The organism is Pseudonocardia sp., assembly GCF_025465255.1.
GTDB lineage: Bacteria > Actinomycetota > Actinomycetes > Mycobacteriales > Pseudonocardiaceae > Pseudonocardia.
The window spans coordinates 1-57671 of sequence record NZ_JAODNI010000164.1 but is presented as its reverse complement, the minus strand read 5'-3'; the positions used below and the strand labels follow the sequence as shown (position 1 = coordinate 57671).

The 57671-nt window shown below is 73.6% G+C and carries 53 protein-coding genes and 2 pseudogenes (1 of these 55 running past the window's edge); 34 read left to right on the top strand and 21 right to left on the bottom strand.

What is annotated here, in order from left to right:
- From polA to JWP64_RS19570, 9 genes are all read left to right on the top strand, one after another.
- Nucleotides 1–1578: the 3' portion of a DNA polymerase I gene (polA, locus tag JWP64_RS19610; RefSeq protein WP_297499239.1), read on the top strand. Its footprint begins 1236 nt before the window's first position; 1578 of the gene's 2814 nt are visible here — the last part of the coding sequence; its start codon lies beyond the left edge, outside the window; it ends in the stop codon at nt 1576–1578.
- A 547-nt stretch (nt 1579–2125) separates the two neighbouring features.
- On the top strand, nt 2126–2716 hold the full coding sequence (ruvC, locus tag JWP64_RS19605; RefSeq protein WP_297499356.1) for a crossover junction endodeoxyribonuclease RuvC: 591 nt from the start codon (nt 2126–2128) through the stop codon (nt 2714–2716).
- A gap of 158 nt (nt 2717–2874) precedes the next feature.
- Nucleotides 2875–3483 (top strand): Holliday junction branch migration protein RuvA, encoded by a 609-nt coding sequence (ruvA, locus tag JWP64_RS19600; protein WP_297499237.1) that lies wholly within the window; start codon nt 2875–2877, stop codon nt 3481–3483.
- Nucleotides 3484–3490: 7 nt separating this feature from the next.
- Complete coding sequence (ruvB, locus tag JWP64_RS19595) at nt 3491–4531, top strand: Holliday junction branch migration DNA helicase RuvB (RefSeq protein WP_297499235.1); 1041 nt, start codon at nt 3491–3493, stop codon at nt 4529–4531.
- A gap of 115 nt (nt 4532–4646) precedes the next feature.
- Nucleotides 4647–5042 carry a preprotein translocase subunit YajC gene (gene yajC / locus JWP64_RS19590; RefSeq protein WP_297499233.1) on the top strand — a complete coding sequence of 132 codons (396 nt, stop codon included), beginning with the start codon at nt 4647–4649 and terminating at the stop codon, nt 5040–5042.
- Between the two features lie 215 nt (nt 5043–5257).
- Nucleotides 5258–6997: a protein translocase subunit SecD gene (gene secD, locus JWP64_RS19585; protein WP_297499231.1), complete on the top strand. Its 1740-nt coding sequence runs from the start codon at nt 5258–5260 to the stop codon at nt 6995–6997.
- A 2-nt stretch (nt 6998–6999) separates the two neighbouring features.
- A complete protein-coding gene (gene secF, locus JWP64_RS19580; RefSeq protein WP_297499229.1) occupies nt 7000–8232 on the top strand; it encodes a protein translocase subunit SecF in 1233 nt (410 codons plus the stop codon).
- Entirely contained in the window at nt 8229–8783 is a 555-nt protein-coding gene (locus JWP64_RS19575; protein WP_297499227.1) for an adenine phosphoribosyltransferase, read from the top strand. The genes secF and JWP64_RS19575 overlap by 4 nt, the downstream gene beginning before the upstream one ends.
- A 114-nt stretch (nt 8784–8897) precedes the next feature.
- The gene (locus JWP64_RS19570; protein WP_297499225.1) at nt 8898–11246 is read left to right on the top strand and encodes a bifunctional (p)ppGpp synthetase/guanosine-3',5'-bis(diphosphate) 3'-pyrophosphohydrolase; all 2349 of its coding nucleotides are present in this window, start codon (nt 8898–8900) and stop codon (nt 11244–11246) included.
- A gap of 91 nt (nt 11247–11337) precedes the next feature.
- Here the strand turns inward: JWP64_RS19570 and JWP64_RS19565 are convergent, their stop codons facing one another.
- Nucleotides 11338–12147, bottom strand: coding sequence for a peptidylprolyl isomerase (locus JWP64_RS19565; protein ID WP_297499223.1), 810 nt, complete (start codon nt 12145–12147; stop codon nt 11338–11340).
- Nucleotides 12148–12236: 89 nt separating this feature from the next.
- On the opposite strand from JWP64_RS19565, the gene JWP64_RS19560 reads away from it, so the two are divergent.
- The 3 genes from JWP64_RS19560 to JWP64_RS19550 are packed head-to-tail and all read left to right on the top strand — an operon-like array spanning nt 12237 to nt 14766.
- Nucleotides 12237–12941 (top strand): MBL fold metallo-hydrolase, encoded by a 705-nt coding sequence (locus JWP64_RS19560; protein WP_297499221.1) that lies wholly within the window; start codon nt 12237–12239, stop codon nt 12939–12941.
- On the top strand, nt 12938–14233 hold the full coding sequence (gene hisS, locus JWP64_RS19555) for a histidine--tRNA ligase (protein WP_297499219.1): 1296 nt from the start codon (nt 12938–12940) through the stop codon (nt 14231–14233). The genes JWP64_RS19560 and hisS overlap by 4 nt, the downstream gene beginning before the upstream one ends.
- Nucleotides 14230–14766 (top strand): class I SAM-dependent methyltransferase, encoded by a 537-nt coding sequence (locus JWP64_RS19550; RefSeq protein WP_297499216.1) that lies wholly within the window; start codon nt 14230–14232, stop codon nt 14764–14766. The genes hisS and JWP64_RS19550 overlap by 4 nt, the downstream gene beginning before the upstream one ends.
- Here the strand turns inward: JWP64_RS19550 and JWP64_RS19545 are convergent.
- The 10 genes from JWP64_RS19545 to JWP64_RS19500 form a co-directional block, all read right to left on the bottom strand.
- The gene (locus JWP64_RS19545; RefSeq protein ID WP_297499214.1) at nt 14706–15977 is read right to left on the bottom strand and encodes a M20 family metallopeptidase; all 1272 of its coding nucleotides are present in this window, start codon (nt 15975–15977) and stop codon (nt 14706–14708) included. The genes JWP64_RS19550 and JWP64_RS19545 overlap by 61 nt on opposite strands.
- The gene (locus JWP64_RS19540; RefSeq protein WP_297499212.1) at nt 15974–16207 is read right to left on the bottom strand and encodes a hypothetical protein; all 234 of its coding nucleotides are present in this window, start codon (nt 16205–16207) and stop codon (nt 15974–15976) included. The genes JWP64_RS19545 and JWP64_RS19540 overlap by 4 nt, the downstream gene beginning before the upstream one ends.
- Nucleotides 16207–16368, bottom strand: a complete 162-nt coding sequence (locus tag JWP64_RS19535; protein ID WP_297499210.1) for a hypothetical protein — start codon at nt 16366–16368, stop codon at nt 16207–16209. The genes JWP64_RS19540 and JWP64_RS19535 overlap by 1 nt, the downstream gene beginning before the upstream one ends.
- On the bottom strand, nt 16365–17678 hold the full coding sequence (locus JWP64_RS19530) for an MFS transporter (protein ID WP_297499208.1): 1314 nt from the start codon (nt 17676–17678) through the stop codon (nt 16365–16367). The genes JWP64_RS19535 and JWP64_RS19530 overlap by 4 nt, the downstream gene beginning before the upstream one ends.
- On the bottom strand, nt 17675–18589 hold the full coding sequence (locus tag JWP64_RS19525) for a polysaccharide deacetylase (protein WP_297499206.1): 915 nt from the start codon (nt 18587–18589) through the stop codon (nt 17675–17677). Before JWP64_RS19525 ends, JWP64_RS19530 begins: the two co-directional genes overlap by 4 nt.
- Nucleotides 18586–19638 (bottom strand): Lrp/AsnC family transcriptional regulator, encoded by a 1053-nt coding sequence (locus JWP64_RS19520; protein WP_297499204.1) that lies wholly within the window; start codon nt 19636–19638, stop codon nt 18586–18588. The genes JWP64_RS19525 and JWP64_RS19520 overlap by 4 nt, the downstream gene beginning before the upstream one ends.
- An 85-nt stretch (nt 19639–19723) precedes the next feature.
- Nucleotides 19724–21334, bottom strand: a complete 1611-nt coding sequence (locus JWP64_RS19515; RefSeq protein WP_297499202.1) for a YibE/F family protein — start codon at nt 21332–21334, stop codon at nt 19724–19726.
- A 117-nt stretch (nt 21335–21451) separates the two neighbouring features.
- Nucleotides 21452–21685, bottom strand: a complete 234-nt coding sequence (locus tag JWP64_RS19510) for a hypothetical protein (protein ID WP_297499200.1) — start codon at nt 21683–21685, stop codon at nt 21452–21454.
- Between the two features lie 37 nt (nt 21686–21722).
- A complete protein-coding gene (locus JWP64_RS19505) occupies nt 21723–22316 on the bottom strand; it encodes a hypothetical protein (RefSeq protein ID WP_297499198.1) in 594 nt (197 codons plus the stop codon).
- A 175-nt stretch (nt 22317–22491) separates the two neighbouring features.
- Complete coding sequence (locus JWP64_RS19500; RefSeq protein ID WP_297499196.1) at nt 22492–23037, bottom strand: gluconokinase; 546 nt, start codon at nt 23035–23037, stop codon at nt 22492–22494.
- Between the two features lie 92 nt (nt 23038–23129).
- On the opposite strand from JWP64_RS19500, the gene JWP64_RS19495 reads away from it, so the two are divergent.
- From JWP64_RS19495 to JWP64_RS19480, 4 genes are all read left to right on the top strand, one after another.
- Nucleotides 23130–25160, top strand: a complete 2031-nt coding sequence (locus JWP64_RS19495; protein ID WP_297499194.1) for an intein-containing Rv2578c family radical SAM protein — start codon at nt 23130–23132, stop codon at nt 25158–25160.
- Nucleotides 25161–25232: 72 nt separating this feature from the next.
- Nucleotides 25233–27071 carry an aspartate--tRNA ligase gene (aspS, locus tag JWP64_RS19490; RefSeq protein ID WP_297499193.1) on the top strand — a complete coding sequence of 613 codons (1839 nt, stop codon included), beginning with the start codon at nt 25233–25235 and terminating at the stop codon, nt 27069–27071.
- A gap of 178 nt (nt 27072–27249) precedes the next feature.
- Nucleotides 27250–28443, top strand: coding sequence for a hypothetical protein (locus JWP64_RS19485; protein ID WP_297499191.1), 1194 nt, complete (start codon nt 27250–27252; stop codon nt 28441–28443).
- 81 nt (nt 28444–28524) lie between these two features.
- Nucleotides 28525–29529 (top strand): SGNH/GDSL hydrolase family protein, encoded by a 1005-nt coding sequence (locus JWP64_RS19480; RefSeq protein ID WP_297499189.1) that lies wholly within the window; start codon nt 28525–28527, stop codon nt 29527–29529.
- Between the two features lie 117 nt (nt 29530–29646).
- Here JWP64_RS19480 and JWP64_RS19475 read toward each other — a convergent pair whose 3' ends face one another.
- The 3 genes from JWP64_RS19475 to JWP64_RS19465 form a co-directional block, all read right to left on the bottom strand.
- Nucleotides 29647–30801 carry an aminotransferase class I/II-fold pyridoxal phosphate-dependent enzyme gene (locus JWP64_RS19475; RefSeq protein WP_297499187.1) on the bottom strand — a complete coding sequence of 385 codons (1155 nt, stop codon included), beginning with the start codon at nt 30799–30801 and terminating at the stop codon, nt 29647–29649.
- 69 nt (nt 30802–30870) lie between these two features.
- A complete protein-coding gene (locus JWP64_RS19470) occupies nt 30871–31359 on the bottom strand; it encodes an Lrp/AsnC family transcriptional regulator (protein ID WP_297499185.1) in 489 nt (162 codons plus the stop codon).
- A 23-nt stretch (nt 31360–31382) separates the two neighbouring features.
- Complete coding sequence (locus JWP64_RS19465; protein ID WP_297499183.1) at nt 31383–32573, bottom strand: PLP-dependent aminotransferase family protein; 1191 nt, start codon at nt 32571–32573, stop codon at nt 31383–31385.
- A 248-nt stretch (nt 32574–32821) separates the two neighbouring features.
- Here JWP64_RS19465 and JWP64_RS19460 point away from each other — a divergent pair, with 248 nt between their 5' ends.
- A complete protein-coding gene (locus JWP64_RS19460; protein WP_297499181.1) occupies nt 32822–34039 on the top strand; it encodes a hypothetical protein in 1218 nt (405 codons plus the stop codon).
- Between the two features lie 43 nt (nt 34040–34082).
- Nucleotides 34083–35465, top strand: a complete 1383-nt coding sequence (locus JWP64_RS19455) for a replication-associated recombination protein A (protein ID WP_297499179.1) — start codon at nt 34083–34085, stop codon at nt 35463–35465.
- Here JWP64_RS19455 and JWP64_RS19450 read toward each other — a convergent pair.
- The 3 genes from JWP64_RS19450 to JWP64_RS19440 form a co-directional block, all read right to left on the bottom strand.
- A complete protein-coding gene (locus JWP64_RS19450) occupies nt 35439–35996 on the bottom strand; it encodes a TIGR03086 family metal-binding protein (protein ID WP_297499177.1) in 558 nt (185 codons plus the stop codon). The genes JWP64_RS19455 and JWP64_RS19450 overlap by 27 nt on opposite strands.
- Before the next feature lie 123 nt (nt 35997–36119).
- Nucleotides 36120–37175 carry a S1 family peptidase gene (locus JWP64_RS19445; protein ID WP_297499175.1) on the bottom strand — a complete coding sequence of 352 codons (1056 nt, stop codon included), beginning with the start codon at nt 37173–37175 and terminating at the stop codon, nt 36120–36122.
- A 128-nt stretch (nt 37176–37303) separates the two neighbouring features.
- Complete coding sequence (locus JWP64_RS19440) at nt 37304–38539, bottom strand: arginine deiminase (RefSeq protein WP_297499173.1); 1236 nt, start codon at nt 38537–38539, stop codon at nt 37304–37306.
- A 28-nt stretch (nt 38540–38567) separates the two neighbouring features.
- Here JWP64_RS19440 and JWP64_RS19435 point away from each other — a divergent pair, with 28 nt between their 5' ends.
- The 3 genes from JWP64_RS19435 to rocD all read left to right on the top strand — a co-directional run bounded on the left by JWP64_RS19435 (nt 38568) and on the right by rocD (nt 41266).
- The gene (locus tag JWP64_RS19435) at nt 38568–39017 is read left to right on the top strand and encodes an Lrp/AsnC family transcriptional regulator (RefSeq protein ID WP_297499171.1); all 450 of its coding nucleotides are present in this window, start codon (nt 38568–38570) and stop codon (nt 39015–39017) included.
- Nucleotides 39018–39176: 159 nt separating this feature from the next.
- Nucleotides 39177–40019, top strand: a complete 843-nt coding sequence (gene ddaH, locus JWP64_RS19430; protein WP_366890249.1) for a dimethylargininase — start codon at nt 39177–39179, stop codon at nt 40017–40019.
- A 74-nt stretch (nt 40020–40093) separates the two neighbouring features.
- Nucleotides 40094–41266 carry an ornithine--oxo-acid transaminase gene (rocD, locus tag JWP64_RS19425; protein ID WP_297499352.1) on the top strand — a complete coding sequence of 391 codons (1173 nt, stop codon included), beginning with the start codon at nt 40094–40096 and terminating at the stop codon, nt 41264–41266.
- On the opposite strand, the gene JWP64_RS19420 is transcribed toward rocD, so the two are convergent.
- Nucleotides 41263–42432: a DNRLRE domain-containing protein gene (locus tag JWP64_RS19420; protein WP_297499169.1), complete on the bottom strand. Its 1170-nt coding sequence runs from the start codon at nt 42430–42432 to the stop codon at nt 41263–41265. The two genes, rocD and JWP64_RS19420, sit on opposite strands and share 4 nt — an antisense overlap.
- Before the next feature lie 143 nt (nt 42433–42575).
- Complete coding sequence (locus JWP64_RS19415) at nt 42576–43268, bottom strand: TetR/AcrR family transcriptional regulator (RefSeq protein WP_297499167.1); 693 nt, start codon at nt 43266–43268, stop codon at nt 42576–42578.
- A gap of 445 nt (nt 43269–43713) precedes the next feature.
- Here JWP64_RS19415 and shbA point away from each other — a divergent pair.
- The 6 genes and pseudogenes from shbA to JWP64_RS19385 all read left to right on the top strand — a co-directional run.
- A pseudogene (gene shbA, locus JWP64_RS19410) lies at nt 43714–44298 on the top strand (RNA polymerase sigma factor ShbA); the annotation flags it as partial.
- A 180-nt stretch (nt 44299–44478) separates the two neighbouring features.
- Entirely contained in the window at nt 44479–44889 is a 411-nt protein-coding gene (locus JWP64_RS19405) for a DUF948 domain-containing protein (protein WP_297499166.1), read from the top strand.
- Nucleotides 44886–45212 carry a hypothetical protein gene (locus JWP64_RS19400; RefSeq protein WP_297499164.1) on the top strand — a complete coding sequence of 109 codons (327 nt, stop codon included), beginning with the start codon at nt 44886–44888 and terminating at the stop codon, nt 45210–45212. The genes JWP64_RS19405 and JWP64_RS19400 overlap by 4 nt, the downstream gene beginning before the upstream one ends.
- Before the next feature lie 70 nt (nt 45213–45282).
- Complete coding sequence (gene alaS, locus JWP64_RS19395; protein ID WP_297499162.1) at nt 45283–47946, top strand: alanine--tRNA ligase; 2664 nt, start codon at nt 45283–45285, stop codon at nt 47944–47946.
- A gap of 64 nt (nt 47947–48010) precedes the next feature.
- Nucleotides 48011–48445, top strand: a complete 435-nt coding sequence (ruvX, locus tag JWP64_RS19390; protein WP_297499160.1) for a Holliday junction resolvase RuvX — start codon at nt 48011–48013, stop codon at nt 48443–48445.
- 111 nt (nt 48446–48556) lie between these two features.
- Nucleotides 48557–49756 carry an endolytic transglycosylase MltG gene (locus tag JWP64_RS19385; protein ID WP_297499158.1) on the top strand — a complete coding sequence of 400 codons (1200 nt, stop codon included), beginning with the start codon at nt 48557–48559 and terminating at the stop codon, nt 49754–49756.
- Nucleotides 49757–49819: 63 nt separating this feature from the next.
- Here JWP64_RS19385 and JWP64_RS19380 read toward each other — a convergent pair whose 3' ends face one another.
- Entirely contained in the window at nt 49820–50680 is an 861-nt protein-coding gene (locus JWP64_RS19380; protein ID WP_297499156.1) for a spermidine synthase, read from the bottom strand.
- A gap of 155 nt (nt 50681–50835) precedes the next feature.
- Between JWP64_RS19380 and JWP64_RS19375 the strand changes: the two genes are divergently transcribed.
- From JWP64_RS19375 to aroQ, 5 genes are read left to right on the top strand one after another with little or no spacing between them, the layout of a single operon-like run.
- The gene (locus JWP64_RS19375; protein WP_297499154.1) at nt 50836–51474 is read left to right on the top strand and encodes a prepilin peptidase; all 639 of its coding nucleotides are present in this window, start codon (nt 50836–50838) and stop codon (nt 51472–51474) included.
- Nucleotides 51475–51487: 13 nt separating this feature from the next.
- Nucleotides 51488–52696, top strand: a complete 1209-nt coding sequence (gene aroC, locus JWP64_RS19370) for a chorismate synthase (protein WP_297499152.1) — start codon at nt 51488–51490, stop codon at nt 52694–52696.
- Nucleotides 52689–53318 carry a shikimate kinase gene (locus tag JWP64_RS19365; RefSeq protein ID WP_297499150.1) on the top strand — a complete coding sequence of 210 codons (630 nt, stop codon included), beginning with the start codon at nt 52689–52691 and terminating at the stop codon, nt 53316–53318. The genes aroC and JWP64_RS19365 overlap by 8 nt, the downstream gene beginning before the upstream one ends.
- A 43-nt stretch (nt 53319–53361) precedes the next feature.
- A complete protein-coding gene (gene aroB, locus JWP64_RS19360; protein ID WP_297499148.1) occupies nt 53362–54456 on the top strand; it encodes a 3-dehydroquinate synthase in 1095 nt (364 codons plus the stop codon).
- On the top strand, nt 54453–54884 hold the full coding sequence (gene aroQ, locus JWP64_RS19355; RefSeq protein WP_297499146.1) for a type II 3-dehydroquinate dehydratase: 432 nt from the start codon (nt 54453–54455) through the stop codon (nt 54882–54884). Before aroB ends, aroQ begins: the two co-directional genes overlap by 4 nt.
- A gap of 101 nt (nt 54885–54985) precedes the next feature.
- Here the strand turns inward: aroQ and JWP64_RS19350 are convergent, their stop codons facing one another.
- Nucleotides 54986–55726 (bottom strand): MBL fold metallo-hydrolase, encoded by a 741-nt coding sequence (locus tag JWP64_RS19350; protein WP_297499145.1) that lies wholly within the window; start codon nt 55724–55726, stop codon nt 54986–54988.
- A gap of 23 nt (nt 55727–55749) precedes the next feature.
- On the opposite strand from JWP64_RS19350, the gene JWP64_RS19345 reads away from it, so the two are divergent.
- Together JWP64_RS19345 and efp are read left to right on the top strand one after the other, a co-directional pair.
- Complete coding sequence (locus tag JWP64_RS19345) at nt 55750–56835, top strand: Xaa-Pro peptidase family protein (RefSeq protein ID WP_297499143.1); 1086 nt, start codon at nt 55750–55752, stop codon at nt 56833–56835.
- Between the two features lie 219 nt (nt 56836–57054).
- Nucleotides 57055–57546 (top strand): annotated as a pseudogene (gene efp / locus JWP64_RS19340) (elongation factor P); the annotation flags it as partial.
- Between the last annotated feature and the right edge of the window lie 125 nt (nt 57547–57671).

Genomic DNA, 57671 nt, shown 5'->3' with positions numbered 1-57671 from the left:
GCACTGGGGGAGTGGCTCGCGGACGCGTCGGTCCCGAAGGCGGTGCACGACGTCAAGGCGTCCCTGCACGCACTTCGGGCCCGCGGCTGGTCGCTCGCCGGGCTCACCAGCGACACCGCGCTCGCCGCCTACCTGGCCCGGCCGGGGCAGCGCAGCTTCGACCTCGCGGACCTGGCGTTGCGCTACCTGCGCCGGGAGCTGCGGCAGGAGGGCGAGACCGCCGACGGTCAGCTGTCCCTGCTCGGGGGCGAGGAGGAGGCGGACGCCCAGTTCGCCGAGGAGCAGATGGTGGCGGCCTCGGCGGTGGCCGAGCTGGCGGACGCGCTGGACACGGAGCTGGCGGAGCGGCACGGCACCGAGCTGCTCGCCGGGCTGGAGCTGCCGCTCGCGTTCGTGCTGGCGGACCTGGAGACCGCGGGCATCGCCGTGGACCGGGACCTGCTGGAGTCCCAGGAGGTCGAGTTCGCCTCGCAGGTGAGGCAGGCCGCCCAGGACGCCTACTCGGTGATCGGCAAGGAGATCAACCTCGGCTCGCCCAAGCAGCTGCAGGTCGTGCTGTTCGACGAGCTGAACATGCCGAAGACCAAGCGCACCAAGACCGGCTACACCACGGACGCGGACTCGCTGCAGAGCCTCTTCGAGCAGACCGAGCACCCGTTCCTGCAGCATCTGCTGCAGCACCGGGACGCCACCCGGCTCAAGGTCACGGTCGACGGGTTGCTGAAGTCGATCGCGCCGGACGGCCGGATCCACACGACCTACAGCCAGACGATCGCGGCGACGGGCCGGCTCTCCAGCACGGACCCGAACCTGCAGAACGTCCCGATCCGCACGGCCGCGGGCCGCCGGATCCGGGAGACGTTCGTGGTCGGCGAGGGCTACGGGCAGCTCATGACCGCGGACTACAGCCAGATCGAGATGCGGATCATGGCCCACCTCTCCGAGGACGCCGCCCTGATCGAGGCGTTCAACTCGAAGCGGGACTTCCACTCGGAGACGGCGTCGAGGGTCTTCGGCGTCGACGCCGCGGACGTCACGCCGGAACAGCGCGCCAAGATCAAGGCGATGAACTACGGCCTGGCCTACGGCCTCTCGGCGTTCGGCTTGTCCGGGCAGCTGCGCATCTCGACCGAGGAGGCCAAGGGCCTCATGGACGACTACTTCGAGACGTTCGGCGGCGTGCGGGACTACCTCCGTTCGATCGTCGAGGTGGCCCGCAAGGAGGGCTACACCGAGACGATGCTCGGCCGCCGCCGCTACCTGCCGGACCTCACCAGCGACAACCGGCAGCGACGCGAGATGGCCGAGCGGATGGCGCTCAACGCCCCGATCCAGGGCAGCGCGGCGGACATCATCAAGGTCGCGATGCTGAACGTGCACCGGGCGCTGGCCGCCGAGGGCCTGCGGAGCCGGATCCTGCTGCAGGTGCACGACGAGCTGGTGCTCGAGGTGGCCGACGGCGAGCAGGAGGCCGTGGAGACGCTGGTGCGGCGGGAGATGGGTGCCGCCCACGAGATGTCCGTGCCGCTCGAGGTGTCCGTGGGCTACGGCCGCAGCTGGGACGACGCCGCGCACTGATCGGTGGGTTCCCGGGTGGCCTGCGCCCGGACGACGGTCAGCTCCGCCGGGCCCGTGCGGAGCCGGCCGTCCGAGAGCGGTTCGCACCGCACCCCGCCGCGCCCCCGGAGGGCCTTGAACGCACCCGGCGCGAGGACGACGTCCATCCACCGGCACGGGTTCGCGGGCCGGTGGGCGCGGAACCGGACCGGGCCGTCGCCGGTGTCCAGGGTCGGCGTGGCCGTAGTACCGGTCCCCGACGACGCCGAGCCCGGCGCGCACCTCGATCCGCTCCCGCCGCGGGTCCTCGGGATCGGGGCGCGGGCCGTCCGCGGGGCGGCCCTCGAACGCGTGGCCCGGCGAGGCCACGAGTGCGACGATCTCGATCTGCACTCCTCCGATCCTCCGCGAGAGTTACCCGGCCCCGCGAACGGGCCGTCCGCGTCGACGCCGAGCAGGCGCCCGTTCGCGGTGGGCGGCGCGCCACGACGCGGATGCGGGGGAGCCGGGCGGTAGCGTTCCGGTGACGGTCGGCGAGGACGGCCGGCGAGCGACGGGGGAGATGCTGGTGCGGGTGCTCGGAGTCGACCCGGGGCTCACGCGCTGCGGTCTGGGCGTCGTCGACGGCGGCGTCGGACGCGCCGTGACCTGCGTCGACGTCGGCGTGGCCAGGACCGGGACCGAGCTGTCGATCGACCAGCGGCTGCTCGGGGTGGCGGACGAGGTGGATCGCTGGATCGCCCGGCACCGCCCGGACGTCGTCGCGATCGAGCGGGTCTTCAGCCAGCACAACGTCCGCACTGTGATGGGCACGGCCCAGGCGAGCGGGGTGGTGGCGCTCGTCGCCGCCCGGGCGGGGCTGCCCGTCGCGTTCCACACCCCGAGCGAGGTCAAGGCCGCCGTCACCGGGGAGGGTCGCGCGGACAAGCACCAGGTCACCGCCATGGTCACCCGCCTGCTGCGGCTCGCCGAGGCCCCGCGGCCCGCGGACGCCGCGGACGCGCTCGCGCTCGCGATCTGCCACTGCTGGCGGGCGCCCATGATCAGCCGGATGGCCGAGGCGGAGGCGCGGGCGGCGGAGTTCGCCAAGGCGCACAAGGCGCGGCTCGCGGCGGCGCAGAAGGAACGGCTCGCCGAGGCCGCGCGGGCCCGCGGCTGACCCGCACCCAGGGGAGGGCGCTGAGCGACTCGGCCCTACTGCGCGTGGAGTCGTTCAGGCCCCTCCTCGGGCGGCGTGGCGGCTGCGGGACTGTCGGACCCGCCCGGTAGCCTCCGGCCTCGAACTACTGTTCGTAGCGACAGGCGGGGGTAGAAGAGTTGATCGCGTCGGTGCGGGGTCCCGTTCTCGAGATCGGGCTGGACCACGCGGTGGTGGAGGTCGGCGGGGTCGGCCTGGCCGTGCACGCCACGCCCGGCACGCTGGCGGGGCTGCGGCGGGGCGTCGAGTCCCGGCTGGCCACCACCCTGATCGTGCGCGAGGACTCGCTGACCCTGTTCGGTTTCGCGGACGCCGACGAGCGGGAGCTGTTCCTGCTGGTCCAGACGGTGAGCGGGATCGGCCCGCGGCTCGCCATGGCCACCATCGCGGTCCTGGAGCCGGACACTCTGCGGCGGGCCCTCGCGGACGGGGACCTCACGACCCTGCAGCGCATCCCGGGCGTCGGGAAGAAGAGCGCGGAACGCCTGGTGGTGGAGCTGCGGGACAAGGTCGCCGCGCCGTCGCCGGTGCCGGTCGGGGCCGCTGCCGCGCCGGCCGCCACGGGTGCCGGTGGCACGCGCGAACAGGTCGTCGAGGCGCTCGTCGGGCTCGGGTTCACCGCCCGGCCGGCCGAGCAGGCCGTCGACGCGGTGCTGGCGCAGTCTCCGGACGCGGCCGCCGCCGAGCTCCTGCGGTCCGCGCTGTCGAGCCTGGGCCGCTCACGGTGAGGTGGCGATGACGATGGAGGACGACGGCTCGCGGGACGTCTCGCCGGAGGTCGTGCCGGAGGACCTGGAGGTCGAGAACTCGCTGCGCCCGCGCCGGCTCTCCGAGTTCATCGGCCAGCCGCGCGTGCGGGAGCAGCTGGAGCTGGTCCTCGAGGGCGCCCGGCGCCGCGGGGACCCGCCGGACCACATCCTGCTCTCCGGCCCGCCCGGGCTGGGCAAGACCAGCCTCTCGATGATCGTCGCCGCGGAGCTCGGCGCCTCGATCCGGCTCACCTCCGGGCCCGTGCTGGAACGGGCCGGGGACCTCGCCGCGATGCTCTCGAACCTGCTCCCGGGCGACGTCCTGTTCATCGACGAGATCCACCGCATCGCCCGGCCCGCCGAGGAGATGCTCTACCTCGCGATGGAGGACTTCCGGGTCGACGTCGTCGTCGGGAAGGGTCCCGGGGCCACGTCGATCCCGCTGGACATCGCCCCGTTCACACTGGTCGGCGCCACGACGCGGTCCGGAGCGCTCACCGGGCCGCTGCGGGACCGGTTCGGTTTCACCGCGCACATGGAGTTCTACGAGCCGGACGAGCTGGAGCTCGTGCTCAAGCGCGCGGCCACCATCCTGGGCGTCGACCTGCACCCGGAGGGCGGCACCGAGATCGCCCGCCGCTCGCGGGGCACGCCCCGCATCGCCAACCGGCTGCTGCGCCGGGTCCGGGACTTCGCCGAGGTACGCGCCGACGGGACCGTCACCCGGCAGGTCGCCCGGGACGCGCTGGCCGTCTACGACGTCGACGAGCTCGGCCTGGACCGACTGGACCGGGCCGTGCTGAGCGCCCTGGTGCGGTCCTTCCACGGCGGACCGGTGGGTGTGTCCACGCTCGCCGTGGCAGTCGGCGAGGAACCCGGTACCGTCGAAGAGGTATGCGAGCCCTACCTCGTACGGGCCGGGATGCTGGCCCGTACGCCGCGGGGCCGGGTCGCGACGCCGGCGGCCTGGAAGCACCTCGGTCTGACGCCGCCGCCGGAGACCCCCGGGGTCTCGCCGCTGTTCTGATCGCGACGGGCCCGCGGCCTGCAGCGATACCGGTGGACGCGCCGGAACCGGGGCGCGGGCGGACTGGCACACTCGACACCTCGACGAGCTTCACGAACGGAGAAAACCGGACACGATGGACATCAGCCTGCTCTTCCCCGTCCTCATCCTCCTCCTCTTCATCCCGATCTTCCTGTCGGGCCGCAAGCAGAAGCGCGCCGCGGCCCAGACCCAGCAGATGCAGTCGGCGCTGGACACCGGGGACGTCGTCGTGACGACCTCCGGCCTGCGCGCGACCGTCGTCGACGCCTCCTACGAGGAGACGATCGACCTGGAGATCGCCGACGGCGTCGTCACCACCTGGCTGCGGGCCGCGGTACGCGAGAAGGTCGACCCGACGCCGGAGGACTTCAGCACCCCGGCCGAGGCCGACTCGGACACCGTGACCAGCGCGGACGCCACCGACACGACGACCACGACGGACAGCTCGGACACTCCGGGCACCGACGGCCGGTCGAACGACCGCAGCTGACGCGTCGCACCATCCGATGGCGGGGGCGCTCGACGCCCCCTGCCGGACGTGCGGCAGCATGCAGCACTGAAGCGGGCCGACTCCGGCGCTCTGACGTGTGCGTCCTCGGGCACACGGTTGGAGGCGCCGGGCCCGGCTGGCTGCGCCCAGCGAGTAGGACCAGGCCAACGACCCGGAGTGACGAGGGGCCGTGCCGCAAAGGAGTGAAGAAGAGAGTGGCAACGACCCCGGGGCGGATCAGCCCCTGGCGGTACCTGGCGGCGTTCGCCGGCATCGTCGTCGTCCTGTACGCCCTGGTGTTCCTCACCGGCGACCGTAAACCCACGCCGAAGCTGGGCATCGACCTGCAGGGCGGCACGCGGGTCACGCTGTCCGCCCGGACCGAGTCCGGCCAGGTCCCGCCGCGGGACCAGCTCGTCCAGGCGCAGCAGATCATCGAGCAGCGTGTCAACGGGCTCGGCGTCAGTGGTGCCGAGGTCGTCCTGGACGGCAGCAACATCACGATCACCGTCCCCGGCGCGGAGGGCGACCAGGCCCGTTCGCTCGGTCAGACCGCACAGCTCCGGTTCCGCCCGGTCATCGGCGGTCCGGTCGCGGCCACGCCGCCTCCCGGCGCCGACGCGGGCCAGGCGGGCGCGGCCACCCCGGCTCCCGCAGATCCGGCGGCGCCCGCGAGCGCGCCCGCCCCGGCGGGCCAGCCGCAGGGCCTCCCCGCCGGTGTGAGCGACCGGGCCGTCGAGCCCGTCTCCTACTCGGCCCCGCTGCAGCAGCCGACGCCCACCTCGGAGCCGACACCGACACCGGCGCCCGCGTCCGACGCCGGCAACCCGGCGCCCGCGGACCCGAAGCTGGCCGCGGCGATCGCCGAGGCGAAGGCGCTGCGGCAGAGCGAGGACCCCGCGATCCAGCAGCAGGCGCTGCAGCTGCTGGACTGCAACGCCACGGATCCCCTGCGGGGCTACGACGACCCGGCAAAGCCGCTCGTCGCCTGCACCCAGGACAAGACGGCCAAGTACGTCCTCGGCCCGACCATCCTGGAGGGCACCCAGATCGCGAGCGCCACGGCGACGGCGGACCCGCAAGGTGCCGGTTACGTCGTCAACCTGGACTTCAAGTCCGAGGGCTCGAAGATCTGGGGAGACTTCACCGCCGCGAACATCGGCAGGCAGTCCGCGTTCGTGCTCGACGGCGAGGTCGTGTCCGCCCCGACGATCCAGGCCGCGCTGTACGGCCAGACGACGGTCAGCGGCAACTTCTCGCAGCAGGAGGCGCAGAACCTCGCGAGCGCCCTGCGCTACGGCTCGCTGCCGCTGTCGTTCGAGTCCTCGCAGGCCGAGACGGTGTCCGCGACCCTGGGCCTCGCCTCGCTGAAGGCCGGGCTGATCGCCGGTGTCCTGGGGCTCGCGCTGGTGTTCGTCTACTGCCTCTTCTACTACCGGGTGCTCGGCATCCTGACGATCCTGTCGCTGGTGCTGTCCGGTGGCGTCGTCTACGCGGTGCTGGTGCTGCTCGGGCGCTGGATCGGCTTCACGCTCGACCTCGCCGGCGTCGCCGGGTTCATCGTCGCCATCGGCATCACGGCGGACTCGTTCGTGATCTTCTTCGAACGGTTGAAGGACGAGGTCCGCGAAGGGCGGTCGTTCCGCTCGGCCGTGCCGCGCGGCTGGGTCCGCGCCCGCCGCACGATCCTGTCCGCGGACGCCGTCAGCTTCCTGGCCGCCGCGGTGCTCTACATCCTGGCCGTCGGCCAGGTGAAGGGCTTCGCGTTCACCCTCGGCATGTCGACCGTGCTGGACCTCGTCGTCGTGTTCCTGGTGACGCACCCGCTGGTCGCGCTCGCGTCGAACTCGCGGGTCTTCGGCAGCCCGGGGCTGTCCGGGCTCGGTGAGGTCGCGCGGATCGGGGCGCAACGGAAGAAGGCCGCCGCCGCGGCCGCCGGAACGAAGGGCGCGTGAGCATGAGCGCGAACACCGTCCCCACCGCCCCCGCGAAGCGCGGCGCGCTGTCCCGGCTCTACACGGGCACCGGCGCGTTCGACATCGTCGGCAAGCGCAAGATCTGGTACGTCGGCTTCGGGCTGCTCGTGCTGGTCTGCATCCTGTCGATCGCCCTTCGCGGGTTCAACCTCGGCATCGACTTCACCGGCGGCTCCCAGATCCAGATGCCGGCCGCGGGTGCGCACGGCGTCGTCGCCACCACGGAGCAGGTCGGAGACGCCTACAAGCGTTCCGTCGGGATGGACGCCGCGTCGATCCAGTCCGCCGGCACCGGCTCGTCGGCGTCGATCCTCATCCGCTCCGAGGCCCTCAGCGAGGCGCAGGTCATCGCGCTCAAACAGACCCTTTTCGACACGTTCCAGCCCCTCGGGAGCAACGGGCAGCCGTCCGCCGAGGTGATCAGCGACTCGGCGGTCAGCGGCACCTGGGGCGGCGAGATCACCCGGCAGGCGATCATCGCGCTCGCGGTGTTCCTCGTGCTGGTCACGGCGTTCCTGGCGTTCTACTTCGAGCGGTCCATGGCGATCGCGGCGCTCGTCGCCCTGGTGCACGACGTGGTGGTCACCGCGGGCGTGTACTCGATCGTCGGGTTCGAGGTCACGCCCTCGACGGTCATCGGCCTGCTGACGATCCTCGGCTTCTCCCTCTACGACACGGTCGTGGTGTTCGACAAGGTCAAGGAGAACGCCCGCGGCATCCTCGGCCTGACCAGGCGGAACTACTCCGAGATCGCCAACCTCGCCGTGAACCAGACGCTGATGCGCTCGATCAACACCTCGCTGATCGCGGTGCTGCCGGTCATCGGGCTGATGGTCGTCGGCGTCGGGCTGCTGGGCGTCGGCACGCTCGCCGACCTGGCGCTCGTGCAGATGGTCGGGATCGTCGCCGGGTCGCTGTCGTCGCTGCTGCTCGCGACGCCGCTGCTCGTCGACCTGAAGATGCGGGACCCGAAGTACCAGCAGCAGGCCAAGCGGGTCGCGGCCCGCCGGGCCCGGCAGGCGACGGCCCAGGGCGCCCGGACCGACGAGCCGGAGGCGACCGACGACGAGTCGATCGCACAGGAGCTCCGCCGTGAGAAGGCCCTGTCCGCCGCCGCGAGCACGCCGGCGCGGGCCCAGCGGCCGGCCGGCCGGCCGCAGAGCAAGTCGGGCCGGCCCGGCGGCGGCCGGCCCAGTGGGAAGCGGAACCGATGAGCGAGGCAGCCCTGGCGGACCCCGACGACGTCGATCCCGGCTTCGAGCACGTCCGCTCCCTGATCCGGGACGTCCCGGACTACCCCCAGCCCGGGGTCCTCTTCAGGGACCTCACGCCCGTGCTCGCGGACGCGGAGGCCTTCGCCACCGTGGCGACCGAGCTCGCGGCACGCGTCGGGCTCGCGGACGTCGTCGTCGGGATCGAGGCGCGCGGGTTCCTGGTCGGTGCGGCCGTCGCGCTCGTCGCGGGGGTCGGGGTCGTGCCGGTGCGCAAGCCCGGGAAGCTGCCGGTCGTCGCCGCGTCCCGGACCTACGAGCTGGAGTACGGCACCGCCACCCTGGAGCTGCCCGCGGACACCGTCCGGCCCGGGAGCAAGGCGTTCGTGGTCGACGACGTCCTGGCCACCGGAGGTACGGCGGAGGCCACCTGTGCACTGCTGGCGGATGCGGGTGCCGAGGTCGTCGGGTTCGGGACGGTGCTGGAGCTCGCCGGGCTCGGTGGGCGCGAGCGCCTGGCCGGGATCGACGTGCACTCCCTGTTCAGGCTCTGATCACCTGGTCGGAAGCGCCCCCGCAGCCGTGGGGACGCGGCCGCGCCGGGCTATCCTTGGACAGGTGGACGGCACCGTGAATCCCGACCGACCCAGCCCCGTGAGGGTGGGCCGGTGACGGACGTCCAGCCGAGCGCTCCGCCGGCCGGACCCGAGTACGGGCCGGACCACGCCGACGACCCGGCGAAGCCGTCGGCCACCCGCCGGGTCCGTGCGCGGATCGCCCGGCGGATGACGCCGCAGCGGGTCGCGATCGTGAAGCCGGTCCTGGAGCCGCTCGCCAGTGTGCACCGGACGCTGCACCCCAAGGCGGACCTGGTCCTGCTGCAGCGGGCGTACGACGTCGCCGAGGACAAGCACCAGCACCAGAAGCGCAAGTCCGGGGACCCCTACATCACCCACCCGCTCGCCGTGGCGACGATCCTCGCCGAGCTGGGCATGGACACGACCACGCTGGTCGCGGCCCTGCTGCACGACACCGTGGAGGACACGGACTACTCGCTGGACCGGCTGCGCCGGGACTTCGGCGAGGAGGTCGCGCACCTGGTCGACGGCGTCACCAAACTGGACAAGGTCGAGTTCGGCACCGCGGCCGAGGCCGAGACGATCCGCAAGATGGTCGTCGCGATGGCCCGGGACCCGCGCGTGCTGGTCATCAAGCTGTCGGACCGGCTGCACAACATGCGGACCATGCGGTTCCTGCCGCCGGAGAAGCAGGCGAAGAAGGCGCGCGAGACCCTCGAGGTGATGGCGCCGCTGGCGCACCGCCTGGGCATGGCGACGGTGAAGTGGGAGCTGGAGGACCTGTCCTTCGCGATCCTGCACCCGAAGAAGTACGACGAGATCGTCCGGCTCGTCGCGAACCGGGCGCCGTCCCGGGACACCTACCTCAAGCAGGTCATCGACGAGGTGACGCAGCAGCTCGACGGGGCGCGGGTGAACGCGAAGGTCGAGGGCCGGCCGAAGCACTACTACTCGATCTACCGCAAGATGATCGTCAAGGGCCGGGACTTCGACGACATCCACGACCTGGTGGGCGTGCGCGTGCTCGTCGACGAGGTGCGGGACTGCTACGCGGCGATGGGCATGGTGCACGCGCTGTGGCAGCCGATGCCGGGCCGCTTCAAGGACTACATCGCCCAGCCCCGCTTCGGCGTCTACCAGTCGTTGCACACCACCGTGATCGGCCCGGACGGCAAGCCGCTGGAGGTGCAGATCCGCACCACCGAGATGCACCGCACGGCCGAGTACGGCATCGCGGCGCACTGGCGCTACAAGGAGACCCGCGGGCACAACGGGGCGCCGAGCACGGCGACCGGCACCGTCGAGGTCGACGAGATGTCCTGGATGCGGCAGCTGCTGGACTGGCAGCGGGAGGCCGCGGACCCCGGGGACTTCCTCGAGTCGCTGCGCTACGACCTCGCGGCGAAGGAGATCTTCGTCTTCACCCCCAAGGGTGACGTGATCACGCTGCCGATGGGCTCCACCCCGGTGGACTTCGCCTACGCGGTGCACACGGAGGTCGGGAACCGCTGCATCGGCTCCCGGGTCAACGGCCGGCTGGTCGCGCTCGAGCGCACGCTGGACTCGGGCGATGTCGTCGAGATCTTCACCTCGAAGGCCGAGGGCGCCGGGCCGAGCCGGGACTGGCTCTCGTTCGCCGCCTCCCCGCGCGCCAAGAACAAGATCAAGCAGTGGTTCGCGAAGGAGCGCCGCGAGGAGGCGATCGAGGAGGGCAAGGAGGCCATCACGCGCGAGGCGCGCCGCACCGGCATGCCGCTGCAGCGCCTGGTCTCCGCGGACTCGATGGCCGCCCTCGCCCGCGAGCTGCACTACCCGGACCTCTCCGGGCTCTACGCCGCGATCGGTGAGGGCCAGGCCAGCGCCCGGCACGTCATCCAGCGGCTGGTGGCGCTGCTGGGCGGGGTCGAGGACGCGGAGGAGGAGCTCGCCGAGCGGGCCACGCCGTCGACCGTGCGGGTGCGGCGCGCGACGGGGGACGCCGGCGTCGTCGTCAAGACCGACGGCGAGGACATGGGCGATCTCTACACGAAGCTCGCCCGCTGCTGCACGCCCGTGCCGGGCGACGAGATCATGGGCTTCGTGACGCGCGGGGGGTCGGTCAGCGTGCACCGCACGGACTGCACCAACGCCGCGGACCTGAAGAACCGGGCGGAGCGGCTCGTCGACGTCGCATGGTCGGTCTCCGAGTCCTCGGTCTTCCTGGTGGCGATCCAGGTCGAGGCCCTCGACCGGCACCGGCTGCTCTCCGACGTCACGAAGGTGCTGGCGGACGAGAAGGTCAACATCCTGTCCGCGTCCGTGACGACCTCACGGGACCGGGTCGCGGTCTCCCGGTTCTCCTTCGAGATGGGCGCCCCGAAGCACCTGGGACACGTGCTGCAGGCGGTCCGGAACGTCGAGGGCGTCTACGACGTCTACCGGGTCACCAGCGCGAGCTGAGCCCGGCTCACGGCAGGCCCTGACAGCAGGAGAGCCACCTTCCCGCCCGAATCCGGCGTGAAGATGGCTCTCCTGCCACGGCTGGGGTGGGTCAGGCGACCTTGGCGGTCTGGATCGTCACCGGGGTGACGGGCTTGCCGTCGCCCTCGCCGTTGGAGTTGTCGGTACCGCCCGCGGCGACCGTGTCGATCGTGGCCAGGCCGGCCTGGTCGATCGTGCCGAACACGGTGTAGTCCGGCGGGAGCGTCGAGTCCGCGTAGACCAGGAAGAACTGGCTGCCGCCCGAGTTCGGCGCGGCGGTCTTGGCCATCGCGACCGTGCCGCGCGGGTAGGTGACGCTGCCGCCGCCGGACGGGGACGCCGCCAGGTCGGTCGGCGGCTCGTCCGCGATCGTGTAGCCAGGCCCGCCGGTGCCCTGGGCCGTCGGATCGCCGCACTGCAGCACCTTCAGGCCTTCGCCGGTGGTCAGGCGGTGGCACTGGGTGTCGTCGAAGTAGCCCTGGCCGGCGAGGGACAGGAAGCTGTTGACGGTGCAGGGCGCCTTGGCGCGGTCCAGCGTCAGGCTGATCGGCCCGGCGGAGGTGCCGAGTGCGACCTCGGCGGTGCCGACGTTCGAGATGCCCGTCGTCTGCGGCGGCTGGTTCGCCTTGGCCGCGTTCGCCTCGGCCGGGTACTGGCACGAGACGGTGCCCGGTGCTGCGGCGGCCTGGGCGGTGGGCGCGGGGTCGTCCGCTCCCGTGGGCAGCGTCAGCAGCACGACCGCCACCACCACGACGACGACCACCGCGGCCGAGACGATCACCGCGGTGCGCTTCCGCTTGCGCGCGGCGTCGATCCGCCGTTGCTGCTGGTGGGCGAGCTTGCGCTTGGCCGCTTCGCGCCGCATCTGGTTCGTGGCCACGTTGTGGGGTCCTCCCGGGTCCGCTGGTCGCGTCGGAGGGTAGCGACCGTTCCTGAGAGCGCGATGTGCAGGGCGTCTAGGCTGGTCCGGTGCTCGTCGCAGGATTCCCGGCAGGGGCCTTCCAGACCAACTGCTACGTGGTGGCCCAGGCCGCGGGGGAGGCGTGTGTCGTCGTCGATCCCGGGCAGGACGCCGTCGAACCGCTCGAGGCGTTGCTGAAGGAGCATCGGCTGACGCCGGTCGCCGTCCTGCTCACCCACGGGCACTTCGACCACACCTTCAGCGTCGCCCCGGTCTGCGACGGCCACGACGTCCCGGCCTGGATCCACCCGGACGACCGGGCGATGCTCGCGGACCCGATGAAGGGCATCTCGGCGGAGTCCGCCGCCTTCTTCGGCGGTCGCCTGGAGCTGCGCGAGCCGTCGGACGTCCGGACCCTCGACGACCGGTCGTCGCTGGAGCTGGCCGGACTGCGGCTGCGGGTCGACCACACGCCGGGGCACACTCCGGGATCGGTGGTCTTCACGACGGAGACCGAGGAAGGGGTCGAGGTGATCCTCGCGGGGGACACGTTGTTCGCGGGCTCGGTCGGGCGGACGGACCTGCCCGGCGGCTCGCACCAGCAGCTGCTGAACAGCGTGCGGGACCGGCTGCTCGTCCTGGACGACTCCGGCGTCGTGCTGCCCGGCCACGGGCCCACGACCACGATCGGCCGGGAGCGGGCGTCGAACCCGTTCCTGCAGGACCTCTCCACCCCGGCGCGGACCGGAACGACACGGGGACGTGGACTGTGAGCACGGCGCAGGCGAAGCAGACGGACAGGGCGCAGTCCTTCGCCGCACCGAAGGGGATCCCCGAGTACGTCCCGCCGGGGTCCGCCGGGTTCACCCACGTCCGGGACACCCTGATCGCGGCGGCGGACCGCGCCGGGTACGGGCACATCGAGCTGCCGGTCTTCGAGGACACCGGGCTGTACGCCCGCGGCGTCGGCGAGTCCACGGACGTCGTCAGCAAGGAGATGTACACCTTCTCGGACCGCGGCGGGCGGACGGTGACGCTGCGGCCGGAAGGCACCGCGGGCGTCGTCCGGTCGGTGATCGAACACGGGTTGGACCGGGCCGGGCTGCCCGTCAAGCTGCGCTACGCCGGGCCCTTCTTCCGGTACGAGCGGCCGCAGGCGGGCCGGTACCGGCAGCTGCAGCAGGTCGGCGTCGAGGCCATCGGGGTGGACGACCCGGCGTTGGACGCCGAGGTCATCGCGGTCGCGGACGAGGGGTTCAAGGCCCTGGGCCTGCGCGGGTACCGCCTCGAGCTCACCTCGCTCGGGGATGCGGAATGCCGCCCGGCCTACCGCGCGCTGCTCCAGGAGTTCCTCGCCGGGCTGCCGCTGGACGAGCCGACCCGCGAACGTGCGCGGATCAACCCGCTGCGCGTGCTGGACGACAAGCGGCCCGAGGTCCGGGCGATGATGGCGAACGCCCCGCTGCTCCTCGACCACCTCTCGCCGGCGTCGGCGGAGCACCACGCCGCCGTCCTGGCCCACCTCGACGACCTGGGGATCGCCTACGAGGTCAACCCGCGGATGGTGCGCGGCCTGGACTACTACACGAAGACGACGTTCGAGTTCGTGCACGACGGCCTGGGCGCCCAGTCCGGGATCGGCGGCGGCGGGCGCTACGACGGACTCATGGAGACCCTCGGTGGCCAGCCGCTGTCCGGGGTCGGGTTCGGCATCGGGGTGGACCGGACGCTGCTGGCCTGCGGCGTCGAGGGCGTCCAGCCGTGGTCGACGGCCCGGGCCGAGGTCTTCGGCGTCCCGCTGGGCGACGAGGCGAAGCGGCGGCTGGTGGTGCTGGCCGGGCAGCTGCGCCGGCTCGGGGTGCGGGTCGACCTCTCGTACGGCGGCCGCGGGCTCAAGGGGGCGATGAAGTCCGCGGACCGCTCGGGCGCGCGGTACGCCCTGGTGCTGGGGGAGCGGGACATCGAGGCCGGCACGATCGGCGTCAAGGACCTGGTCTCCGGCGAGCAGCGGGCCGTCGCGCTGGACGCGGTGGTGGCCGAGGTGGCCGGGCTGCTGCAGGCGTGAGCCTCGCCGACCGGTCCCGGTGGGACGCGCGGCACGCGGCCGTCGGCCCGGCCGTCCCGATGCCGCCGGACGCCCTGCGCGGCCGCGAGGAGCTGCTCCCGGCCGGTGGGCGGGCCCTGGACGTCGCGTGCGGGCGGGGCGGCGTCGCGGTCTGGCTGGCGCAGCGGGGACTCGCCGTCGACGCGGTCGACGTGTCCGGAGCGGGTCTGGACACCGCCCGGGCCCTGGCGGTCCGGGCGGGCGTCGAGGTCCGGTTCGTCGAGGCGGACCTCGACGAGGGCCTGCCCGTCAGCGGGCCGTACGACGTCGTGGTCTGCCAGCGCTTCCGGGACCCCGCGCTCTACCCGGCGCTCGCCGAGGCCCTCGCGCCGGGCGGGCTGCTGGTGGTCGCGGTCCTGTCAGAGGTGGAGGACGAGCCCGGGCCGTTCCGGGCCGCCTGCGGTGAGCTCGTCGCCGCCTTCGCCGACCTGGATCATCTCGCGGCTTCCGAGGGGAACGGCGAGGCGGCCCTGGTCGCCCGTGCCCCCGCCTGACCGCGTCGCCCGGCCGGAGGGTGTCCCTCGGCGAACGCGGTGATCACCCCGGCTGCCACGGCCGCCCGCTCGAGCATCCCGGCGATGCTGACGTGCTCGTGCCGGGCGTGGGCGCCGCCGCCGACGGCTCCGAGGCCGTCGAGAACCGGGCGGCCGAGGGCGGCGGCGAAGTTGCCGTCGCTGGCACCGCCGACCGCGGTCTCGGCCAGGTCGACACCCAGCTGTGCGGCGGCGCTCCGGGCGAGCTCGTAGACCGCGACGTTCGCCGGCCCGCGCTCCATGACCGGTCGGTTCCAGCCTCCCCGGACGTCGATCCCGACCCGGCGATCGCGCGGGGTCAGCCCCTGGAGCAACTCGTCGATCCGGGCCTGGGCCGCGGCCGAGCGCACCCGCACGTCGATCCCGGCGTGCGCCGACCCCGCGACGACGTTGGACCGGGTGCCACCGTGCAGGAGCCCGACGTTGACCGTGGTTCCTTCGTCGTGGTCGGTGGCGGCGTGCAGGACCGAGACCACCCGGGCGATCTCGTCGATCGCACTGGCCCCGGCGGCGGGATCGAGACCGGCGTGCGACTCGACGCCGCGCACGTGCACCTCGAACAGGCCGACCCCCTTGCGGGCGGTCTTCACAGCGCCGTCGGCGCTCGCCTCGAAGACCAGCACGGCCGCCGCGTCGGCGCAGGCCCGTTCGATCAGCGGCCGGGAGAACGGGCTCCCGACCTCCTCGTCACCGTTGAGGAGCAGGCGCAGCCGCGGGAGCGGCAGCCCGGCCCGGCGCAGCGCCAGCACGGCCCAGACCGCCTGCACGAGGCCGGCCTTCATGTCGAACACCCCGGGACCGGTGACGATGTCGTCGTCGACGCGCACCGGCCACTCCGCCAGGGTCCCGGCAGGCCACACCGTGTCGTAGTGCGCCAGCAGGGTGAGCAGCCCCGCCCCCGTGCCCGCGTACTCCAGGACCAGGACGTCACCGTGATCGGGCGAGGCGTGCAGCGTCCGGCTGTCCGGTTCACCGAGCCGCTCGGTGACCCAGTTCTGCACGTACCGCAGTCCCGCCGCCAGCAGTGCCGGGTCGTCGCTGGGGGTCTCCCGCCCGGCGTAGCCGACGAGGTCGCCGAGCAGGGCCTCGCGGTGACCGACCAGCCATCGGTGCAGGGCCGGGACGTCGAGGCCGTCGAGCGCGGACGGGGCGGGGACGCCGTAGCCGGTCATCGTAGGGCCCCCGCCAGCTCGGCGATCCGTCGTTCGTCCATCGTCGCTCCCCCTTCGAGCTCGGTGATCTGTTCGACCAGGCGCTGGATGCCCGGGATGGCCACGCCGCGGCGGCCCGCCCGGTCGAGCACCGGGCGGTAGTGGGTCGGGACCTCGGTGGGCCGGTGGCGAACCGCGAGGTCGCGCCAGATGCCGCTGCGGTCCTTGCCCTGCGTACGCAGCCGCGCCATCAGCATGTCCGTGGCCGCGTCCCGGGCGTCGTCGTCGCCCCGGTACGGGCGGTCACCACGTCACCCAGCGCCGCGAACGCCTCGGCGACGGCCGGCCCGATACCTCCCGCCGCCCCCGTGACCAGCACGTGCCGGGGGTGCGGAACGGCCGGCGTGCTCACGTCAGCTCCCGGCCACGGGTCTCGGGCATGGTCGCGTAGACCGCCACCCCGACCAGCGCAGCCGCTGCGACATAGACCCACACGAAACCGGCCATGTCGTGGGTGCTCATCCAGGTGGTCACGTACGGCGCGGTCCCGCCGAACACCGCGACGGCGAGGGCGTAGGGCAGCCCGATCCCGGTGCTGCGCACCTCGGCCGGGAACTGCTCGGCCATCACCACCGCGCAGTTCGCCGAGTACCCGGCCAGGAAGGTCAGGCCGACGAGCTCGACCACCAGCAGCGGCCAGAACCCGCCGAGTTCCAGGAGCCGGAAGGCCGGGTAGGCGAGCACCGCGAATCCGATCGCGAACGCGAGCAGGGTGGGTTTGCGACCGACGCGGTCCGACAGCAGTCCCACGAACGGCAGCAGGCACAGGAAGTACGCCAGCCCGATGGTGTTCGCCAGCAGCGCGTCGCTGAGCGGGATGCCGGTGGCCGCATGGGCGTAGCCGGGCATGTAGCTGACCCACACGTAGTAGGTGAGCGTGCCGGCGATCGTGATCAGGACGACCCGCAGGGCCGCGCGGGGATGGTCGGTGAGCATGCCGACGATCGGGTTCCGGCCGCGGTTGCGGCCCTCGGACTCGACACGCCGGAAGCTCTCGGTCTCCTCGACGCTGACCCGCAGCCACAGCCCGACCAGGCCGAGCAGGCCGCCGACCGCGAACGCGATCCGCCAGCCCCAGGACTCCATGGCGGCGTCGCTGAGCACGGAGGTGAGCACGAAGCCCATGAAGGAGGCGATCAGCGCACCGGCACCGACCGACACCTGCTGCCAGGAACCCGCGAAGGCCCGCCGCCGCGGCGCGGCCGACTCGACCAGGAACGACGACGACGATCCGAACTCGCCGCCCGCGGAGAAGCCCTGCACGAGCCGGGCCGCCAGCAGCACCAGCGGCGCGGCGATGCCGATGGTGTCGTAGGTGGGGCACACGGCGATGACGAACGCGGCGCCCGCCATCAGCCCGATCGTCAGGGTGAGGCCCTTCTTGCGGCCGTGCCGGTCGGCGTAGGCGCCCAGCAGCGCGCCGCCGATCGGCCGCATCACGAAGCCGACCGCGAACACCGCCAGCGTCGACAGCAGGGCCGCCGCATCGTCGGTGCTCGGGAAGAACCGGCCGGCGAAGATCGGGGCGAGGGTGCTGTAGACGGCCCAGTCCACCCACTCGACGGTGTTGCCGATCGCGCCGGCGACGATGGCCTTGCGCTGGGGGCCGGTGAGGCGGGTACCCGACGGAGGCGCCGCCGGCCCGGTGGTCGTCCCGCTCATGTGACGGGTCCTCCGGCGGGGGTGAGCCGGGCGCGGGCGACGTCCGCGACCTCGGCGTGGGTGGCGAACCAGACGTCGTCGTGAGCGGCGATGTACGCGATCAGCTCCCGCAACACGACGAGGCGGGACCGATGCCCGATGACATGCGGGTGCAGGGTGAGCTGGAACAACCCGCCCTCGGCGCGGGCGGCGTCGAACTCGTCGCGCCACAGGTCGAGCAGCGCCCGCGGCGGCGTGTAGGGCCGGAGCGCGCCGTAGCGGTCCATCATCAGGTAGGGGGCGTCGTCGCGGATCCACTCCACCGGGATCTCGACGATCCCGGTGCGCCTGCCCGCGGCGAGCAGCTCGTAGGGCTCGTCGTCGGCCATCAGCGAGGAGTCGTAGCGCAGCCCGAGCTGCTCGATGATCGCCAGCGTGTTGTCGGAGAAGTCCCAGCTGGGGGTCCGGATCCCGACCGGCCGGACACCGCTCAGCCTTTCCAGCACCTCGAGGGCGCGGAGGGTGAGGTCGAGCTCGTCGTCCCGTCCGAGCAACATGTTGCGCTCGTGGATCCAGCCGTGCACGGCGACCTCGTGCCCGCCGGCGATGTAGGCCTCGACCTCGGCGGGGTGCAGCAGGGCGGAGACCGCGGGCATGAAGAAGCTGGCCGGTACCGAGTACTCCGCGAGCAGCTCCAGGATCCGGGGGGCTGCGACGCGTGACCCGTACTCGCCCTGGGCGAGCTTGCCGGGCCTGGTCTCGCCGTCACGCAGGGGGATGGTCTCGTGGTCGGGGTCGAAGGAGATCGCCACTGCGACCCTCGCACCACCCGGCCAGCTCGGTGGCACCAGCCGCTCGCCCGCGCGGACGCGTTCCACGTGCCCGCGCCAGGTGGGCTCGTCCCATTGCCACGGCTCGCGTTCGGTGGTCATGTCGTGTGCTCCCTCGGGTCGGGGCGTGTGAGATGGGGGTTGCGGGTGTCGGGGTCCCGGGTGCCGTCCGGGTTGATGTGGATCCAGGCCCGCTTGAGCGTGCGGGCCTGCAGCGTCATGTCGGCAGTGCGGACGCCGGGCAGCGCACCGATCACGGCCGTCATGTAGTGGTAGAGGTCGCCGTAGCCCGCCAGCACCCCGTGCAGGCAGAGGTTGAACCGCCCGGTGGTGGCGCTGACGTAGCGGGTGGAGGGTTCCGCCGCCAGCCGCACACCGACGTTCTCCAGCTCGCTCGGCTCGACCGTGAACCACTGCATGAACTCGACGTCCAGACCGATCAGGGGGGCCTCGAACAGGGTCCGGAACCGCAGGCATCCCCGGCGGACGAGCGACTCCACGCGGCGCGCCGCCGTCGACTCGCTCACCCCGACCTCGGCCGCGATCTGCGCGTAGGTCGCCCGACCGTCGGCGGCCAGGGTCGCGGCGATCGCGAACTCCTGTTCGGTCAGCTGCTCGGTCTCCTGCCACTCCCGGTGCCCGGACGGGATCCCCTCGGGCCGCAGGAGGGCGGACGCCCGTGGCCCGAGCAGGCCGGTGTCCCATTCCTCGAAGGCGGAGAACTTTCGGACCACCACCATCGACTCGGTCTCGACGACGTCGTCGCGCCCGGGCAGTTCCTCGGCCAGCACCCGCGTGATGTCCCGGTGGTCGGCGACCACGAACTCCGCGACCACGTCGATGCTGCCGGTGACGACCGTGACGAACCGCGTGACGGACAGGTCGGCGAGCGCTCGCGCGACGGACGAGGCCGTGCCCGGGCGGCACCGCAGCCGCACCATCAGGGAGATGCCCAGCCCGCAACGGAGGTGGTCGAGCACGCCGGTGACCCCCACGAGGCGGGAATCGACCAGCTGCTGCCCGCGTCGTGCCACCGTCGACTCATTGGCCTCGATGGCCCGCGCCACCTGCTTCCACGGGGCCCGGCCGTTGAGCTGCAGAGCCGCGACGACGTTGCGGTCCAGCTCGCTCGGTTTGACGGTCTCACTCACATAGTCAGCGTGAACTGCGGGGAACCGGCATGTCAATGCCTGGAACTGAAGGAAACCTGCACGCAATACGCAACAGTGAGCGTGGCTACCGGTCGTCCGGCCGTTCGCGGCTCGCCACCAGCGCGGCGAGACCGGTGGTGATCGGGACCGAGGCGACCAGGCCGATGCTCCCCACCAGCGTGCGCACGATCTCCGTCGCCACGTCCTGCGTGGTCAGCACCTGGCCCAGGTTCTGCGCGGACACGGTGAAGAGCAGCATCAACGGCAGCGACGCGCCCGCGTAGGCGAGCACCAGGGTGTTCACGGCCGACGACACATGGTCCCGCCCGATCCGCATCCCCGCGCCGAAGAGCGCGCCCGCGCCCAGGGCCGGGTTGGCCCGCCGCAGCTCCCAGACCGCGCTGGTCTGGGTGACCGTGACGTCGTCGAGCACTCCGAGCGCCCCGATCAGGACGCCCGCGAGCAGCAACCCGCGGGCGTCGACGGGCGTGCCCAGCGTCGCGATGAGGCTGGCGGTCGTGTCGTCGAGGCCGGTGAGGCGGGCGAGCCCGGAGAACAACGCGCTCAGGCCCGCGATCAGGGCGAGGGAGACCAGCGTGCCGAGCACCGCCGTCGACGTCCGGGCGGAGAACCCGTGCGTCAGGTAGAGGACCAGGAACATGATCAGGCACGACCCGACGACCGCGACGGCCAGCGGGTCCGACCCCGCCAGCACCGCGGGCAGCACGAACAGCGCCAGGACGACGAAGCTCAGCCCGAGCGCGACCAGGGCCGCGAGCCCGCGCCACCGCCCGAGGATCAGCACCGCGACGGCGAACGCCGCGGCGAGCCAGATCAGCGGGCCGGTGCGCTGGAAGTCGACGACCTGGTAGGAGCCGGCGTCGAGCGGATCCCCGCCGGACCACGCCAGGACGATCTGGTCGCCGACCGCGAACCGCGGCGTCGAGGGCTCGACCGGGACGAGCTGGACGAGGTCGCGGCCGGCGACCGGCCCGTCGGCGAGCCGCAGGGTCAGACCGGTGCAGCCGCCGTCGCCGGAACCGGGGGTGCAGTCCGCCCGGGCCGCCGCGTTCACCTGCGCGTGGAGCAGTTGCTGGGGCGGCTGGGTCGGGGCCGGCGTCTCCCCGCGTGGCCACAGCAGGACCAGCCCGACGAGCGTCGCGAGCCCGCAGGGGATCAGCAGCGCGGCGATCAGGACGCGGACGCGACGGCCCGCCGGGGAGGCGGGGGAGTGTCCGTGTCCGTGACCCGTGGCCGCCGGAGCGGGTTCCGCCGGGATGCGGGGCCGCCCGTTCCGCGGGGCGATCGGGGCGCCGGACACGACCTCGGCGGGGCCGTGCGGATCCGTGGCGGCGGGCTGCAGGGCGGTGGTCGGCGGGCGCGGCCGGGGAGACGGCCGGCCGTCCTCGGGGCGGCGCTCCGCGAGCGGCGAGTCGCGGCCGTACTGCGCGGACGGGGCAGGTCCGGGGGGCCGGTCCGGTTCGGGACGCCGGCCCGGCTCACGGAACGGTCCGGGGACCCGGCCTCCCGCGTGCTGTCCCGGGCCGCCGGCACGGGGCGGCGGTCCCATCAGGTCGTCGACCAGGTCCCCGACCGTCCGAGGCTCGGGCGGGGGCGCGTGCCGGATCAGCGGCTGGCCGCGCCCGGGCGTCGGCGGGTCGGTGCGGCGCCGCCGGTGGCGCCCGGTGTCGGACACGGCCCGAGGTTCCTCCGGTCGTCCCGGCACTCGCGGATGCACGCCGCCATCCTGCCCAATCCGTCACGGAGGCGTGGCACCGCTTCACCCGGTCGTGTCACTTTCCGGCTCGGACGATCACCGAGAGCAGCAGGACCACCAGCAGTCCCACCACCGAGATGACGTCTCCATCATCGACCAGCTCTTGATCGTCTGCCCGAAGTACTCCTTCACCAGCCAGAACCCGGCGTCGTTGACGTGGGAGAAGAACAGCGAGCCCGCCCCGACGGCGAGCGCCAGCAGGGCGACGGTCGGTGCATCCAGTCCCGCGGCGAGCGGAGCCACGATCCCGGCGGCGGTGATCGTGGCCACGGTGGCCGAGCCGGTCGCGACGCGGATCCGGCGTCGATCAGGTCTGCTTGAAGCCGCTACCGGCGCCGACGATCAGCAGGATCCCCGCGATCGGCGGCAGCGAGCCGCCGATCGACCGGGAGAGCTCGTGCCGGTCCATCCCGGCCGGCAGGCCGAGCAGGACGATCGCCGTGACCACGCCGACGAGCAGCGCGACGATCGGCTCGCCCGCCACCTCCAGGGCGGACCGCACGCCGTCGCCGTCCGGCAGGGTCACCTCGGCGACGGCGCGGATCAGCATCAGGACGACCGGGACGAGGACGACGACCACCGCCGCACCGACGCCGACCCGGCCCCGCCGCTGCTCCTCGGGTGCCTCGGCCGGCACGTCCGCCTTCCCGTCCGGTGCGACGTCGGGCGCCGTCACCGGCACCCACCGCACGGCGAGCTTCGCGAACAGCGGACCGGCGACGAGCACCGTCGGGATCGCGGTGGCCAGGCCGAACAGCAGGGTCAGGCCCAGGTTCGCCCCCAGCGCGTCGATCGCGACCAGCGGGCCCGGGTGGGGCGGGACGAGCCCGTGCAGCACCGACAGCCCCGCGAGTGCCGGGATCCCCACCGCGACGATCGGCAGCCGCAGCCGCCGCGCCACCAGCGCCACGAGCGGCCGAGCACGGCGGCGCCGGCGATCAGCGCGAGGAACGGGTGGACGTCCAGCTAGGTGATCAACAGCACGATGACGGCGATCCCGAGGAGCGCCGCGACGACGAGCTGCGTGCTCCCGACCGCCGGGGTGGCCGGCGGGGCCTGGGTCAGGACCAGGGCGGTCACGACGCGGCCCTCGGGAGGGCGACGCCGTGCGCGGCGAGGGCCTCGGCGGCCTCGTCCACCACGGCGGCGACGTCGTGCTCGGCGCCGACCTCGATCCCCGGCTCACCGGCCTCGAGCGGTTCGAGGGTCGCGAGCTGGCTGCCCAGCAGGGACGCGGGCATGTAGTGGCCGGTGCGGTGTTCGAGCCGGTCCCGCAGCGCGTCCTGCGACGCGACGAGATGGACGAACCGGACCGACGGGTGCCCGTCGGTCAGGATGTCCCGGTACGGGCGGCGCAGCGCCGAGCAGGTCAGCACCGCGTCGCGCCCCGCCGCCTCCTGCTCACCGATCCACTCGGCGACCCGGTGCAGCCACGGCCACCGGTCCTCGTCGATCAGCGGGTGGCCGGCGGCCATCTTCTGCCGGTTGGCCTCGGGATGGAGCTCGTCCCCCTCGGCGAACGCCCAGCCGGTGCGGCGCACGAGCTCCGCCGCGACCGTGGTCTTCCCCACCCCGGAGACCCCCATCACGATCAAGGTCGTGGTGCTCGGTGCTGCGGTCATGACTTCCAGCTTCCGACATCGTCCGAAGCGCCGCTCACCCTGCGGGCGATCAAGGTCTGGCGCTACGATCGAATGTATGTTCGAATAGCGGGGTGCGATGGAGCGGACAGCAGGTACTGGACGACGGGATCGGCGACGACGCGGCGCTGCCGGGCCTGCGCGGCCTCCTGCGCTCCGTCCGCACGCCCGAGTTCGCCGGCACGGTGTTCCACGAGGTGGAGGCCAAGTCCGCGTTGAACCGGGTTCCCGGGTCGTCGCCGATGCCGTTCTCCTGGACCGTCAACCCGTACCGCGGCTGCTCCCACGCGTGCGTCTACTGCCTCTCCGGGGACACCCGCGTCCTGCTCGCGGACGGCAGCACCCGGCCGATCGCCGAGCTCCGGGAAGGCGACGCGGTGCTCGGCACCCGTCCCGCCGGGCCGGACGGGCGCCGGTTCTACGTGCGGACGAGCGTGCTCGCCCACTGGTCCACCCGGCGGCCGGCCTACCGGGTCATGCTGGCGGACGGGACGCGGCTGGTCACCAGCGGCGAGCACCGCTTCCTCACGGACCGGGGCTGGCGGCACGTCGCGCCGGGCTGGTGCCGCAGCGGCCGCCGCCCGCACCTGCGGCAGGGGAGCGTCCTGCGTGGGCCGGGCGCGGCGGCCGTCGGCGCGGGATGCGGGGAGCGGCGCGAGCGCGGCCCGTATCGCGACGGCTACCTGTGCGGCCTGGTCCGCGCGGAGGGCGCTCCGGGGCGGACGGCTCCGGGGGAGGCGTTCCCGTCGGACTGGCTGGAGCTGGAGGCCCTCGGGCGGGCGCACCACCTCATCGCGGGCCTGCGGGACCGCGCGCCGGTGGGGGCCGGGGCGCAGGCGGTGCGGCCGGCCCTGTCGCGCGTCGTCGGCTGGCCGGACGCGCCGTGCGTCGCCTGGTCCGAGGGGTTCGTCGCCGGGGTGCTCGACGCCGCGGGCGAGGTGTCCGGGGGAGCGCTGCGGATCGTCACGGCGGACGGCCTGCTGATGCGCCGCGCGGCGGACGCGTTGCGGCGCCTGGGCTTCCGGGTGGGGGTGGAGGCCGGCCCGGTGCGGGGCGGGCGGTCCCTGCGGCTGCTCGGCGGGGCGGCGGAGCACCTGCGGCTGATCCGCACCGTGGACCCGGCGGTGGCCCGCCTGCGAGACCTCGACGGCGCGCTGCTGGAGCAGCCGCCGGAGGGCGGGCAGGAGGTCGTGTCCGTCGAGCGGCTGGACGTCGAGATGCCCATGTACGACATCACCACCGGCACCGGGGACTTCGTCGCCGACGGCGTGGTCAGCCACAACTGCTTCGCCCGCAACACCCACACCTACCTGGACCTGGACGCGGGCAAGGATTTCGACAGCCAGATCGTCGTGAAGGTCAACGTGGCCCGGGTGCTCGAACGCGAGCTGACCGCGCCGCGCTGGCAGCGCGAGCCGGTCGCCCTGGGCACCAACACGGACCCGTACCAGCGCGCCGAAGGACGCTACCGGCTGATGCCCGGCATCATCCGGGCGCTCGCCGGCTCCGGGACGCCGTTCTCCGTGCTCACCAAGGGGACGGTGCTCAGCCGCGACCTGCCGGAGCTCACCGCCGCGGCGCGGGACGTGCCTGTCGGGCTCGGGGTGTCGATCGCGCTGTTGGACCGCGGGCTGCAGTCGCACCTGGAACCCGGCACGCCGTCCCCGGAGGCGCGGCTGGACCTCGTCCGCCGGATCACGGACGCGGGCCTGAGCTGCGGGGTCATGGTCGCTCCGGTGCTGCCGCACCTCACGGACTCACCCGAGGCGCTCGACGCGGTGCTCGGCCGGATCGAGGCGGCGGGCGCCACCGGCGCGAGCGTGTTGGCCCTGCACCTCCGTCCGGGCACGCGGGAGTGGTTCATGGCATGGCTGGTGCGGGAGTATCCGGCGCTCGTGCCGCGCTACGAGCGGCTCTACCGGCGCGGCGCGTACGTCGACCCGGCCTACCGGAAGGCGCTGGGCGAGCGGGTGGCGCCGCTGCTGCGCCGGCACGGGCTCACGGGCGCGGTCACGACACTGAGGAGTCGAACACTGCGGGACCAGGCGGGAAACGGCGCTCCGGAGAGCCCCGAGCCCCGCCCCGAGCAGCTGACGCTCCTGTGACGCCCGGGGCCGGATCACCGGAGCCAAACCTGCTGGCGGACCCCGGGTGGTACCCGGATAGCCTGTTCCCTCGTGATGCGTTCCCACCCTGTCGGCACCCTGCGTGCCGAGCATGCCGGCCAGACCGTGACCCTCGCCGGATGGGTGGCCCGGCGCCGCGATCACGGCGGCGTCATCTTCATCGACCTGCGGGACGCTTCCGGTTCCGCCCAGGTCGTCTTCCGCGAGGGCGAGATGGCGGAGCGGGCCCACCGGCTGCGTTCCGAGTTCTGTGTCCAGGTGACCGGCGAGGTCGTCCGGCGCCCGGCCGGCAACGAGAACCCCGAGCTGGCCACCGGCGCCATCGAGGTCACGGTGACCGACCTGACGGTCCTCTCCGAGTCGGCGCCGCTGCCGTTCCCGATCGAGGGGGACGTCGAGGTCGGTGAGGAGATCCGGCTCAAGTACCGCTACCTCGACCTGCGCCGCTCGGGCCCGGCCTCGGCGATGAGGCTGCGCAGCGCGGTGAACCGCGCCGCGCGCTCGGTGCTGGACGAGCGGGACTTCGTCGAGATCGAGACCCCGACGCTCACCCGCTCGACCCCCGAGGGCGCGCGGGACTTCCTGGTCCCCGCCCGCCTGCGGCCCGGCTCCTGGTACGCGTTGCCGCAGAGCCCGCAGCTGTTCAAGCAGCTCCTGATGGTCGGCGGCATGGAGCGGTACTACCAGATCGCCCGCTGCTACCGGGACGAGGACTTCCGCGCGGACCGCCAGCCGGAGTTCACCCAGCTGGACATCGAGATGAGCTTCGTCGAGCAGGACGACGTGCTCGCGCTCGCAGAGGAGATCCTCGCCTCGCTGTGGAAGCTCGTGGACCACGAGATCCCGCGCCCGATCCGGCGGATCAGCTACGCCGAGGCGATGGACCGCTACGGCTCGGACAAGCCTGACCTGCGCTTCGACATCGAGCTCACCGAGCTCACGTCGTACTTCTCGGGCACCGGGTTCCGGGTGTTCCAGAACCCCTACGTCGGCGCCGTCGTGATGCCGGGCGGGGCGAGCCAGCCCCGCAAGCAGCTCGACGCGTGGCAGGAGTGGGCGAAGCAGCGCGGCGCCCGCGGGCTCGCGTACGTGCTGGTGGACGAGGACGGGACCGTCTCGGAGAAGGGCCCGGTCACCAAGAACCTGTCCGAGTCCGAGCGGGCGGGGCTGCCCGCGGCCGTCGGCGCGAAGCCGGGCGACGCCATCTTCTTCGCGGCCGGCCGGCCGAACGAGGCCCGGACGCTGCTCGGCGCCGCCCGCCAGGAGATCGCCCGCCGGATCGGTGCCATCGACGAGAACGCCTGGTCCTTCGTCTGGGTCGTCGACTTCCCGCTGTTCGAGTCCGCGGACGAGACGGACGACGTGGCCGTCGGGCACGGCAAGTGGACGGCGCTGCACCACGCCTTCACCTCGCCGACCCCGGACTGGATCGACAAGTTCGAGTCGGACCCCGGCAACGCCCTGGCCTACGCCTACGACATCGTCTGCAACGGCAACGAGATCGGCGGCGGGTCGATCCGTATCCACCGCGCGGAAGTGCAGAAGCGCGTCTTCGAGATCATGGGCCTGAGCGAGGAGGAGGCGCAGGAGAAGTTCGGCTTCCTCCTCGACGCCTTCGCCTACGGCCCGCCCCCGCACGGCGGCATCGCCTTCGGCTGGGACCGGATCACCGCGCTGCTCGCGGGGATGGACTCGATCCGGGAGGTCATCGCCTTCCCGAAGACCGGCGGCGGCTACGACCCGCTGACCGGGGCGCCCGCGCCGATCACGCCGGAGCAGCGCAAGGAGGCGGGCGTGGACTGGGTCCCGCCGAAGCCCGCCCCGGCGCCCGCCGGGACGGACCCGGCCACCGCGGCCGCGAAGGCGGACACCGAGGGCGGCGGAGCCTGAGGCCCCGCCGTCGTCCGGTCCGGGGGGATGGCGCCCTGCTCCGGGTGACCTCCCCGCCCGCCACGACGGACGAGCTGGTGGCCTTGCTCGACGCGCCGCGCTCGGTCTGCTGCTCGCGCGGCGGGTCCGTCCGCGGTGGGGGCGTGGCCGACCGCTCCTCCGGGTAAGGTTCCCTGCGATGTCTGGTGACCTGGCTGGTTTCCCCAGGCCGGTGCTCGCCGCGCTGGCTGCAGCGGAGCGTCTCCTGACGAGGCGCGCCGGGGCCACCGTCGTCCTCGCGGACCCGGAGGACCTCGGCGGCAGTGAGCGGTCTGTCGTCGCGCGGGCCCGGGTCGCCCGCAACCCGTTCTCGCTGCCGCGCACCCTCGTCGTGAAGCACTACCTCGGCGAGCCGGCGGCGGACCGGCCGGACCCGTTCCACTACGAGGTCGCGAGCTGTCAGCTGTTCACCGCGCTGCCCGCGGACGCGCGGCCGAGCCCGGTGATCATCGCGCACGACCCGACGGCGCGGCTGCTGGTCCTGGAGGACCTCGGCCGCAGCTCCACGCTGGCGGACAAGCTGTTCTCCCCCGACGCCGCGACCGCGCAACGGTGCCTGCTGAGCTGGGCCCGCGCCGTCGGGCGGATGCAAGCGGCCACGGCAGGGCGGGAGGGGGACTTCGAGGCGCTGCTGCGCCGGCAGGGCGAGCGGACCCGCCGGGACCCGATCGCGGACCAGGCGGACAAGGCCTTCGCGGGCCTGCCCGGGCTGCTGAAGGAGGTCCTCGGCGTCGACACGCCGCTCGCGGCCGAGCACGAGGTGCACGAGACCACCCGGCTGCTCGGGGGGACTCGCTACCGGGCGTTCAGCCCGTCGGACACCTGCCCGGACAACAACCTCGTCACCAGCCGCGGCGTGCGGTTCGTGGACTTCGAGTGGGGCTGCTTCCGGGACGTCGCGCTGGACGCCGCGTACTTCCGCGTCCCGTTCCCGGGCTGTGAGTCCAGCTTCGCGCTGCCCCCCGGGATGTCCGAGGCGATGCTCGAGGCCTGGCGGAACGAGATCGCCGCCGTCTGGCCGGACCTGGACGACCCGGAGCTGCTCGACGAGCGGCTGAGGGACGCCCAGCTGCTCTGGGTCTGGCTGTGCACCTGGTGGCTGCTGCCCCGGATCCGGGAGAAGGACACCTTCGCCGGGCCCGACCCGAGCCGGTCCCCACGGATCAGCTCCGCGTTGGGGGGCTACTGGCGGCGCGTCGGCGAGCAGGCGGACACCGCGGGCCGCCCCGGCACAGCGAAGCTCGCCGAGGCGATCCTCACCGCGCTCGCCGCGCGGTTCACCGACACCCCGCCCGACCTGCCGCTGTACCCGGCCTTCCGCGCCGCCGGCTGAGCCGCAACGTTCCACGGCCGGTCCACGCGCCGTCACTCCGCGCACACCCGGCGGGCGGTCTCGCCGGGAGATCCTGCGAGCGTGACCGAGACGCTCACCGTCCCCGTCCGTCCCTCCCACCCGTCGCCCGTCCGCACCCTCGCGGTGCTCGGCGACTCCACCGCCGCCGGGCTCGGTGACCCTCTGCCCGACGGCCGCTGGCGCGGCTTCGCCGTCCTCCTGCGGGACGCCCTCGGCGGGCCCGGGGACGTCACCCTCGTCAGCACCGCCCGCACCGGCGCCCGGATGGCCGACGTCCGCCGCGACCAGCTCGACCCCGCCGCCCGCTGCGCGCCGGACGCCGCGGTGCTGTGCGCGGGGATGAACGACACGCTCCGCTCCGACTTCGACGCCGAGGACGTCGGCCGGGACTGCGCCGCGACGGTGCGCACGTTACGGGCGGCGGGGGCGCACGTCGTCGTCCTGCGGTTCCACGACCACACGCGGGTGTTCCCGCTGCCCGGCCCGCTCCGGCGGGCGCTGCGTCTCCGGATCGAGGCGCTCAACGCGGCGATCGACCGCGCGGTCGCCGGGCTCGACGGCGTCCAGGTCCTCGACGCGCACGCGCTCCCCGGCGGCTACGAGCGGGACGCGTGGAGCATCGACCGGCTGCACCCGTCCGAACTCGGGCACCGGTTGCTCGCCGGCGGGGTGGCGGCGCTGCTCGTCGGGGCCGGGTTCGGCGTCCCGTTCCCGGTCGGCACGCAGTGCGCGGGCGGCCGTGCGGTGAGCGCGTTCGACCGGGCGGCCTGGCTGCTGGTACGGGGGACCCCGTGGCTGGCCCGCCGCGGCCGTGACCTGGGCCCGGTGATCGTGCAGGGTTTGGTCACCGGGCTGCGTGGCGCTCCGGGCCCACCCGCGCGGACCCGCGTACGGCTACGCGCTCACGGGGTAGGAGGCGCGGGCCGCCACCTCGCCGGTCTCGATCTCGAGCAGGGTGTCCCGGGTGCAGGGGCCGCACAGCCAGCTGACCGTGCCGCCCGGGCCGTGGTGGCTGCTCCACTCCAGTCCGCGCGCGTCGGCGGCGGTCCGGGGGCGGGCACATGACGGGCAGTGCGCGGGTTTCGCGATGTCCATGCCGACGAAGAGTGACCTGCCCGCATTGCCGAACTGTGAACGGACGGCTCTTCCGTGTTGCGTTCGGGAGAAGTGTGTGCCGTGTCGTCAGAGCGAGTGGAGGAACCGGTCGATCCGCACCAGCGCCTCCTCCAGCTGCGGCAGCGCCGTCGCATACGAGCAGCGGATGTGTCCCTCGCCGGACGGCCCGAACACGTTCCCGGGCACCACGGCGACGCTCTCGGCCTTGAGGAGGCGCTCGGCGAACGTCTCCGAATCCAGCCCTGAGCCGCGGATGGACGGGAACGCGTAGAACGCCCCACCCGGCTCCGGGCAGTCCAGGCCGATCTCGCGCAGGCCCTTCACGAACACCCGGCGGCGCCGGTCGTAGTCCGCGACCATCTCCCTGACGTCGCCGTCGGCGGCGCTGAGCGCCTCGACCGCCGCGATCTGCGAGACGTGCGGCGCGCACAGCATCGTGTACTGGTGCACCCGCACGCAGAGCTCCGCGACCGGGGCCGGCGCGCAGATCCAGCCGACACGCCAGCCCGTCATGGCCTGGGCCTTGGAGAACCCGCCGAGCACCACCGTCCGCTCCCGCGCGCCCGGGACGGCCCCGAGGCACGTGTGTACGCCGTCGTAGGTCAGCCGGTCGTAGATCTCGTCCGAGATCAGGTAGAGGTCGTGCTTCTCGGCCAGCCGGACGAGCGCCCGCAGCGCCGCCACGGGCTGCACCGCCCCGGTCGGGTTGGCGGGCGAGCCGATCAGGATCGCCTTGGTGCGCGGGGTGATCGCCGCCTCGACGGCCGCCGCGTCGATCGCGAAGCCGTCCTCGGCACGCGTCGCCACGCGGACCGGGACGCCCCCGCCGAACGCGACGCACGGCTCGTACGCGACGTAGCAGGGCTCCGGGACGATCACCTCGTCGCCCGGGTTGAGCAGCACCCGCAGCGCCAGGTCCAGGCCCTCGGAGACGCCCGTGGTGATCAGGCACTCGGTGTCCCACGCGTAGTCGGCGTCGTAGCGGGTGGCGAGCTCGGCGCAGATCAGCTTCCGCAGCTCCGGGAGCCCCGCGTTGGACGTGTACGTGGTGTAGCCGTGCTCGAGGGCGTAGATGCCGGCCTCGCGGATGCGCCAGGGGGTGACGAAGTCCGGCTCGCCGACGCCGAGGGAGATGACGTCGTCCATCTCGGCGGCGATGTCGAAGAACCGCCGGATGCCCGACGGCGGGCAGGCGGTGATCACGTCGTTCAGCGGCTTCACGGGCTCGTCCTCGGCGCTCGGGAGTGACCGGGTGTCAGGGGTGACGGGGCGGTCAGGGGGTGACCGGCATCAGGGGGTGATCGGGAGCCGGTGGTCCGGGTCCGGCTCGGCGAAGTTGTCCCCGTCCTGCTTGTGCGTGGCGAGGACGAAGTGGGTCGCGGTGGCCTGCACCCGGTCGATCGTCGAGAGCTTGCGGCTCACGAAGTCGCTGACCGCGCGGATGTTCGAGCCGACCACGGTGCAGCGCAGGTCGTGGCCGCCGGAGACCAGGTAGACGCTGCGCACCTCGTCGAAGCGGGAGATCCGCTGTGCGACGTCGTCGAACCCGACCCCGCGCGCCGGGAGCACCGCGACGTCGATGAACGCCATGACCTCACCGGCGTCCGCGCCCTCGACCGCATCCCAGTTCACGACCGCCTTGTACCGGCGGATCACGCCGGAGGCCTCCCAGGCCCGGATCTGTGCGGTCACCTCCGCGACCGGGAGGCCCGTCATCGTCGCGATCGTGTCGTGACTCAGCGTCGAGTCGCGTTCGAGCAGTTCCAGGATCTCGCGCACGGTGTCCGACCCTACGTCCCCGCTCACGCCCCCGGTCGGGTGGCTCGTGCCAGCCGGTGCACCGCCTCGACCAGCAGCGGCTCGGGGTAGGAGGCGAAACAGCAGCGGGCCGCGTGGGACTGGTCCTCGGCGACCCCGAACGCACTGCCGGGCACGAACCCGACACCGTGCTCCAGTGCCCGCGGCAGCAGCGCGGTGGTGTCCGTGCCGTCGGTGAAGTCCAGCCAGCAGAACATCCCGCCGGTGGGCGTGGAGCGCACGACCCGGTCCTCGAAAACCTCGTCGACGGCGCCGGTCAGCGCTGCGGCGCGGTCGCGGTTGGCGGTCCGGACGGTGCGGAGGTGGCCGGCGAACCATGCGCCGTCCGCCAGGAGCTCGGCCGCGATGGACTGGGTGAGTGCCGAGCCGCACAGGTCGGTGCTCTGCTTGAGCAGCTCGACGCCCGCGGTCAGCGCGGGCGGCCCGACGAGCCAGCCGACCCGCAGCGCCGGCGCCACGACCTTCGATGCACTGCCCAGCCGGACGACGCGGTCGCCGTGGGCCGCCAGCGGGCGCGGTGCGGCGTCGGCGAAGGAGAGGAGGCCGTACGGGTCGTCCTCGACGGCCAGGAAGCCGTACCGGTCGGCCAGCGCGGCGAGCTCACGCCGCCGCTCCTGGGACAGCGTCACCCCGCGCGGGTTGTGGAAGCTGCTGACGGTGTGGACCAGCCGCGGGCGGAACCCGCCGGCCAGGCGCTCGGCGAGGACGTCGACGCGCAGGCCGTGCGCGTCGAGCGGGACCGGTCGGACGTCCGCGCCGGCCGCCTGGAACACCTGCAGCGCGCCCACGTAGCAGGGATCCTCGACGACCACGGGGTCCCCGGGGTCGAGCACCGCACGGGCCAGCAGGTCGAGGGCCTGCTGCGACCCGCTGGTCACGACCACGTCCGAGGGCGCGACGGGGCGTTCGAGGCGTGCGGCCTCGTGGGCGGCGACGACGTCGCGGAGCCGGGCGAGGCCCGCCGTCTCGCCGTACTGAACGGACGCGGGGGAGGACAGGGCCCGGTCCGCGGCGACCGCGATGCGCTCGCGGGGGAGGAGGTCGGCGGCGGGCAGGCCGCCGGCCAGGGACAGGACGTCGTCGCGGGCGGTGAGGGTGAGCAGGTCCCGGATGGCGGAGCCGCGGACGTCGCGGAGGCGGCGGGACAGCGGGACGGGGACGTGGGTGGTGGGCACGGGAGATCCACTTCGGAAGGCTGCGGGAGGTGGGCCGGGCACGGTCCCCGGCGGTCGCCCCGGGCGTGGATCGGTCGCGGCGGGGTGGGGCGGCGCGGCCCGGGTGGGGCCGCTCCGTCGAGGATGGCCCCGTTTCCCACCTATCGGTACCGATTTCCCAGAAAGTGGAACTGGTTCAGGTTTCGAACGGGTCACGAGAGTGCCCATCACCTGTATGGACGCTTCCTCGACCCCTACGGTCTGACCTCATGTCGAGCTACCCGCCGCCCGATGAGGACGGCCAGCGCCAGGGATCCGACGAGGGTGCGCGGCCCGCGCAGGGCCAGGCGGACCAGGGCGGCCAGGTTCCCGAGGGCGGCCAGGTGCCTCCGGGCGGCCAGGTTCCCGAGGGCGGCCAGTACGGCCGGCCCGGGCAGGAACATCCCCAGCAGGGCTATCCCCAGCAGGGCGCCTACCCCCAGCAGGGCGGCCCTCCCCCGCAGGGTTACCCACAGCAGGGTGGCTACGGCCAGCAGGGGGCCTACCCGCAACAGGGCGGCTATCCGCAGCAGGGTTACCCGCCGCAGGGCGGCTACCCGGACCAGGGCGGATACGGCCAGCAGGGCGCCTATCCGCAGCAGGGCGGCTATCCCGAGGGCTACGGCCAGCAGCCGGGCGCCTACCCGCAGGGCTACGGCCAGCCCGGCGGCTACCCGCAGCCCGGCGGCTACGGTGCCGCGCCGGTCGTCGACGACCCTCTGGTCCCGGTGTCCTTCGGCGACTGGTGGTCCAAGGTCATCGGCGTGCTGGCGCGCAGCTGGCAGTCGCTGCTGATCATCCAGGTCGCCACGGTGGTGCCGGGCCTGATCGTCGGCGCGCTGATCGGCCTGCTGGCCGGGACCGGCTCGAACATCGGACTGATCATCGTCGTGTCGGCGGTCTCGGCCCTCGTCGTCATCGCGGTGTCGCTGCTCGCCCAGGGTGCGTCGGTGTTCATGGCGGTGCGGGAGGCGACGGACCGGCCCACGTCCCCGGGCGAGGCGCTCCGGTTCGCCGCCGGCCGGGCGCTGCCGCTGCTCGGCTGGGGCGTCCTCGCCGGGATCATGGTGGTGATCGGCTTCATCCTGCTGGTGTTGCCGGGCATCTACCTCCTCGTGGTCTTCGGTGCCGCGCTCACCGGCGTGATCATGTTCGAGAAGGCCGGGATCGGGCGGGCGTTCGAGCTCGTCAACCGGCGCTTCTGGCCCACCTTCGGCCGGCTGATCACCTTCGTCATCGCCGCGGCCATCTACATGGGCATCGTCGAGGCGGTCCTCGGCCTGTTCCTGGACCCGAACGGCTTCGCCTACTCGCTGCTGTCGAGCCTGCTGAGGCTGCCGGTCACGCTGGCATCGGTCGGGGTCGCGGTCGTGACGTACGCGGAGCTGCGCCACCACGAGAACCCGAACGTGACGACGCCGGTGCTGGCCGACGAGCTGCAGCGCTGATCCCCCCAAGGGATCGTCGGTGCCGGATGGCACGCTGGAGGCGATGAGCACCGACGGACTGTTCGAGCTGGACGACGAGCCCGCCTCCGAGCCGGAGGCGGGCTCGGTCTCGTCGAACGCCGGCGCGCCGCTCGCGGTCCGGATGCGGCCGCGGACGATGGAGGAGGTCGTCGGCCAGCGCCACCTGCTCAAGCCCGGTGCCCCGCTGCGCCGCCTCCTCGAGGGCGGCGCGCCGGCGTCAGTGCTGCTCTACGGGCCGCCCGGCACCGGCAAGACCACGCTCGCCCGGCTCATGGCCCGGGCCGGGGACGGCACCAGGCACTTCGTCGCACTCTCGGCGCTGTCGGCCGGGGTGAAGGAGCTGCGCGCGGTGATCGAGGACGCGCGACGGCGGTTGGACCGCAGCGGGCAGCGGACCGTCCTGTTCATCGACGAGGTGCACCGCTTCTCCAAGACCCAGCAGGACGCGCTGCTCGGCGCCGTCGAGGACCGGCTCGTCCTGCTCGTCGCCGCGACCACCGAGAACCCGTCGTTCTCCGTGGTCTCGCCGCTGCTGTCCCGCTCGCTCGTCCTGCAGCTCCAGTCCCTGGAGGAGGACGAGCTCCGGGAGCTGCTCGCCCGGGCCGTCTCCGACCAGCGCGGCCTGAACGGCGCCGTCACCCTCGCCGACGACGGCGAGGCCGCCCTGGTCCGCCTCTCGGCCGGGGACGCCCGGCGTGCCCTCACCGCCCTGGAGGCCGCAGCGGACGGCGTCCAGGCCGACGGCAGCGGGGTCATCGACCTCGCCGCCGTCGAGCGGGCCGTCACCGAGGTCGCCGTGCGCTACGACCGGGCGGGGGACCAGCACTACGACGTGATCAGCGCCTTCATCAAGTCCATCCGCGGCTCGGATCCCGACGCCGCGCTGCACTACCTGGCCCGGATGATCGTCGCGGGGGAGGACGCGCGGTTCATCGCGCGCCGGCTGATGGTGCACGCCAGCGAGGACATCGGGCTGGCGGACCCCACGGCGTTGCAGGCGGCGACGGCGGCCGCCCAGGTCGTGCAGCTCGTCGGGATGCCGGAGGCCCGCCTGGCGCTGGCCCAGGCCACCCTCCACCTGGCGACCGCACCCAAGTCCGGTGCGGTGGTCTCCGCGATCGACGCGGCGATGGCGGAAGTCCGGGCGGGCGCCGTCGGCGCGGTGCCGCCGCACCTGCGGGACGGGCACTACGCGGGCGCGCAGAAGCTCGGCAACGCGGTCGGCTACCGGTACCCGCACAGCGTGCCGGACGGCGTGCTCGCCCAGCAGTACCCGCCCGACGAGCTGGTCGGTAAGGACTACTACGTGCCGACGAACCACGGCGCGGAACGTGTGCTGTCCGAACGGCTGCCCAAGCTCCGCCGCGCGGTCCGCGGCTCAGGCCCGGCGCCCGAGAAGGGCTAGCGCCTCGGCCCACGGGTCGGCGTCGACGGCCGGGAGCGCCGGCGCGAAGGCGGCACCCGGTGCGGTCCGGGCGGGCCCCGCGGGCACGAGCCGGGCCTGTTCGAGCACGGCGGCGACCAGCTCGTCGTCCGGGCGCTCGCCCGCGCCGAGCGCCGTGGTGACGTCCCAGGTGTGCACGACGGTGTCCAGCAGGTGCATCCCGACGACGACGCGGAGCGGGAAGCGGCGCGTCGGGTGGATCTCGGCCAGGAGCACGGCCCGGTCCGCGGGGGCTCCGGCGAGGGCCGCGGTCAGGGCGTCCGCGGAGGCGGGCCAGCCGCCGTGCGGGAGCGGGGCGAAGTCCACGAGAGCCGGCTCGGCGTCGATCACCGCCGTGGCGAACCCGACGTTCTGCCCGGTCATGTGCGCGAGGAGGGCTTCGAGGTCCCAGCCGGCGCAGGGCGTGGGCCGGGCGAGATCCTCTCCGCGGACCGCCGTGACTACCTCGGTAGCCCGGGCCAGCGCGCGCCGGTGCAGCTCGATCGATGTCACGGAGAGACGGTCTACCAGGTCTCCGCCCGGGCGGCGACGGATCGGGCGGTGCCGGGGCCAGGCCGTGCCGAGGGTCAGGCCGTGTCGAGGGTCAGGCCGTGTCGAGGTCAGGCAGTGTCGAGGTCAGGCCGTGTCGAGGGTCAGGCCGAAGGCGCGCAGCGCGGGACCGACCGGGGTGAAGTAGCTGGCACAGCCCCCGTCGTCGCCGCCGCCGCTGTGGATGCCCTGCGCCTGACCGGCCGCGGTGATGTACGGGCCGCCCGAGTCGCCCTCGCGTGAGCAGAGCGAGGCCACGCCCATGCCGTTCTGCAGCTGGCCGTCGAAGTTGACGCTGCGATTGCGGCCGGTGATCTGGCCGCAGACCCGCCCGCTCGTGGCGCCGGTCAGGCACACCGTCGAGCCGACCGGCGCCTCGCGGCTCCCGTGCACGGTCGTCGCGCCGACCGTCGGCTGCGGGGTCCAGCTCGGGTCCGTCACCGGGATCGCGCCGGCGTCGAGGTCCGCGGAGGCGCTCTTCGCGCCGGAGCCGATGGGCACGCCGTCCTCGGACTGCCAGTCAGGGTTGCCGCGCGTGCAGTGCCCGGCGGTGAGGATCCAGTCCTGACGGCCGGCGCGGGCGGTGAAGCCGAGCGTGCACTTCTCGTAGCCGCTCTTGATCGTGTCGCCACCGGACATGTCCGCGTGGTGGGCCGGTCCGCCGGCGCCGGCACGGACCTGCAGCGTGCCGGGGTCGATCCCGGCCAGCATCGCATCGACGGCGGGGGTTCGCGGGCCGGCCAGGGCGACGTCCAGGTGCTGGGTCGCCTCGTCCACGCCGTAGTCCGCGACCTCCGGCGGCAGCCCGCCCGCCGCGGCGCGCTCGTCGAGCGTCCGCTGCAGCGCCGCGGGATCCAGCCGCGGCCCGGTGCGGAGCACGGGAGTGGCGCCGAGGGCGCCGATCGCGTCGACGGTCGAAGGGTCCCAGGTGCCGATCATCAGCCGCGAGGTGGCCGGGTCGAACCACTGACCGGCCAGCGCGGATCCCGCGGCGGCCGCGGCCGCCGGAAGGAGATCGACCGCGGCGGTCTCGCTCAACGGCGCGGGGCCCGGCTCGGCCGAACTCGACGGGGCCGGGGCGGCGGACGCGGGTCCGACGAGGAGGGCACCGGTCAGCACGGCGAGCACGGCCGCCCCGGTCACGAGACGGGTACGGACGGCGAGGGTCGGCACACCCGGGCCAACGAGCCGCTCCCGCCCCGGCCCCGGCCACGGCCCGGGATACGCCCGAAGGTGTGGCAACCCCGGGCGACGGTGACGCCCGGTGCGGGCTACACCCCGTCCCGCTCGACGGGGCAGCTCATGCACCGCGGGCCGCCCCGGCCGCGGCCGAGCTCGCCGCCGGGCACCTCCAGGACCTCGATCCCGTTGCGCCGCAGGAACGTGTTGGTGGTGACGTTGCGCTCGTAGGTCACCACGACGCCCGGCGCGACGGCGAGCACGTTGCACCCGTCGTCCCACTGCTCGCGTTCGGCGGCGTGCACGTCCTGCTCGGCGGTGAGCACCCGGATCGAGTCCAGGCCCAGTGCCGAGGCGATGGCCGTGTGCATCTCCTCAGGCGCGTGGTCGATCATCGCCATCTCCTTCTCGGAGTCCCCCGGCGTGACCGTGTAGGACGGCAGCATCCCGAGCCCGGCGTACTTCACGAACGTCCCGGGGTCCGCCATGGTCATCACGGTGTCCAGGTGCATGAGCGCCCGGGTCTCGGGCAGCTTCAGCGCCACGATCTTCTGCACCTGACCGCCCGCGAACAGCGACTTCGCCAGCCGCTCGACGCCCTGCGGCGTGGTCCGCTCGCTCATCCCGACGAGCACGGCGCCCCCGCCGAGGACCAGGAGGTCCCCGCCCTCGACGGTCGCGGGCCCGTTCACCGAGCCGGCGGACCAGACCTCGAACCCGCCGCCGGCGAACAGCGGATGCCACCGGTAGATCGCCTCGTAGTGCACGGTCTCCCGCATCCGCGCCTTCTTGCGCATGCTGTTGATCGCGACGCCGCCGTGGATCCAGGCGCTCGGGTCGCGGGTGTAGAGGTGGTTGGGCAGCGGCTCGAGGACGAAGTCGTCGAGGTCCAGGACGTGGAAGGCGATCGAGCGCGGCTCCTCGATGCGCTCCAGCACCTCCCGCTTGGTGATCCCGCCGATCATGTGCTCGGTGAGGGTGCCGGGGTCCATCGCGTCGAAGCAGTTCCGCAGCGCGTCGACGGCCAGCGGGCCGTAGATGCGGTCGTCGAAGATCCGGTCGAGAGCGTAGGCGTGGGCCTCGGGGAGCTCGAGGGTGGCGCGCAGCAGGTCCGCGAACAGGTGCACGACCACCCCGCGCTCGCGCAGCGCGTCGGCGAACCGGTCGTGCTCCGCCTGGGCGCGCTGGACCCACAGCACGTCGTCGAACAGGAGGCGGTCCTTGTTGCCGGGGGTGAGCCGCTTGAGCTCCAGCCCCGGCCGGTGCAGCAGGACTTGGCGCAACGTGCCGACCTCGGAGTACACCCCGAACGGGCCACCTGGGTTCATGGCGCACATCGTGTCGGAAGATGTGTCGATGCGTCTGGATCGGACCGACGAGCGGATCGTCACGTTGCTGGTCGACGACGGGCGTCGCAGCTACGCGGAGCTGGGCGCGGAGGTGGGGCTCTCCGCCTCCGCGGTGAAGCGCCGCGTGGACCGGCTGCGCTCCGACGGCGTGATCACGCGGTTCAGCGTGCGACTCGATCCGGGCGCGCTGGGCTGGACCGTGGAGGGGTACGTCGAGCTGTACTGCCGGCCGAGCACGCCCCCCGCCGCGATCAAGGCGGCGGTGTCCGGGCTGCCCGAGGTGGTCGACGCGAGCACGGTCTCGGGCGAGGCGGACGCACTGGTGCGGATCCTGGCGTCGGACATGCGGCACTTCGAGCGGGTGCTGGAGCAGATCGGCGCGGAGCCGTTCGTGGAGCGGACCAAGTCCGTGCTGGTGCTCTCCCCGTTGATCAGGCGGACGCCAGGGGTGTCCTGAAGGGCCGCGCAACGTTCGGGCGTCGAACCGGGTATATGCGCACCGATCGGGCGTGATCCGGCAATGGATCGTGATTGTCCGCGCTACTGAGCGCTATCTACGCTGGCGGGGGACAGGGTCCCGATGGCGTGACCGTCCGCCTTCCCGCAGGGAGTGCCCGTGACCAGCGTCCTTTCCCGCCCGTCCGAGACCGTCCCGAGGAACCCCACGCGCCGGCACTACGTGATGTGCCCGCCGACCCACTTCGCCGTCGAGTACGCGATCAACCCCTGGATGACGCCCGGGGCCGCTGTCGACCTCGATCTCGCGTTCGCCCAGTGGGACACGCTGCGCCGGACCTACGTCGAGCTGGGCCACGAGGTGACCGTCGTCGAGCCCGTGCCCGGGCTGCCGGACATGGTCTACGCGGCCAACGGTGCCACCGTCGCCGGCGGGATCGTCTACGGCGCGATGTTCAGGTACGCGGAGCGGGCGGCCGAGGCCGCCGCCTACCGCCTCGCCCTCGCCGCCGCGGGGCTGACCCGGTTCGCCGAGCCGACCTTCGTCAACGAGGGGGAGGGGGACCTGCTCGTCGCGGGCGAGGTCGTCCTGGCCGGGAGCGGGTTCCGCACGGACCCGCGGGCGCACGTCGAGGCCGCGCGCGTGCTGCGCCGGCCGGTGATCGGGCTCGAGCTCGTCGATCCGCGGTACTACCACCTGGACACGGCGGTGACCGTCCTGTCGGACACCGAGATCGCCTACCTGCCGGAGGCGTTCGCGCCGCGGTCCCGGGGCGTGCTGGCCGGGCGCTACCCGGCCGCGGTGATCGCGAGCGCCGAGGACGCGGCGGTGCTGGGGCTGAACGCGGTGAGCGACGGGCGGCACGTCGTCCTCCCGGCGGCGGCGGCCGGGCTGGCCGCGGAGTACGCCGAGCGGGGCTTCACCCCCGTGGGCGTCGACCTGTCCGAGCTGCTCAAGGGCGGTGGCGGACCGAAATGCTGCACGCTGGAGGTGCGGGCATGACACTGCTGCCGGAGGCGGAGCTCGCGGAGCCGGCCGTCGCCCACGACAGTCCCACCGCCGTCCACGAGCGGCTGATGGCCGAGCACTCGGCGCACAACTACCACCCGCTGCCGGTGGTGATCGCGGACGGGCAGGGGGTCTGGGTCACCGACGTCGAGGGGCGCCGCTACCTGGACTTCCTCGCCGGGTACTCGGCGCTGAACTTCGGCCACCGCCACCCGGTGCTGACCGCCGCCGCGCACCGCCAGCTGGACCGCGTCACCCTGACCAGTCGCGCCTTCGGCAACGACCAGCTCGGCCCGTTCTGCACCGAGCTCGCCGCGCTGCTGGGCAAGCAGCGGGTGCTGCCGATGAACACCGGCGCGGAGGCCGTCGAGAGTGGGCTCAAGGTGGCCCGCAAGTGGGGCTACGAGGTGAAGGGCGTGCCGGCGGGCCGGGCGCGGATCGTCGTCGCGGCGGAGGCGTTCCACGGCCGCACGATCAGCGTGGTCTCGTTCTCCACCGATCCCGAGGCGCGCGGCGGGTTCGGCCCGTTCACCCCGGGCTTCGACGTCGTGCCGTACGGCGACGCCGCCGCGCTCCGGGCCGCGATCACGCCCGAGACGGTGGCGGTGCTGCTCGAGCCGGTCCAGGGCGAGGCGGGCGTGATCGTCCCGCCGCCCGGGTACCTGGCCGCGGTCCGGGAGATCTGCACCGCGTCGAACGTGCTCTACGTGTCCGACGAGGTGCAGGCCGGCCTGGGCCGGACCGGGCACGTCCTGGCGACGCGCGCGGCCGGTGTCGACGCGGACGTCTACCTGCTCGGCAAGGCGCTCGGCGCCGGGATCATGCCGGTCTCCGCCGTCGTGGCCGACTCCGACGTGCTCGGCGTGCTCAAGCCCGGCCAGCACGGTTCGACGTTCGGGGGGAACCCGCTGGCCTGCGCGGTCGGCCGGGCCGTCGTCGGCCTGCTGGCCGAGGGGAGCCTGCTCGAGCACACCCGCGCGATGGGCGAGATCCTGCACGAGGGGTTGCGGGAGATCGTCGGGCACGGGGCGACGGCCGTCCGCGGGGTGGGCCTGTGGGCCGGCGTGGACGTCGACCCGGAGCTGGGGACGGGCCGCGAGGTCTGCGAACGGCTGGCCGCCCTCGGTGTCCTGGCGAAGGACACCCACGGCCCCACCGTTCGCCTCTCCCCGCCGCTGGTGATCACCGAGCCGGACCTGCACACCGCCCTGGCCGCCCTCCGCCACGCCCTGCAGTCCTAGGGCATCGTGACGGTGAGGCGGGGGACGTTCGGGCTCTCGGCCGAGCCGAAGCGCTTCCAGGAGAGCGGGTCCGTCTCGTCGGTCGCGCGGAGCTGCACGGTGCCGGACGTCGTCCCGGCGGCGGCCCACTCCTTCACCAGGGGTGTGACGTCCACGGTGGTCCAGCCGGGGGCGCACGCGGCGTTGTTGCCCCGGGTGTCGGTGCTGGTGGCGCGCACCGCGTCGGCGGCGGGCTGGTTCGCCCAGCGCAGTGCCGGCCCGATCGGCCCGGCGCCCGGGTTCAGCGAGCGGACCTCCCAGGCCCGGGCCTTGCACGAGGCGGACCAGCCCTGGAACACCTCCAGCATCGCGGTGCCGATCGGCTTCCCGGCGAGCTGCGCGACGTCCCAGGTGAGGTAGCTGCGGGCGGCCGCGACCCCGTCGTAGCTGCCGATCCGGAGCTCGGGCTCGCCGGAGGTGTCGGTGTTGCGGATGGTCGTCTGCACGGTCGTGTCGAAGGGGACGGGCGCGGCCCCGGCCGGCTTCTCGGCGGCCACCACCCGGCTGACGGCGGACTCGGCCTCGGTCATCCCGGTGCGGCCGTCGAGCGCCGGGGCCGGGACCGCCTCGGCGGCACCGCGCAGGGCGAGCGCGGGCGCCGGACCCGTCGGCACGCCGTCCTTGCGGATCGACGCGACGAAGCCGGCGCGTGTTGCCTCGACCTCGAGGCTCCAGCCCGGGGCGACCTGCGGGTAGACGGCGCGGTTGGCGGCGAGGCGCGGAGCGGGCAGCGCGGTGGGCCAGGCGACGGCCGCGGACCCGCCGCCGGCATACCGGACGGACGGCCCGGTGGGGGTGAGCGTGAGGTCGTGCGGTCCCGCGACGGGGCGGACGACACCGTCGGGATCCGTGCGCAGCGTCAGGTCGACCGGCAGCCACTCGGCCCCGCCGGACGCGGCCGGGCGCTGCACGCGGACCGGGCCGGAGTAGAGCGTGACGGTGCGGGCACCGTCGGCGCGGACGGCGGTGTCGCTGGACGCGGTGGTGGCGTCCTCGGTGAGCGGGGCCCCGGCCGGAGGTGTCGCGGTCGGCGGGGGAGTCGCGGCGGAGGCGACACCCGGTGAGAGGAGCCAGAGGAGCGATGTTGCGAGTAGTGCGGTCGCGGCGGTCGCCGCGCGTCGTGACATGTCCGAAGAACTACGGCCAGGGACCACGCACGGCAAGATAGCTGCGTCGGGAGAGACCGTGTCGGGGGAACGAAGTCACCCGATGGCGCAGCCGCTCGGCGGACCGATCTGACCGCGGGTAGTCAAAATTGTGTGATCGACAGTCAGTCGTCGCCGGAAAACGGCCGTCCGCCGACTCCTGGGCGCGCGAGCAGTTCGGGCTTGACGGCACCGAACATCACGGTGAGCAACATCTCGGCCGTCTGGTCCGCCGTCTCGTCCGGTCGGTTGAGGCTGCGGACCAGGAGCAGGTTGATCACCACCCCGCTCAGCTCGGCCGCGGGCGGGAACGGATGCAGCTCTCCGGAGCGCTGTCCGTCCTCGATCAGACCCTGGATCGCGGTCGTCATCGGGGCGAGGTTCCGCGGGTCCCCCTGGTCCGCCGGATCCGGCGGCGCGGTGGTGCGCGCGGTGTAGTCCAGCATCGCCAGGGCCAGGGCCGCGGTGAGCGCCCGGTGCCGGGCGCTGGTCCGGCTCAGGGCTCTGACCTGCTCACTCAACGCGTCGACGACCGGTCGGCCCGTCCGGCGGTCCTGCTCCGCGGAGAGCGCGAGCGGTCGGAGCAGCGGGGCGTACACCGTGCCGATGAGCGCGTGCTTGGTCGGGAAGTGGTTGTAGGCCGTCGCGGGGCTGACCCCGGCGGCGGCGGCGACGTCCTCCACGCGCGTCTGGTTCCAGCCACGGGTGCCGAAGAGGGCATCCGCGGATTCGAGCAGGGCGCGGCGCGTGCGCTCACGTTTCGTCCGTGCCGCACGGACCCGCGGATCTTCCGGGGGAGCTGTCTCATCGGGGGGCATCGCACTCCGTCACCGTTTCTTCGCCCAACCATACTTGACTCCAGTTCGACCGGTACCCCACACTGGTGACGCGCTACTTGAATATCGAACAACGGTTCCCGATCGCCGCAGGGCACGGCGGCGGTCGGGACCGGTGCCGGGGGCAGCCGGGCCGCAGGGGTGCGGCTCGGACGCCCTTTCCGACGCCGGGCGGAGCACCGCACCACAGCGGCACACCTCGACGGGCACATCGAGGCGTGCCGCTGAGTCCGCGCACGGCATCGGGGGCCCGGTAGTCCCCGGTGCAGGGAGAGGGGAACCCGTCGATGTACACCTCTGTTCGCACGCTCATGTCCGGATCCGGCCGATGAGCGCCGCCGCCGAGCAGTTCGCCCACCACGTCGGTCAGCCGGAGCAGCGGCTGATCTCGATAGTGCCCGCCCTGGAGCTCGAGCTCCCGGCGGAGCTGGAGGAGGTCCCGGAGACCTCGGGGCGCTCGCTCCCGGAGCCCGCGGCCCTCGAGCAGTTCGTCGCGGGCGCCGTCGAGGGCGACACGCGCGCCAGGGACGAGCTGCTCACCGAGATCCGTCCGCTGGTGCTGCGGTACTGCCGGGGCCGGCTCGGCCGTCAGGAGACCGTCATCGGCTCGGCCGAGGACGTCGCCCAGGACGTCTGCCTGGCCGTCGTCAACGCGCTGCCGACGTACACCGTGAAGGGCCTGTCGTTCCGCGCCTTCGTCTACGGCATCGCGGCGCACAAGGTCACCGACGCCTTCCGGGCGATCGGGCGCAACCGGTCCGAGCCAGTCGCGGAGGTGCCGGACATGGCCGTCAGCCACGACGGCCCGGAGCACCGGGTCCTCGCGGTCGAGCTCAACCACCGCCTCGGCGGCCTGCTCGACACGCTCACGGAGCGTCAGCGCGAGGTCCTCGTGCTGCGGCTCGCGGTCGGGCTGAGCGCCGAGGAGACGGCGAAGACCGTCGGCTCGACGCCCGGTGCGGTCCGGGTGACCCAGCACCGCGCGCTGGGCCGGCTCCGCCAGCTCGTCGCCGAGACCGGGGTGGCCGTGCCCGGGCTCGCCGCGACCCCCGCCCCGGCCGACGACGAGGACCGGGACGGCCGATAGAGGCGGGCGACCCGTCCTCGGTCGAGGACGGCCGAGGGTAGTAGCCTGTCCGCGATCACCACGAGAGGTGGCGATCACCTCACTTGATGATCGCGGGAGGGCTTTGTGTCGGCTGGTCAGATCGCTGCGCTGATCGCCGCGGGGGCTTTCGTCGTGCTCGTGGTGCTGATCGCGATCCCGCTGCTCAAGCTGGGTCGCACGCTCGACGAGGCGACCGTGGCCATCCGCAAGGCCCACGAGGGCAGCGCTCCGCTGCTCACCGACGCGCACGCCACCCTCAGCTCGGTGAACACCCAGCTCGAGCGGGTCGACGGGATCACCTCGAACGCGCGCCAGGTCAGCAGCAACGTGTCCGTCCTGACGTCGCTGTTCACGGCTACCCTGGGAGGTCCGCTGGTGCGGGCCGCCGCGTTCTCCTACGGGTTGAACAAGGCGGTCAAGGCACGCAGGGCGGGCAAGGATGCTGGGGCGCACGCGCTGCGTGGCCGCAAGGGCAAGGTCAAGGGGAAGAAGTGAAGCGCCTGTTCTGGCTCGGCGTCGGTGCGGCCGCGGGCGTCTACGTCTCCCGCCGGGTCACCGAGACCAAGCAGCGGCTCACCCCGCAGGGTATCGGCGCGGACCTCGCGGACGGCCTGCGTGAGCTCGGTGCCGGCCTCGGGGCCTTCGGCGCCGAGGTGCGCGCCGGGATGTCGGCCCGCGAGCGGGAGCTGACGGACCTGGTGGAGCGCCGGACCGGCGCCGTGCTGCCCACGTACTCCGACGCCGTGTCCGAGGACGCTCCGCGTGGCGCCCGCCCGACCGCGAACCCCGGCGCGCGAGCGCGCCGGGCAGGAGCCTGAGCGGCGTCTCCGCCGCGCTCCTGCCGTTCGTCGCGTCCGTTCCTCCTCCTGATCCGGAGAGATCACTCCCGTGCAGACCCATGAGATCGTCCGCCGCTTCACCGATCACTTCGTCGCGGCCGGCCACACCCGCGTCCCCAGCGCGTCGCTGATCCTCGACGACCCGAACCTGCTGTTCGTCAACGCCGGCATGGTGCAGTTCAAGCCCTACTTCCTGGGCGACGTCCCGGCGCCGTACCCGCGCGCCACGTCGATCCAGAAGTGCGTGCGCACCGGCGACATCGACGAGGTCGGCCGCACCACCCGGCACAACACGTTCTTCCAGATGGCCGGCAACTTCTCCTTCGGGGACTACTTCAAGGCCGGCGCGATCGAGCACGCCTGGAACCTCGTCACCGGTGACCAGGCGTCGGGTGGGTTCGGCTTCGACCCGGACCGCATCTGGGTCACCGTCTACGAGACCGACGACGAGGCGATCGCGCTCTGGAAGCGCATCGCCGGGCTGCCCGACGAGCGCATCCAGCGCCGCGACGGCAAGGACAACTACTGGGACATGGGCGTGCCCGGTCCCGGCGGCCCCTGCTCGGAGATCTACTACGACCGCGGGCCGGAGCACGGCCGCGACGGCGGCCCGGTCGTCGACGAGGACCGCTACCTCGAGATCTGGAACCTCGTCTTCATGCAGGACGAGCGCGGCGAGCTGAGTCCCAAGCTCGGCCACCCGCCGGTCGGCACCCTGCCCAGCAAGAACATCGACACCGGCATGGGCGTCGAGCGCGTCGCCTACCTGCTGCAGGGCGTCGCGAACGTCTACGAGACGGACCTGGTCCGCCCGGTCATCGCCCGCGCCGAGGCCTTCTCCGGCCGCAGGTACGGCGCGAACCCGGAGGACGACACCCGCTTCCGGGTGATCGCGGACCACGCCCGTTCCGGCGTGATGATCATCGGCGACGGCGTGACACCCTCGAACGAGGGCCGCGGGTACGTCCTGCGCCGGCTGCTGCGCCGCATCGTCCGCTCCGCCCGCCTGCTGGGCGTCACCGAGCCGGTGCTGCGTGCGTTCGCCGAGGTCGTGCGGGACGAGATGGCCCCGACCTACCCGGAGCTGCAGACGGAGTTCGAGCGGATCTCCGCCGTCGTCGAGGCCGAGGAGGAGGCGTTCCTCTCCACCCTCACCGCCGGCTCGCGGATCTTCGACACGGCCGTGGCCGAGACGAAGTCCTCCGGTGCGCTGATCCTTCCCGGTGACCGGGCCTTCCAGCTGCACGACACCTACGGCTTCCCGATCGACCTGACCCTGGAGATGGCCGCCGAGCAGGGCCTCGAGGTCGACCAGGACCGGTTCACCGCCCTCATGCAGGAGCAGCGGACCCGCGCCAAGGCGGACGCCGCCGGCCGCAAGATCGGGTTCGTGGACGCGTCGGTCTACCGGGCCGTCCTGGACACGCACGGCTCGACGAGCTTCCTCGGCTACACCGAGCTGGTCGCCGAGGGCTCGATCGTCGGGCTGCTGAAGGACGGGCAGCCCGTCCCCGCCGCGGCCGAGGGCTCGAACGTGGAGGTCGTGCTGGACCGCACGCCGTTCTATGCCGAGGCCGGTGGCCAGCAGGCGGACACCGGCGAGCTGCGGTCGGACTCGTTCACCGTGCGCGTCGACGACGTCCAGTCACCCGTCGCGGGCCTGCGCGTGCACCGCGGGGTCGTCACGCACGGCACCGTGACCGTCGACTCGTCCGTCGTGGCCGAGGTCGACGTGGCGCGCCGCGCCGCGATCTCCCGAGCCCACACCGGCACGCACCTCGTGCACGCCGGGGTCCGCGGGGCGCTCGGCACCTCCGCCGCCCAGGCCGGGTCGCTCAACGCCCCCGGGCGGCTCCGGTTCGACTTCACGTCGCCGGGCGGCGCGGTGTCGCCCACGGCGCTGGCGGAGATCGAGTCCGAGGTGAACACGGTCCTGCAGCAGAACCGCGAGATCGAGACCTACGAGACCTCGATGGACGAGGCCCGCCGGCGCGGCGCGATGATGCTCTTCGGCGAGAAGTACGGGGACCGCGTCCGCGTCGTGGACATGGGCGACTACTCGCGCGAGCTGTGCGGCGGCACGCACGTCGGCCGCACGGGCGAGCTCGGCCTGGTCAAGGTGCTGTCCGAGGGCTCGATCGGCTCGGGCGTGCGCCGGGTCGAGGCCCTCGTCGGCCTCGACGCCTTCGACTACATGTCCAAGGAGCACCTGCTGGTCAGCCGGCTCGCCGAGCAGCTCAAGGCCCGCCCGGAGGAGCTGCCGGAGCGGGTGAACGGGCTGGTCGAGAAGCTGCGCGACGCCGAGCGGGAGATCGAGAAGCACCGGGCGGACGCCGTCCTGGCCTCTGCCGGGACGCTCGCGGACCGGGCCGAGGATCTCGACGGCACCGCGCTCGTCGCCGTCGCGGCCCCGCCCGGGCTGGGCGGCAACGACCTGCGCTCGCTCGCCTCGGACGTCCGCGGCCGGCTGGGCAGCAAGCCCGGCGTGGTCGCGCTGTTCTCCTCCGACGACGCGGGCAAGGTCGCGTTCGTCGTCGCCACCACCGCCGCGGCCCGGGACCAGGGCCTCGCCGCGGGCAAGCTCATCCCGACGTTCGCGCAGGCCGTCGGTGGGCGGGGCGGCGGCAAGCCGGACCTCGCCCAGGGCGGCGGCACGGAGCCGGCCGGGATCCCCGCGGCCATCCAGGCGCTCCGCGAGGCCGTACGGGCGTGAGGGCGGCGGCACTCATGGCGCTCTCGTTCCCCGTGGCGGCACGTTCGCGCCACGGGTGCCGGCGATGACGTTCACGCGGGGGCGCCGGCTGGGCGTCGACGTCGGGGCGGTGCGGGTCGGCGTCGCGCTGTGCGACCCGGACGGGATCATCGCCACCCCGCTCGTCACCCTCGCCCGGGACGTGGCGGGCGGGGCCGACCTGCGAGCGCTCGCCGAGCTCGTCGCGGAACACGAGGCCGTCGAGGTCGTCGTCGGGCTGCCGCGGACCCTCGCCGGGCGCGAGGGGCCCGCGGCGCAGCTCGCGCTGGAGTTCGCGGAGGCCATCCGAGGCGTCGTCGACGTGCCGGTGGTCCTGCACGACGAGCGGCTGACGACGGTCGTCGCCACCCAGCAGCTCCGCGCGCGCGGGGTGAAGGGGCGCAAGCAACGGGCCGTCATCGACCAGGCGGCGGCCGTCGGCATCCTGCAGGGTTACCTCGACGGGGCCCGTGCCCGGTGAGGGCCGCGGGTCCCGTGTGGGGCCCTCGACACCCGCCGGACACCGGCTGGCTACGCTCGGGGACGTGAACGGTCGCGCCGCGCCCCCGCCGCCCCGGCCGTGGACGCCCCGGTGACGGACGGTTCCGGGCTGCGCACCACCCGGCGCGAGGAGCTCTCCGCCCGGCGGGCCGAGCTGCGTGAGCGGGGCCGCCGCCGTCGCCGCCGGGGCCTGTTCATCCTGCTGGCGATCCTGGTCCTGCTGGGCGCGGTGTTCGGTGGTGGCGCCTACTTCCTCGGCTCGTACCTCTTCACCGACGACTTCGACGGCCCCGGCGAGGGCGACGCCGTCGTCCGCGTGCTCGACGGGGACTCCACCCGGCAGATCGCGACCATGCTGGCCCGCCGCGGCGTCGTCGCGAGCCCGGAGGCCTTCACCGAGGCGGCCGCGGAGAACGCCGCGATCCGCTCGGTGCAGCCGGGCTACTACCAGGTGAAGCTCAAGATGTCCGGCGAGGACGCCGTCGGCGCGATCCTGGATCCCGCGTCGCGCGTCGGCCGCATGGAGGTCCGCGGCGGCGTCCAGCTCGACGACACGCGCTCGCCGGACGGCACCGTCACGCCGGGCGTGCTCAGCCTGATCTCCTCCGCCACCTGTGCGCAGCTCGACGGGGCGCGCACCTGCGTGAGCGCCGACGACCTGCGGAACACGATGGCGACGGCGGACCCGGCGTCGCTCGGGGTGCCGCCGTGGGCCGTCGAGGACGTGACGCGCGCCGAGCCCGGCCGGCGCTTCGAGGGGCTCGTCGTCCCCGGGCTCTACGACGTCGCGCCGGGCACCCCGGCCGCGGAGGTGTGGAAGTCCGTGCTGGGGGTCTCGGTCGCCCGGCTCGCGACGAACGGCCTGGGCGGGGACGAGAACCGCAACGGCCTGAGCTCCTACCAGCTGCTGGTGCTCTCCTCGCTGGCCGAGAAGGAGGGCATCACGCCGGACATGCCGAAGGTGTCCCGCGCGATCGTCAACCGGCTGGCGGGCGACCGGCGCCTCGAGCTGGACTCCACGGTCAACTACCCGCTGGACCTGCAGGCGCTGCGCACCACGGCGGAGGCCCGCGGCACGGCCGGGCCGTACAACAGCTACCAGAACACGGGCCTCCCGCCCACGCCCATCGCCGCCCCCGGCAAGGCCGCGATCGCCTCCGCGCTGAACCCCGAGCCGGGGCCGTGGGAGTACTTCGTGCGCTGCCAGACGGACGGCACCTCCTGCTTCGCGACGACGTTGCCGGAGCACCAGGAGAACGTGCGGAAGGCGATCGCCAACGGCGCGTTCTAGAGGGCCCGTCCTGCGGATCTCCAGCCGGCGGCACAGATCCGCAGGCCAGACCCTGAAGCGGGCTCAGCGCCCGAAGAAGCCCGCCGGGGGATCGGTCGACGGGGTCGCGGTCCGGTCCGTGCGCGGCTCCGCGTTCCCGGCGAAGGCGCGGGCCTCGTCGTCGTCGAGGACGGTGGCGCGGAACGGGTCGGACGCGGTCCGGCGGCACAGCTCGGGAACCGGCAGCGGCGCATCCGACGCGATCAGCACCAGGTTGCCGAAGCGGCGCCCGGTGAGCAGGTCGGGCACGGCGATCAGCGCGAGCTCGGCGAACACGGCCGCCGCCGTCGCGACCTGGCTGCGGGCGAAGTGCAGCGGGCCGCCGTCGGCCACGTTCGCGACGTAGACGCCCCCGGGCGCCAGGATGCGGTGGGCGTCGCGGACGAACTCGACCGACGTCAGGTGCGCCGGCGTGCGGGCGCCCGCGAACACGTCGAGCACGGCGAGATCGGTGCCGCCCGCGGGGATGCCGGCCAGCCGGGCCCGCGCGTCGCCGCTCTGCAGCTGGATCCCCGGGTCGTCCACGGGCAGCCGGGTGCGGACCAGCTCGATCAGCGCCGCGTCGAGGTCGACGACCCGCTGGACGGATCCGGGCCGGGTCGCGGCGACGTAGCGGGGCAGCGTCCACGCGCCACCGCCCAGGTGCACCGCGCGGACGGGCCGGTGCGCCGGCGCGATCGTGTCCACGACGTGCGCGATCCGCCGGACGTACTCGAACTCCAGATGCTCGGGGTCGTCGAGGTCGACGTGGGACTGGGCGGTGCCGTCGAGCAGCAGCGTCCACGCCTGGGGCCGGTCGGGGTCCCCGACCAGCTCCGCGAGGCCGTGGTCGACCTCGGCACGGATCACCGCGGAGGCGGTCCGTTCGGGACGTCGGGAGAGCACCCACGCCATCCTGCCCGGTGCGCACTACCACGGGGGACCGACTCCGTCACCGTGGCCGCGGTGCCTACGCCCGGGTTGTCCCCACCCCCTCCCGCCTGTCCACAACGAGCGCATTCGTCCGCGCGGCGGCCCGGTGCGGCCGCAGCATCGTGGGCATGAACTCCGGGACGATGCTCCTGCTCGTGGCCCTCGCAATGGTCGACGGCGCGGTGGCGGGCCGCGGCGCCCGGCTCCTGCTGGCCCGGTTGCGACGCGGTGCCCGGGTGTCGCCGCCGTGGTGCGAGGTGGCGGTGGCGCTCGTCTGGGGGCTCGGCACGGCCGTGGTGCTGCAGGGCGGGGCGGACGTCCGGTGGCTGCCGCTCGTCCTCGGGCTCGGCTGGCTGCTGGTCGCCTGCGGGGCGGTCGACGTCGTGCACCGGCGGCTGCCGGACACCCTCACCCTGCCGGCCGTCCCCGCGGTGCTCCTGCTGCTGGTGCCGCTCGGGTTCGGTGCCGTGCTGCGGGCGGCGGGCGGGGCCGCGCTGCTGCTGGGCGCCCACGCCCTGGTCCACCTGGTGTCGCCCTGCGCGCTCGGGGCCGGCGACGTGAAGTTGGCGGCCCCCGTGGGCGCCGTGCTGGCGGCGGTCTCCTGGCCGGCGGTGCTCCTCGGGACGGTGCTGGCGGCGCTGATCAGTGCCACTCTGGCGCTGGTCCTCCTGCGGCGCGGTCGCCGCGAGGTGCCGCACGGGCCGTCGATGCTGGTCGCGTCCTGGGCGGTGGTCGCCCTGGCGGCCGGGTCGTTCGGTGCGGGGTGAGAGGATTGCGGGCGTGTTGCGTTGGATCACTGCCGGGGAGTCCCACGGCCCCGCGCTGGTCGCCGTGCTCGAGGGCATGGTCGCCGGCGTCGAGGTCACCACCAAGGAGCTGCAGGCCGAGCTGGCCCGCCGCAAGCTCGGCCACGGCCGCAGCCCCCGGATGGCGTTCGAGGCGGACGAGCTCGAGGTGATCGGCGGCATCCGGCACGGCCTCACCCAGGGCGGCCCGGTGGCCGTGCGGATCGGCAACACCGAGTGGCCCAAGTGGGAGACGGTGATGGCCGCCGACCCGGTGGACCCCGAGCTGATCGCCAACCGCGCGCGCAACGCCCCGCTCACCCGGCCCCGCCCCGGGCACGCGGACCTCGCCGGCATGACCAAGTACGGCTTCGACGACGCGCGCCCGGTGCTCGAGCGGGCCAGTGCGCGGGAGACGGCGTCCCGGGTGGTGCTCGGGACCGTGGCCAAGGCGTTCCTCAAACAGGCGTTCGGGGTGGACGTCGTGTCCCACGTCGTCGCGATCGGGGCGGTCGACGCCCCGGAGGACCAGCCCGTGCCCGGCCCCGGCGACCTGGACCGGGTTGACGCGAGCCCGGTCCGCGCGTTCTCCGAGGAGACGACGGCGCGGATGATCGCCGAGATCGACGCGGCGCACGAGGACGGGGACACCCTCGGCGGCGTCATCGAGGTGATCGCCTACGGGCTGCCCGTCGGCATCGGCTCCTACGTGCACGCGGACCGCCGCCTCGACGCGCGCCTGGCCGCGGCCCTGATGGGCGTCCAGGCGATGAAGGGCGTCGAGATCGGCGACGGGTTCCGCACCGCCCACCGCCGGGGCAGCGCCGCGCACGACGAGATGATCCCCGGGGACCCGATCAAGCGGTTGTCCAACCGGGCCGGGGGCATCGAGGGCGGCATGACCAACGGCGAGCCCGTGCGGGTCCGGGTCGCGATGAAGCCCATCTCGACCGTGCCGCGGGCGCTGCGCACGGTGGACGTGGCGACGGGGGAGGAGGCCACCGGCATCCACCAGCGTTCGGACGCGTGCGCGGTGCCGCGGGCCGGCGTCGTCGTGGAGTCGATGGTGGCGCTGGTGCTGGCGGACGCGGCGCTGGAGAAGTTCGGCGGGGACTCGATCGCGGAGACCCGGCGCAACGTCGCCTCCTACCTGGAGTCCGCCGGACCGCTCCGCGCGGCCGATCGGGAGCGGCCGAATGAGTGAGCAGGACCGCCCCACGTTGGTGCTCGTCGGGCCCCCGGGTTCGGGCAAGAGCACGGTCGGCAAGGTCCTGGGCAGGCGTCTCGGCGTCGGCTTCACCGACGTCGACGCCGAGATCGAGACGCGGATCGGCAAGACCGTCGCGGACATGTTCCTGCAGGACGGCGAGGGCGCCTTCCGGGCGCTCGAACGCGAGGTCGTCGCGGAGCTGCTGTCCCGGGACTGCGGCGTGCTGGCGCTCGGCGGCGGGTCCGTGCTGGCCGAGGCCACGCGGGTGAAGCTGCGCGGGCACCGGGTGGTGTCGCTGACCGTCGGGCTGGCGGACGGGCTGCGCCGCACCGGCATGTCCACCGCGCGCCCGCTGCTCGCCGGGGTCAACCCGCGCGCGACGTTCCGGGCCCTGCTCGACGCCCGCGCCCCGCTCTACCGCGAGGTCGCGACGGTCGAGGTGGACACGGTGCGCCGGAGCGCGAACCAGGTGGCCGCGGCGGTGCTGGCGGCGCTGGGCGAGGGCCCGGACGAGCTGCCGCCGGCGGCCGCGGACGCGGTGGACCCGGACGACCGCCCCACCCCGCACGAGGACTCGCCGCTGCCCGATCCGGTGCTGGGCCGCCCCCAGGGCTGAGAGGCCCAGGGAGGGGGGAACGGCAGCCGGTTAGGGTTCCCCCATGACCGAACCCGTGCGGATCACGGTGGCCGCGGAGCGGCCCTACGACGTCGTCGTGGGCCGGGGGGTGCGCGCCGGGCTCGCCGGGGTCGTCACCGACCTCGGGGCCCGCACCGTCCTGCTGATCCACCAGCCCGGCCTCACCGACGCCGCGGAGTCCGTCCGCGCCGACCTGGAGGCCGCCGGCCTCGACGCCCACCGCCTCGAGATCCCGGACGCCGAGGAGGGCAAGTCCCTCGCCGTCGCGGGCTTCTGCTGGGAGGTCTGCGGGCAGATCGGCCTCACCCGCGCGGACGTGGTCGTCGGCTTCGGCGGGGGCGCGGCCACGGACCTCGCCGGGTTCGTCGCCGCCACGTGGATGCGCGGGGTCGCGGTCGTGCACGTGCCGACGACGCTGCTCGGCATGGTCGACGCGTCCGTCGGCGGCAAGACCGGCATCAACACCGGCGCCGGGAAGAACCTCGTCGGGGCGTTCTACGAGCCGTCCGCCGTGCTCGTCGACCTCGCGACGCTGGAGACCCTCCCGCCGGACGAGCTGGCCGCCGGCATGGCCGAGGTGGTCAAGGCCGGGTTCATCGCGGACCCCGTGATCCTGGACCTGGTCGAGCAGGGCCCGAAGGCCGCCCTGGACCCGGCCGGGGAGGTGCTGCCCGAGCTGGTCCGCCGCGCGATCGCGGTCAAGGCGGACGTGGTCGGCACGGACCTGCGCGAGTCCTTCCGGCGGGAGATCCTGAACTACGGCCACACCCTGGCCCACGCCATCGAGCGCCGCGAGGCCTACACCTGGCGGCACGGCGCGGCGGTCAGCGTCGGCACCGTCTTCGCCGCCGAGCTGGGCCGGGCCGCGGGCCGCCTCGACGACCCCACGGCGGACCGGCACCGCGCGATCCTGCAGTCCCTCGGCCTGCCGGTCACCTACGACGCGGACGCGCTCCCGGAGCTCGCCGAGTCCATGAGGGGCGACAAGAAGTCCCGTGCCGGGAAGCTCCGGTTCGTGGTGCTGGACGGCCTCGCGAACCCGGGCCGCCTCGAGGACCCCGCCCCGGAGCTGCTGGCCCGGGCGTACGCGCGCGTGGCCGAGGCAGGGGCCGAATGACGCGGCAGGTGCTGGTCCTCAACGGCCCCAACCTCAACCGGCTCGGCACCCGCGAGCCCGGCATCTACGGCGCGACGACCTACGCGGACCTCGTCGAGCTGTGCGTCAAGAAGGGCGCGGAGCTGGGCCTGCAGGTCGAGGTCCGGCAGACGAACCACGAGGGCGAGCTGCTGGGCTGGCTGCACGACGCCGCGGACGCGGGCACCCCGGTCGTCCTCAACCCGGCGGCGTGGACGCACACCTCCGTCGCGGTCCGGGACGCGTGTGCGATGCTCACCGCCCCGCTGGTCGAGGTGCACATCAGCAACGTGCACACCCGCGAGGAGTTCCGCCACCACAGCTACGTCAGCGCGGTCGCGACGGGCACGATCGTCGGCCTGGGCGTCCAGGGCTACCCCCTCGCCCTGACCTGGATCGCCCAGCAGTGACCGCACGCGCTTCTCGACGCCGGAATCCGCGTTATGGAGCCTTGACGCGACCGGGGAGGCGCGAAGAGCGCGTCGTGGCTCCACACCGCGACCAGGGGGGCTCAGCCGAAGGCCATCACGAACTCCTCCTGGGAGCGGGGGCGGAAGACCACGTTGCTCCTCCGGACGTCCAGTAGCGGCGAGCTGGAGTCGTCGGAGTACCGGTGGCCCGGGTAGACGACGGGGTTCCCGGCGAGCGTGGCGAGCCGCTGCAGGCTGGTGTACATCGCCTCGACGTCCCCGCCCGGGAAGTCCGTGCGGCCGCAGCCCTGCAGGAACAGCGTGTCCCCGGCGACGAGCCGCCCGCCGTGGCCCTGCCCGATGAGGAAGCACTGGCTCCCCGGCGTGTGCCCGGGGGTGTGCAGCAGCCGGATCGGCACGCTCCCGACCTGCAGCAGGTCGTCGTTGTCGTGCGGGGTGAGGTCGCTCGCGGCTATCCCGGTGACCTTGGTGACCCACTCCGCCTCCGCCCGCTGGACGTGCACGGGGACCGGCGCGCGGCCGAGCAGCTCCGCGAGCCCGGTCAGGTCGAAGCCCATCATCCGGCCGCCGACGTGGTCCGGATGGTGGTGCGTCACCAGCACTCCGGTGAGCCGCATCCCGTCGGCCTCGACGATGTCGAGCAGGTCCCCGGGCGCGTACGCGGGATCGACGACGACCGCCTCGCGCGTCGCGAGGTCCCCGATCAGGTAGGAGAAGTTGACCATCTGCGCGGCGATCCGGTCGCCCACGGCGTAGTCCTGGCCGGAGAGCAGCTGCCGGAAGTAGAGACCCTCGGTACCGCCGCTGATGCCTGCGTTCACGCGCCCAGCCTAGGCTGGCAACCATGTCTCACGCGTCCCGCCGGACGGCTCTCCGCGCGCTCGTCCGAGAGGCCGGGCTCGACGCCCTGCTGGTCACCGACCTGGTCAACGTGCGGTACCTGACCGGGTTCACCGGTTCCAACGCCGCGCTGCTCCTGCACGCCGACGGCGACGCCCGGACCCGGTTCGGCACGGACGGCCGCTACCTGACCCAGTCCGCCGCGGAGGTGCCGGACCTGGTGCCCGTCATCGAGCGCGCGACCGCCCGAGCGCTGATCGGGCGGGCCGCGGCGCTGGACGTCGCGGCGCTGGGCTTCGAGTCGGACGCCGTCACCGTCGAGGAGCACCGCGCGCTCGTCGACGCGGCCGAGGGCGTCACCCTGGAACGCGCGCCCGGGCTGGTCCAGCAGCTGCGGGTGGTGAAGGACGACACCGAGATCGACGCCCTGCGCCGGGCCTGCGCGATCGCCGACGCCGCGCTGGCCGACCTGATCGCGGCCGGGGGGATCCGGGAGGGCCGCACGGAGCGCGACGTCGCGCTGGACCTTGAGGAGCGGATGCGCCGCCTCGGCGCGCAGGCCCCGGCGTTCGAGTCGATCGTCGCCGCCGGCGCGAACTCCGCCATCCCGCACCACAGCCCGACCGGCGCGCAGCTGCGCCGCGGCGACCTGGTGAAGCTGGACTTCGGCGCGCTCGTCGACGGCTACCACTCGGACATGACCCGCACGTTCGTCCTCGGGCCGCCGGCGGACTGGCAGCGCGAGCTGTACGACCTGGTCGCCCGGTCGCAGGCCGCCGGGCGGGCCGCGGTGCTGCCGGGGACCCAGGTGTCCGACGTCGACAAGGCGTCCCGGAGCGTCATCGCGGACGCGGGCCGCGGCGAGCAGTTCCTGCACGGGCTGGGGCACGGGGTCGGCCTGCAGATCCACGAGGCGCCGGCGCTCTCGGCGTCGGGGAGGGGCGCGCTGGCCGAGGGCATGGCGGTGACCGTCGAGCCGGGCGTCTACCTGGAGGGGCGCGGCGGAGTGCGGATCGAGGACACGCTCGTCGTCCTGGCGGGCGCGGCCGAGCCGATCACGCTGACCACCCGCGAGCTGGTCGAGCTGTAGGCGATGCGGGCGGGAACACTCGGGCAGCCGGCGGAGGCCGGGCGCCTCCCCGCCCGTCGGAGCGCGGCGCTATCCTTGCGGACGGCTCGGTGGAGCCCACCGGGATCGGTGGTCCACCGCAGAGAACTCCGCAGCGTGCGGTCGTACCGGTCTTCGCAGGTGCGGCTCCCGCATGCCCGCTCCTCCGACGAACCGCGACGAACCAGGAGATACCCGCACGTGGCCACCACGAACGACCTGAAGAACGGCTTGGTGCTCAACCTGGAGGGCCAGCTGTGGTCGGTCCAGGCGTTCCAGCACGTCAAGCCCGGCAAGGGCGGCGCCTTCGTCCGCACGACGCTGAAGAACGTGATGACCGGCAAGGTCGTCGACAAGACGTTCAACGCCGGCACCAAGGTCGAGACCGCGACGGTCGACCGCCGGGACATGACCTACCTGTACCGCGACGGCGCGGACTTCATGTTCATGGACGGGGACACGTTCGACCAGATCCCGCTCCCCGCGCCGGTCGTCGGCGAGAACGCCAACTACCTGCTGGAGAACCAGGTGGCGCAGGTGTCGTTCCACGAGAACACCCCGCTGTTCATCGAGCTGCCGACCTCGGTCGAGCTGGTCATCCAGCACACGGACCCGGGCCTGCAGGGCGACCGCTCCACCGGCGGCACCAAGCCCGCCACGCTGGAGACCGGCGCCGAGATCAAGGTGCCGCTGTCTGCGCGGCCGAGCACGGCCTCGGCAAAGTCGAGCCAGTCGTCCAGATCGGCGAGGGGGATGGCAGACGTCCCTGCCGCGCACCCTACGGAACCGGCGTCCGGTCAGAGGCGAAGCCGCGGGTC

Excerpts from the sequence above, each read along its gene's own strand:
- ruvB (WP_297499235.1), top strand. The coding sequence starts at position 3,491 with ATGACGATGGAGGACGACGGCTCGCGGGACGTCTCGCCGGAGGTCGTG.
- yajC (WP_297499233.1), top strand. The coding sequence starts at position 4,647 with ATGGACATCAGCCTGCTCTTCCCCGTCCTCATCCTCCTCCTCTTCATC.
- secF (WP_297499229.1), top strand. The coding sequence starts at position 7,000 with ATGAGCGCGAACACCGTCCCCACCGCCCCCGCGAAGCGCGGCGCGCTG.
- JWP64_RS19575 (WP_297499227.1), top strand. The coding sequence starts at position 8,229 with ATGAGCGAGGCAGCCCTGGCGGACCCCGACGACGTCGATCCCGGCTTC.
- JWP64_RS19545 (WP_297499214.1), bottom strand. The coding sequence starts at position 15,977 with ATGACCGGCTACGGCGTCCCCGCCCCGTCCGCGCTCGACGGCCTCGAC.
- JWP64_RS19540 (WP_297499212.1), bottom strand. The coding sequence starts at position 16,207 with ATGGCGCGGCTGCGTACGCAGGGCAAGGACCGCAGCGGCATCTGGCGC.
- JWP64_RS19530 (WP_297499208.1), bottom strand. The coding sequence starts at position 17,678 with ATGAGCGGGACGACCACCGGGCCGGCGGCGCCTCCGTCGGGTACCCGC.
- JWP64_RS19525 (WP_297499206.1), bottom strand. The coding sequence starts at position 18,589 with ATGACCACCGAACGCGAGCCGTGGCAATGGGACGAGCCCACCTGGCGC.
- JWP64_RS19500 (WP_297499196.1), bottom strand. The coding sequence starts at position 23,037 with ATGACCGCAGCACCGAGCACCACGACCTTGATCGTGATGGGGGTCTCC.
- JWP64_RS19485 (WP_297499191.1), top strand. The coding sequence starts at position 27,250 with ATGTCTGGTGACCTGGCTGGTTTCCCCAGGCCGGTGCTCGCCGCGCTG.
- JWP64_RS19460 (WP_297499181.1), top strand. The coding sequence starts at position 32,822 with ATGTCGAGCTACCCGCCGCCCGATGAGGACGGCCAGCGCCAGGGATCC.
- JWP64_RS19455 (WP_297499179.1), top strand. The coding sequence starts at position 34,083 with ATGAGCACCGACGGACTGTTCGAGCTGGACGACGAGCCCGCCTCCGAG.
- JWP64_RS19440 (WP_297499173.1), bottom strand. The coding sequence starts at position 38,539 with ATGAACCCAGGTGGCCCGTTCGGGGTGTACTCCGAGGTCGGCACGTTG.
- JWP64_RS19435 (WP_297499171.1), top strand. The coding sequence starts at position 38,568 with ATGCGTCTGGATCGGACCGACGAGCGGATCGTCACGTTGCTGGTCGAC.
- rocD (WP_297499352.1), top strand. The coding sequence starts at position 40,094 with ATGGCCGAGCACTCGGCGCACAACTACCACCCGCTGCCGGTGGTGATC.
- JWP64_RS19420 (WP_297499169.1), bottom strand. The coding sequence starts at position 42,432 with ATGTCACGACGCGCGGCGACCGCCGCGACCGCACTACTCGCAACATCG.
- JWP64_RS19415 (WP_297499167.1), bottom strand. The coding sequence starts at position 43,268 with ATGCCCCCCGATGAGACAGCTCCCCCGGAAGATCCGCGGGTCCGTGCG.
- ruvX (WP_297499160.1), top strand. The coding sequence starts at position 48,011 with ATGACGTTCACGCGGGGGCGCCGGCTGGGCGTCGACGTCGGGGCGGTG.
- JWP64_RS19375 (WP_297499154.1), top strand. The coding sequence starts at position 50,836 with ATGAACTCCGGGACGATGCTCCTGCTCGTGGCCCTCGCAATGGTCGAC.
- JWP64_RS19365 (WP_297499150.1), top strand. The coding sequence starts at position 52,689 with ATGAGTGAGCAGGACCGCCCCACGTTGGTGCTCGTCGGGCCCCCGGGT.
- aroB (WP_297499148.1), top strand. The coding sequence starts at position 53,362 with ATGACCGAACCCGTGCGGATCACGGTGGCCGCGGAGCGGCCCTACGAC.
- aroQ (WP_297499146.1), top strand. The coding sequence starts at position 54,453 with ATGACGCGGCAGGTGCTGGTCCTCAACGGCCCCAACCTCAACCGGCTC.
- JWP64_RS19345 (WP_297499143.1), top strand. The coding sequence starts at position 55,750 with ATGTCTCACGCGTCCCGCCGGACGGCTCTCCGCGCGCTCGTCCGAGAG.